We start from the raw sequence: 50,071 nt of genomic DNA, 5'->3' as shown, positions 1-50,071 counted from the left end.
GCTTGGTGGGGCGTGCGTGAAGGCGCGGCCGGGGCGCCCCGCGCGCGGGGTGCGCGCCCCTTCGGGGTGTCGGGGCGCGGTCGGCCGGCGCCGCGACAGGAGAAGCGCGGATTCAGGCGCCGACGGTGGCACCGCCCGCGGGGGCGGACCCGCCGCCGCTGCCGCCGCGGCGCCGGCGCCGGCGCCGCGGGGCGGGCTTGCCGTCGTGGTGCTCCTTGCCGCCGCCGTCGTGGGTGCCGCCGCCGTCGGTCGAGCGGTCGCCGTCGGTGCTCGCCGCCGCGGCCTGGTCGTGGGAGGCGGCGGCGCCGTCCGCGGGCTGGAACGAGGAGCCGACCCGCTCCTCCGAGCCCGACCTGCGCCGGCGACGGCGGCGGCTCGGAGCCTGGCCGTTCGTCTCGGCCTCGGCGGCAGCATCCGCCGCCCGCTCGGGCTGGACGCGGATGGCCTGGGTCTTGGGTGCCGTCACGATGCGGCCCTTCGTGCCCGCGGGGATGTCGAGGTCGGAGAAGAGGTGCGGGCTCGACGAGTACGTCTCGACGGGCTCGGGCTGGCCGAACTCGAGCGCGCGGTTGATGAGGGCCCACTTGTGCAGGTCCTCCCAGTCGACGAACGTGACAGCGATGCCCGTCTTGCCGGCGCGGCCCGTGCGGCCGGCGCGGTGCAGGTACGTCTTCTCGTCGTCGGGGATGGTGTGGTTGATGACGTGGGTCACGTCGTCGACGTCGATGCCGCGCGCGGCGACGTCGGTCGCGATGAGCACATCCTTCTTGCCCGCCTTGAAGCCCGCCATCGAGCGCTCGCGCGACTCCTGGCTCATGTCCCCGTGGACGGCACCCGCGTTGAAGCCGCGGTCGTTGAGCTCGTCGACGAGCTTCTGCGCGGCCCGCTTGGTGCGGGTGAAGATCACCGTCTTGCCGCGGGCCTCGGCCTGCAGGATGCGGGCGATGACCTCGTCCTTGTCGAGCGAGTGGGCGCGGTACACGAGGTGGCGGATGTTCGCCTGCGTGAGCCCCTCGTCGGGGTCGGTCGCCCGGATGTGGATCGGGTTCGACATGAAGCGGCGCGCGAGCGCCACGATCGGGCCGGGCATCGTCGCCGAGAAGAGCTGCGTGTGCCGGACGGCCGGCACCTTCGAGAAGATCTTCTCGATGTCGGGGAGGAAGCCGAGGTCGAGCATCTTGTCGGCCTCGTCGAGCACGACCTCGGTCGCGTTCGACAGATCGAGCAGGCGCTGGTTGTTGAGGTCGATGAGACGGCCCGGGGTGCCGACGACGATCTGCGCGCCGGCCTTCAGCTGGTCGATCTGGCCCTCGTAGGCCTTGCCGCCGTAGATGGCGACGACGCTCGTCGAGCGGTTCGAGGTCAGCATGTCCATGTCTTCGTAGACCTGCACCGCGAGCTCGCGGGTGGGGACGACGATGAGCGCTTTGACCCCGGGCGCCGGGTCGGCGCCGAGACGCTGGACGACGGGGATCCCGAAGCCGAACGTCTTGCCGGTGCCGGTCTTGGCCTGGCCGATGATGTCCTGGCCCGGAAGGCCGAGGGGGATGGTCTGCTCCTGGATGGGGAAGGCGTCGACGATGCCCTTTGCGGAGAGTGCGTCGACGATGTCCTGATCAACGCCGAGTTCGGCGAAGGTCGTCACGATGTGTGCCTGTCCGGCAGTGGGATGCTGCCTGGGTTCATGCCCGGGCGCGAGATGAGGCCTCTGCGAGGTCGCCGCGCGGGCGGAAGTGCGATCCACGCCCTTCTTTCCCACAGGCGCGGGCGCCCCGATCCGACGCCGGGGCCGACACCCACGATACCGGAGGACCCCGGCGCGAGCGTGGAAGCGGTGTTCCCCTCGTAGGCTTTCCTGCATGGTGAAGTGGTTCTGGCAGCGCCGCGACACGGGGCGCAAGCTCCAGCTGCGCTCGCGTGACGAGCTGAGCGGCGGCAATCGCGTCGACTTCGAGGAGCTCGCTCCCGACATCGACACGTTCCTCGGCCAGGCCGCCTACCTGCAGCTGGGCTTCTTCGAGACGCTCACGGAGCTGATCCAGACGATTCCCGAGCTCGGCGAGAAGGAGGCCGTGTCGCGGGCGGCCGGCGCCGCGCTCACCAAGCACGAGGCGCTCGTCGCGCTCATCCGCGAACGCGGAGACGACCCGACCGAGATCATGCGCCCGTTCCGCGAGCCGCTGGACGCCTTCCGGGCGGCCACGCACGGCGTGCGTCCGCAGGAGACGATGCTGTCGGTGCACATCACGGCGGGCATGCTCGACGACTTCTACCTCGCGCTCTCCGCGAGCTACGGCGAGACCGGCGACCGCGTCGCGCGCATCCTGCAGGCCGACGCCGACCGTCAGGCGATCGTGGAGCTGATCTCGCACGCGATCTCGAGCGACGCGGAGTGGAAATCGCTGCTGGCGCTGTGGGGCAGGCGTCTCGTCGGCGACACGCTGCTCATCGCGCGTGCCGCCCTCCGGCCGACCGACCTCGGCCGTGCCGCCGAGGAGAAGGTGGAGCCGGTGTTCACCGAGCTCATGGCCGCGCACTCGCGCCGCATGGACGACATGGGGCTGGCTGCCTGACGGCGGACGGATGCTGCGCCGCCGGGCCCGCCGGGGCGATCGAGCTGCTCAGCCGATGCCGAGGCGTGCCTTCTCGCGCGCATCGTGGGCCACGCGCGCGCGTGAGATGAGGATGATCGCCGGGTAGGTCACCACGATCGGCACGATGAGCGCCGCGAGCCACGGCCACGGCGTGTCGATGCCGATTCCCGCCCACGTGAGGATCGACCAGGCCACGCCGGCGGACACGGCGCCGATCATCGGCGCGAGGACGACGCCGCGAGTCAGGCGCTGGTGGAGCTGGAAGTGGATGCCGACGCCGATGACCGCGCCGACGATGAACGCGATGAGGATCTGCACGTCGCCGGTCCGCTCAGGCGACGAAGCCGACGCGGCGCGACTCCTCGGAGCCGAGCTCGATGTACGCGAGGCCCGCGGTGGGGACGATGTACGAGTTGCCCTTCGCGTCGGCGAAGGTGACGTGGGTGGCGCCGGCGTCGAGCGCCGCGGCGACGGACTTCTTGACGTCGGCCGCCGGCTCGTTCGTCTCGAAGTTGAGCTCGCGGCCGGTGTTCGCGATGCCGATGCGGATCTCCACGTGACTGACCTCCTGCGCGGGGCGACGGTTCGTCAGCCGGATGGCGGACGGCTCCTGAGCGCTGGAATGCTGAGGGCTCCCCGGACGCATGGCAACTCTACGACACCGCGGAGGGGCTGCTGCCCGTCGCCGGAACGCTCTGGGCGAACGGCCGATGTCGCCCCTTCGCGCTAGCGTCGGAGAGTGACTTCGGGCAGAGCAGACCATGCGGCGATCCCGCCGGACTCGTGTCAGCAGACGGTGCTGACGCTGCCGCCCGACGCGTCGGGCGTGATCGTGGGGGCACCGGGAACGGGCAAGACCGACACGCTGATCGCGCGCGTCGGCGCACTGGTCGGCGCCGGCCTCGACCCCGACTCGATCCTGGTCCTCACCCCGTCGCGGCAGACGGCGACCGCGCTGCGCGACCGCCTCGGGCTCGCGGTCGGGGTCGCGACGACGGGACCGCTCGCCCGGTCGGTCGCCTCGTATGCGTTCCAGATCGTGCGGGCGCACGCGGTGGCGGCCGACGCCGATCCGCCGCAGCTGCTCACCGGCGGCGACGAGGACCAGATCATCCGCGACCTCCTCGAGGGCGACGATGAGGACGAGGCGGCCGGCGTGGGGCGCTGGCCGGAGTGGCTCGGCCCCGCGATCCGCGGCACCGCGGGGTTCCGCACGGAGGTGCGGACGTTCCTGGCTGAGTGCACGACGCTCGGCATCCCGCCGCGCGGGCTGCGCGAGCTGGGCGAACGCCACGAGCTGCCGGCGTGGGTGGCGCTCTCCTCCTTCTTCGGCGAATACCTCCACGTGCGGGACGACATGCGCGGCGCACACCGCGATGCCGCGGGTCTGGTCCGTGAGGCGGTGGGGCTGCTGCGCGACGCTCCGGCCGGCAGCCCGGCCGTCGACCGGGTGCGGGTCGTCCTCGTCGACGACGCCCAGGAGCTGACCCTCGGCGGCGTGGAGCTGCTGGAAGCGGTGCGCGCGCGGGGCGCGGCGGTGCTCGCCTTCGGCGATCCGGACGTCGGGTCGGGTTCGTTCCGCGGGGCGACGCCGGAGAACTTCGCGCGGCTCGCCGCGTCACTCGGCGCCGTGCACGTGCTCTCCGACGGGCACCGCGGCACCGCGTGGCAGCGCGAGCTCGTCGGCCGCGTGACGCAGCGCATCGGCGCCGTGGGGGTCGTCGCCCATCGCCGCGCCGCGACGGGTGCCGAGGCCGACGAATCGGTGCGTGTGCTCACCCTCCGCTCTCCGGCGGAGGAGTACGACGCCGTGGCGCGCGTCCTGCGCGAACGCCACGTGCACGAGGGCGTGCCCTGGAGCGCATGCGCCGTCATCGCCCACGACACGCGACAGGTCGCCGCCCTCGAGGCCGAGCTGTCGGCGCGGGAGGTGCCTGCGCGCTCGAGCGGGCCGGGCCGTGCACTCGGCGCGGTGCGACCGGTGGCCGATCTGCTGCGGCTCATCGAGCTCGCCTCGCGCGACGAGTGGACGTTCGAGGACGTGTCGGAGGCGCTCGTCGGCACGTACGGGCGGCTCGACGTGATCGAGCTCCGCCGGCTGCGCTCGGCGCTGCGCCACGCCGAGCTGCGCCGGATGCTCGACAGCGGAGCGGACGACGGCGAGCGCGATGCGCGGACGGTGGCCGACGATGCAGGCGCCGAGGTCGCCGAGCGCTCCGGGCGCGACCTCGTTCTCTCGGCGATGCGCCGTCCGCTCGAGTTCGATCTGCTCGACACCCGCGAAGCCCGTCGTGCCGCGTCGCTCGCACGGACGCTCGAGGTGCTGCACGACGAGCTCGATCGCGGGGCGACGGCGCACGAGCTGCTGTGGACCGCGTGGGAACGCAGCGGGCTCGAGCGCGCGTGGGGCGAGCTCGCGCGCGGGAACGGGCCGCTCGCCGAGCAGGCCCATCGCGACCTGGACGCGCTGGTGGCGCTCTTCCAGGCCGCGAAGCGGTTCGTGGAGCGCTCGCTCGACGCGGATCCGCGCGTGTTCGTGCGATCGATCCTCGACAGCGGCGTCGCCGAGGACCGGCTCGAGGCGCCCACGCGCGACGACAGCGTGCGCATCATGACGCCTGCAGGTGCGCTCGGGCTCGAATTCGACACCGTCGTCGTGGCCGGCGTGCAGGACGGCGTGTGGCCCAACACCCGTCTGCGCGGCAGCCTTCTCGACACGTGGCGCCTCGCGGACGCCGCGACCCGTGCCCACGGCGAGACGCTGGGCGCGTTCGACCGCCGCCGGGCCGCGATGCACGACGAGCTGCGGCTCCTCGCCCGCGCGCTCTCGCGCGCGACGGCGCAAGTGATCGTCACGGCCGTCGACGACGACGACACCGGCCCGAGCGTGTTCTTCGAGCTGCTGCCCGATCCGGAGCCGTTCGAGCTCGATCACCCGGTGTCGCTTCGCGGACTCGTCGCGCGGCACCGCCGCACGCTGACGACGGCGGGGTGGCGCGCGGTGCCGGCGCCGGGTTCTCCGGCCGCGCTCGCTGCACCGGCGGCCCGCGCCGCAGAACAGTTGGCGCTCCTGGCCGATGCCGGGGTTCCGGGGGCGACACCACGGGAGTGGTATGGCGTCGCGGGGCCGACGTCGACCGGGCCGCTGCGCGATCTCTCGCGGGAGGATGTCCGCGTCTCGCCCTCACGTCTGCACGCCCTGGAGGAGTGCGAGCTCAACTGGGTCATCGCCGATCTCGGCGGCGACCCGGGCGGCACGACCGCCGGCCTGGGCACCATCATCCACGCTGCCCTCGAGCACGCGGCCGGCCACGACGAGACGGCCCTGTGGGCCGAGGTCGAGGCCCGCTGGGGCGAGCTCACGTTCGAGGCCGCATGGCGCGACCGCGCGGAGCAGACCCGAGCGCGGGATCTCGTGCGCCGACTCCACCTCTACCTGCGCCGGTTCGACGATGCCGGCGGCACGCTCATCGGCGCCGAGCCCCACTTCGAAGTCGTGATCCCGCTCGACGAACGCGAGGCCGGCGGCGACGCCCCGGCGGCCGGCCCTGACGGCGAGTCCGCGCAGCACCGCGTGATCCTGTCGGGCTACATCGATCGCGTCGAGCTCACCCCGGAGGGAAGCGTCGTGATCATGGACCTCAAGACGGGCAAGCGCGAACCGCAGACCGACGCGAAGGTGCTCGAGAACCCGCAGCTCGCCGCCTATCAGCTTGCGTTCGAGTCGGGGGCGATCCCCGAGGCGAAGGGTCGCGCGCCGGGCGGCGCGAAGCTCCTCGTGCTGCGGCCGACCGCGACAACGGCCGACTACGTCACACCCTGGCAGCCGCCGTTCGACGACGAGCGCCGCGACGCGTTCGTCGGCCGCATCCGTACAGCGGTCGCGGTCATGCGAGGCGACAGCTTCACCGCGCCCTACGAGGAGCACTGCCGCGACGAGCACTCTTATGGGCTGTGCCGCATCCACACCGTCGGTGCGGTGAGCGCCTCGTGACGATCGTGCAGGCAGCGGGCGCGCAGTCCGCGTCCTCGACTCCGCTGCTGTCGGCGCGCGTGATCGCGGCCGCACTCGGACAGTTCCCGCCGACCGACGAGCAGGTCGCGGTCATCGAGGCGCCGCTGGCCCCCGCGCTCGTCGTCGCCGGCGCCGGCAGCGGCAAGACCGAGACGATGGCGGCCCGCGTCGTGTGGCTGGTCGCGAACGGCATCGTCCGCCGCGACGAGGTCCTCGGCCTCACCTTCACGCGCAAGGCCGCCGGCGAGCTCGCGGAGCGCATCCAGAAGAGACTGTCATGCCTGGCCGAGTTCGAGCGCCTCGGCCTGCTGTCGTCGCTGCCCGTGCTCGCGGAGGCGGGGCGCCTGGACGCCTTCGGTGAACTCGAGCGCTCCGGCGTCGACGGGGCACGGGCGACCGCCGAGCGTCACCGCGTGCTCGACACGCTGGCACGCCTGGTCGACGCGATCCCGCAGGGTTCCGTCGACGACGCGCTGCTGCACCGGCCGAGCGTCGCGACGTACAACAGCTTCGCCGACCAGATCGTGCGCGAGCACGCGCTGCGGATCGGTCGGGATGCGGAGGCCGCGGTCCTCTCGGAGTCCGCCGCGTGGCTCCTCATGCGACGCGTGGTGTTCGCCTCCGACGACCCGCGACTCGAGCAGCGTGGGGAAGCGGTGCGCACCATCGTCGACGCGGCACTGCGGATCGCACGTGACGGCGTCGACAACCTCGTGGACTTCGACGCGCTCGCCGCGTTCCCCGGCCGCTTCCGCACGGTGCGCGAGCTGCCGTCGACGAATCGACGCACCACCGTGTACGCCGACGTGGCCGACGCCGCCGATCGCGTGGACGCGCTGGCCCTGCTGGCCGATCTCGCGCGGGAGTACGCCGCCGAGAAGCTGCGGCTCGGGGTCATCGACTTCTCCGACCAGGTCGCCGGCGCGCTGGAGGTCGTCACGGGTCACCGCGCCGTGGCCGACGAGCTCCGTGATCGCTACCGTGTGGTGCTGCTGGACGAATACCAGGACACCTCCGTCGTGCAGACGGATCTGCTGTCCGCGCTGTTCGCGGGCACCGGCGTGATGGCGGTCGGCGATCCGCACCAGGCGATCTACGGCTGGCGCGGCGCCAGCGCCGGCAACCTCGGCGGCTTCGCCGCCGCGTTCTCACCCGAGGCGGAGTGCGCGCAGTACTCGCTCCTCACGAGCTGGCGCAACAGCGCCGCCGTGCTCACCGCCGCGAACGCCGTGCTCGCTCCGCTCGCGGCTTCGGCGTATGTTGCGGTCGGTGAGCTGCAACCGCGCCCGGGCGCACCCGCCGGCGTCGTCGAGCTCGGCTTCGATGCCGATCTCGACACCGAGGCCGACCGCGTCGCGGAGTGGTTCGCGCGCGTGCGCGCCGAGCGCGCACACCACGGTCGCTCGACCACCGGAGCGATCCTGTTCCGCAGCAAGAAGCACATGGTGCGCTTCGGCGACGCGCTCGGGCGCCGCGGCATCCCTCACCGCATCCTGGGGCTCGGTGGTCTCCTCTCGACTCCGGAGGTGGTCGACGTCGTCTGCACGCTGCGGGTCATCAGCGATCCGTCGGCGGGTTCGGCGCTGATCCGTCTGCTGTCCGGGCCGCGGTGGGCGATCGGCCTTCCCGACCTGCGCGAGCTCGCGGCCCTGTCGCGCCGCCTCGCCCGGCACGACACCGCCCTGCAGCCTCTCGCGCCCGAGGTCGTGGAGCGCATCCGGGGGAGCGCCGCCGACGACGACGGCTCGCTCGTCGATGCGCTGGACTTCGTACTGCGGCAGAAGCCCGACCACGGGTGGCTGGCGGGCTTCACGCCCGCGGCACGCGAACGACTGAGGGACGCGGCATCCGTCTTCGCGGGACTCCGTCAGGCGAGCGGGATGCCGATCCCCGAGCTGGTGCGGCTGATCGAGCTGGAGCTGCGGCTCGACATCGAACTCGCCGCGAACGAGTCGCGGGGTCCCGCTCGCATCGCGTCGGCGCAGCTGCGGGCGTTCGTCGACGAGGTGCACGCCTTCCTCGCCGCCGATGAGACCGGGTCGCTCTCGAGCCTGCTCGCCTGGCTCGATCATGCGGAGCAGCTCGACGAGTTCGCGCCGCGCACCGAGCCGCCCGAGGACGACGTCGTGCAGCTGCTGACGATCCACGGGTCGAAGGGCTTGGAGTGGGATGCCGTCGCCGTCGTGCGCCTCGTCAAGGACGAGCTGCCGAGCGCACCGCGTGACACCAAGGCGTGGCTCGGGTTCGGCGTGCTGCCGTACGCGTTCCGCGGCGACTCGGCCTGGCTGCCGGCGCTCGGCTGGCAGTCCGCAGCGACGCAGCAGGAGCTCAAGGGAGCGATCGAGGCTTTCGTGGAGGCGAATCGCGCCAGGCAGCTCGAGGAGGACCGCCGCCTGGCGTACGTCGCGGTCACCCGCGCCCGCGACCACCTGCTGCTCACAGGGGCGACGTGGTCGGGCACCAAGCGCCCGCGAACCCGCAGCACCTTCTTCACCGAGATCGCGGAGGCGCTCGACGTGTCGCTGCCGGATGACGAGGCCGGCGACGACCCGTATCAGGGCGAGCGTCGCGTGCTCCAGTGGCCCATCGACCCGCTGGGCGCCCGTCGCGCGACGGTCGCCGGCGCCGCGGCGGCGGTCGAGACGGCGCTCGAAGGCCCGCGCGCCGCGCTCGATCCGCAGGCGGCGCTCCTGCTCGCCGAGCGCGAGGCGCGCCGGGCGCGGCCGGTTCACACGGCGCCGGTCCGCATCGCAGCGTCGCGGTACAAGGAGTACGTCGCCGACCTCGAGGGCACGCTGGCGGGCATTGCACGCCCGATGCCCGAGCGGCCCTTCCGTCAGACGCGACTCGGCACCCTCTTCCACGCGTGGGTCGAACAGCGCTCGGGCCGCACGGGGCTCGGCGGCTCGCTCGACGACGCGCTGTGGGAGACCGACGAGGATCTGCCGGGCACCGAGGCATCCGCGGAGGACGCCGCTGCGCTGGCCGCGCTGCGCGAGCGCTTCCTCGCTTCGGAGTGGGCGTCGCTGCAGCCGATCGAGGTCGAGACCGAGATCGACTTCACCACGATCGGACCCGACGGCCTGCCGCACATCGTCATCTGCAAGCTGGACGCCGTCTACCGGCGCGACGACCGCGGCGGCCGCATCGAGATCGTCGATTGGAAGACCGGCGTCGCTCCACGCACCCCCGCCGAGAAGGACGAACGGATGCTGCAGCTCGAGCTGTATCGGCAGGCCTACCATTCCAAGCACGGCGTGCCGCTCGACGAGATCGATGTCGCGCTCTACTACGTCGCGGCGGACGTCGTCCTCAGGGGCTGAGCCGGGGGCGGCGCGTCAGTCGGCGAGCCAGCGGCGCAGGGCCGCCTCGGAGGCGCGCTCCGCTTCGGCGGCGGCGTCCATCCGGCTGTCGGCTTCGCCGTGGCGCGATGTCGCTCGCTGGGCCGCGTCCGCGCCCGGCAGTGTGATCGGCGCGGTCGACACGTCGTCGCCGGCGTGCAGCGCGGGGACGCGCACCGCGTCCTCGTCGAGGTCGACGGGCCGGAATGCCGCGAGCTCGTCGGCGTCGGCGGTGGCCGGCGCGTCGAAGGACCCGGATGCGGGCGACCGAGCGCCGCCGGCGTCGCGCGACCCGTCGTCCTCGTCGGCGACCCACTGCGCGAGTTCGTCGGGGTCGTACGCGTCGGTCTGCATCGACGTGTCGATCGTCGCCGCCGGGGCGCCGGGGGTGCGCTCGAGCAGCGCGATGGCATCATCCACGTCGAGTGCGGCGTCCGAGACGATGTCGTCGCCGGCCACGCCCGCGGCGAGCGAATCGAGGAGCTCGACCGCATCGGCGACGATGTCGTCGCGGGCGGCGTCGTGCCCGTGCACGAGCCACTTCGCGAACTCGAGCTCGGCGTACAGGCGCGCGCGCTCGCGCGCCCGGGCGTCGGGGGCGCGGCCGCTGTCGGCGACGTAGGCGGTGTAGACGTCGTCGGCCGCGTCGGGCGCGGACGCGAGCCACTGCAGATCCGTCGCCGGGTCGCCGATCGAGAGGCCGTGCCATTCGAGAAGGCCGGTGACGGTGGGCACACCGTCGAGATCCTCGAAGAGGAACGACGCAGCGCCCGCCCCGCCCAGCACGACGGCGGATTCGAAGCGCCACAGCTCGTCCGCATCGACGGCCCGGTGCCAGCGATCGGCGAGGCTGACCGGCAGCCGCCGCGTCGCGACGGCGCGCTCGATGAGCCTCGTCACGTCGGCGCGCACCTGCTGCGGGGTGCGCGCGGGCAGCCCCTCGCCCTTGACGATGGAGTGCGGCAGGGCGTGGAGCGCGGCGAGCGCCGCACCCAGCGAGGTCGCCGCGCCGCGCCCGGGAGGCAGATGGGCGGCATCCACGCGATAGCCGGGGAGGAAGTCCACGACCACGACTCGCGTGTCGCCGAGCCCCGCCTCGCCGAGCAGCTCGGGGGCGCGGAAGGGGAGGAGGCCTCGCACACCCGGGGTGAGGGCGCGCAGCGCGCGCACCTCCGCGGCGAGCTCGGGCGCGGACGACGCGTCGGCGGGAACCCGCACGACCACACGGCGTCCGTCGTCGAGGTCGGCGACCGCTGCGTCGTATCGGCCGGTCGCTCCCTCGGTGAGCGCGCCGACTCCGACGACGCCGACCCGCGGGAGAGCCGACGTGACCGACGCGGCTAGAGTGAGGGGTGAGCGTGCCATGTGCCCAGGGTAGGTCGGTCGCGCTCGTCCGTCCCCGCGCCACGCCCGGCCCTGAACGACGAAGCGGAGCATGTTTCGATGACGGCGCCCGACAGCACGAGCCTGAACCCGCTGGCCCGCCCAGGCCTCGATCGGGCAGCCGACGAGCGGCTCACGCCGGGGCTCATCGAGACCGCCAAGACGGATGCTGCGACCCGTGTCCTCGTGATCGTCGGCGACTCCGCGCCCCTCGCCGCACCCGATGCCCTGCAGTGGCACGCGCCGGCGGACGTGCCGGACGGAGCCGAATGGGCCTTCCTCGGGCGTGCCGACGACGGGGGTGCGCTGCTCACGGCGGTCTTCGCCTCCCAGGACGACGTGCTGTTCGCCGCACCGGCGGGCTGGGCGGGTCTGCGTACGGTGGGGGCCCTGCTGTCGGCGCAGGACGCGGGTGCCTTCGTCGAAGCGCTGAGCCTCGGGCGCTGGCTGGTCGATTCACCCTTCTGCCCGGCCTGCGGCACGCGCACGAACCTCGGCGACGCCGGCTGGTCGCGCCGCTGCCCGAACTGCGGGCGCCAGCACTTCCCGCGCACCGACCCCGCGGTGATCGTGGCGATCACGAGCGCCGACGATCCGGACCTGCTGCTCCTCGGGTCGAATGCACTGTGGGGCGCCGACCGGTTCTCGTGCTTCGCCGGGTTCGTCGAGGCGGGCGAGTCGCTCGAGTCGGCGGTGCGGCGGGAGGTGGCCGAGGAGTCCGGCATCCACGTCGCCACGGTGACCTACCGCGGTTCGCAGGCGTGGCCGTATCCGCGCTCCCTCATGGTGGGCTTCCTCGCGCAGTCGCGCGATGACGCGGCGGCGCGAGCCGACGGCGAGGAGATCGCGGCGATCCGCTGGTTCACGCGCGACGAGATCGGCCGGGCCCTCGCCGGCGACGGCGATGTCGTGCTGCCCGGGCGGGCCTCCATCGCGCATCGCCTCATCTCCGACTGGCACGCGGAGCGCGCGTGAGCGCCGACGCCCTCGCCGGGCTCGACGAGCGTCAGCTCGAGGCGGCGACCGCACTGCGAGGACCCGTGGTGGTGCTGGCCGGCGCCGGCACGGGCAAGACCCGCGTCATCACCCATCGCATCGCGCACGGCGTCGACACGGGCGCTTACTCGCCCGGACGTGTCATGGCAGTGACGTTCACCACCAAGGCCGCCGGCGAGATGCGGGGCCGGCTGCGTGCGATGGGCGTGGGCGGAGTGTCGGCCCGCACATTCCACGCCGCGGCGCTGGCGCAGCTCAACTTCTTCTGGCCCACCCTCGCGGGAGACAGCGCGCCGGGCATCATCGACAACAAGGTCCGGATGCTCGCCCACGCGGCGGACGGCATCGGCCTGGCGCCCGACGTGGCGACCCTGCGCGACGTGGCCTCCGAGATCGAGTGGCGCAAGGTGTCGATGCTGAACATCGACGCGTACGCGACGGCCCGCCCCAACGGCGTGGGCCGGCTCGGGGTCGACCGCGTCGTCGCCCTGCAGAACGCGTATGAGAAGCTCAAGGACGAACGCCGCCAGCTCGACTTCGAGGACGTGCTGCTCGCGTGCGCGGGCATGCTCGAGGCCGAGCCGCAGGTGGCCAAGGCGGTGCGCGAGCAGTACCGGCACTTCACCGTCGACGAGTTCCAGGACGTCTCACCTCTGCAGAACCGCCTGCTCGAACTGTGGCTCGGCGATCGCCGCGATCTCTGCGTCGTCGGCGATGCGAGCCAGACGATCTACTCGTTCGCCGGCGCCGATGCCGCATACCTGCTGGACTTCCCGGCGCGCTACGAGGGCGCCCGGGTCGTACGTCTCGAGACGAACTACCGATCGGGTGCTGCGATCCTGGCCGTTGCGAACGAGCTCATGCGCGGGCGCCCGGGCGCGCTGCACCTGTCCGCCGCGGCGCACCGTGAGGTCGAGTCGGACACCGCCCCCGTCCCGACGGTGACCGCGTTCGAGGACGACCGCGACGAGGCCCGTGCCGTCGCCGCACGGATCGGAGCACAGATCGCCGGCGGCGCCGATCCGGGTCACATCGCTGTGCTCTACCGTGCGCACGCACAGTCCGCCGAGCTCGTGGCCGCGCTCGCCGACGCGGGGATCGCGACCACCGTGCTCGGCGGCCGCCGCTTCTTCGACATGCCCGAGGTCCGGCAGGCGGTGATGGAGCTGCGGGCCGCCTCGGTGGCCCCGATCGAGAGCGGCCTCGTCGACACCGTGCGCGACATCCTGCGCTCGCGAGGGCTCACCGACGAGCCGCCCGAGGCGGGCGGGGCGCTGCGCGACGCGTGGGAGGCGCGGGCTGCGCTGCTGCGCCTCGCGGAGGAGGCGCCCGCCGGCACGACTCTGCGCGCGTTCGCGGACGAACTCACGGCACGCGCGAAGGCGCACGACGAGCCGGCGATGCGGACGGTGACCCTCGCGACCCTGCACGCGGCCAAGGGTCTCGAGTGGGAGCATGTGCATCTGGTCGGCGTCGCGGAGGGCCTTCTTCCGATCTCGTACGCGACGACGTTCGAGCAGGTCGACGAGGAGCGGCGCCTCGCGTACGTGGGCATCACGCGGGCCGGGCGAACGCTGTCGCTGTCGTGGGCACGAGGTGTACGGGAGCGGCAGCCGTCTCGATTCCTCCGAGAGATCGGCAACGGCACTCTGCGTGCGGGCGGTGCGAGCGCACGTCCCGGTGCAGCGAGCCGGCGCGCAGGGTCACCGACCGGGTCCGGCCGGCCGAGGGGTTCCGTGCGCGCTCCGCGATGAGCCGTCCGGCGACGATGCCCGACTCCCAGAGCACCGAAGGCTCGCTCTCGACCACCCGCCCGAGCAGCTGCGCCGCGACGACCGGCCACGACGGGTCGCTGTCGCGACGGTGAGCGGCGACGCACGCGAGGCACGCGCTGCGGCCCGGCTGGACGAACGGTCCGATCTCGGCACCCGAGCCGGTGAGTGCGACCGGCAGGTGATCGACGTCGGCGCTCATGAGCGCGGCGGCTGCGCCGGGTGGCACGACGCGATGCACGACGAAGACGACGGCCGCCGGAGTCCTGCCGACGCTTCCGACGTCGTCGAACCGGTGCGCGACGTCGACGTCGAAGCCCGCCGCGCCGAGACCCGCGGCGACCGCGTCGCGATGGTCGTCGGGCACTTCGTCGGCGCACTGGATCACGACGCGGCGCGGGGGTGCGGCATCCGTCATCAGCGCCCGGCGGATGCGCGACAGGAACCGCGTCGCCGCAGCGGCGTCCGGGGCGCCGAGCGCCTGGGCGAACGGGACGGCGGCGCCGTCGGGGATGCCGCGCTCGAGTTCTCGGATCAGCCGCTGCTGCCAGGGCTGAGGATCGTCGAGGACCGCGACGGGCTCGGCGCCGAACTGGAGCGCCGAGTCGGTCCGCCACACCGGAGGATAGGAAGGGTCGAGTCGCAGCATGCGCCCGATCCTGGCGCACCTTCCGTCGTCCGCCGCCGATATCCACAGGCCGGGCCCCGGATCACCCGGATGCCGCCGGCCTGGGGAGGAGCCGATGCCACGCCCGTCCAGCCGGCTACACGGGCCGGGCGCCGCCGGCCTGGGGACGAGCCGATGCCACGCCCGTCCAGCCGGCTACACGGGCCGGTGGTCTTCCGGCGCGCCGCTCTCTCCCTCGTCGTCGGCGGCGTCGTCCGGACCGTCGTCCTCACTTGCGGCGTCCGGCGCAGCCGTCGTCGAAGCGTCGGGATCCTCGCCGGCGAGGAGGCGCGCGAGGGCGTCGTCCATCTCGTCGCGGGCGGGCTCCTCGCCGCGGGCGCGTGCCTCGAGCCGCGCGACAAGGGCCGCGGGATCGTCGATGTCGGCCGCGCCCGGCATCAGGTCGGGGTAGTCCCACAGCGCGTCGCGCGCGGCGGGGCCCACGGCATCCGTGACCGAGCGCCACATCGCCGCAGCCTCGCGCATGCGGCGCGGCCGGATCTCGAGTCCCACGAGCGAGCCCAGCGCCCGCTCCGCCGGACCGCCGACCGCGCGGCGGCGGCGGACCGCCTCGGCGATCCGCTGCGCGGAGGGAAGCCGCGACGTGGCGTCCTCGGTCACGACCTCGACCCACCCTTCGACCGTCGCGAGGAGGTTCTCGAGTCGCGCGAGCGCCGCTTCCTGCGCCTCGGAGCGCGCAGGCAGCAGCGCGCCGCTCTCGATGGCCCGGCGCAGCTCCTCGGGTTCGGACGGGTCGAAGCGCGTCGCCAGGTCCTCGAGGGCGTCGGTGTCGACGTGCACGCCCCGGGCGAAGTCGGTGACCTGCGAGATGACGTGCAGGCGCAGCCATCGCGCGTGGCGGAAGAGGCGCGCATGCGCGAGTTCCCGCGTCGCGACGTAGAGCGCGAGCTGGTCCTCGGGCACCTCGAGGTCGCGCCCGAAGTCGGCGAAGTTCTGAGGGAGGATCGCGGCTTCGCCGTCGGGCATGAGCGGGATGCCGACGTCACCGCCGCTCACGACCTCTTTCGAGAGGTTGCCGACGACCTGCCCGAGCTGCGACGCGAAGAGCGACCCGCCGACCGTGCGCATGAGACGGCCCGCGCCCTGCACGAGACCCTGCATGTCGTCGGGCGCCTGCTCGCTCAGCGCCGTCGTGAGCGCATCGGCGATGCTGGTCGCGACGGGAGCGGCGAGCTCCTGCCAGACCGGCAGCGTCGCCTCGACCCAGGCGCCGCGCGTGAGCGTCGCCGGGGGAGCTGCCAGCTCCGAGATCGTGGTCGCCTCGCTCAGCCACAGCGTGGCGAGCGCGAACGCCTGATCGAGGTCGGTGCGCTGACCCGCCGTGACGCCGAGGCCCTCCTGGTTGGCGATGTGGAGCGCCTGGCGCTCGGCCATGTCCCACGAGATGCCGGTCTCGTCGGCGTTCGCGAACGCACCCTGCAGCTGGCGCATGACCGCCTGCATCATGGCCGGGTCGATGTTCATGCCCGACAGCCGTGAGAGCTGCTCGGGGTCGAAATCGCCCGCGGCGCCGCCGAACAGCCGCCGGATGAGCTCCTGGAAGTCGTCCTCGGGGCTGGGCTCGCCTCCGGGGGTGACGTCGTCTGCCACTTCAGCCGCCTTTCAGCCGGTCGATGAGGATGCGTTCTACGCTAGTCGCAGCATCCGTCGCACTCCCCGGCAGGGACCCCGAACGCCTTACGCCGGTCGCGAACGACCAGGCGCACCAACGACAAGGCACGGAAGAGAGGTCCCGCGTGGCCCTGTTCGACGAGAACACGACGATCGAGCCCGCCCCCCGGCAGCGGATGTCGCGTCGCACGCTGGTCGGCGTGTGGGCACTGGCGATCGCGATGGTGGTGCTGCTGGTCATCACGTTCCTGCCGACCTCGTATGTGATCCAGCGCCCCGGTCCGGTCTACAACACGCTCGGCAGTGCACAGGACGCCGACGGCGAGGAGGTGCCCTTGATCTCGGTCGAGGGAGCCGAGACCTACCCGACCGACGGCTCGCTCGACCTCCTCACCGTGCAGGTGCAGGGCAACCGCGAGCGCACGCCGTCGTGGTTCGAGCTGGCGATGGCGTGGTTCGACCCGAGCAGGGCCGTGATGCCGATCGACGCGATCTTCCCCGAGGACCAGACCACCGAGGAGCGCAACGAGCAGAGCGCTCAGATGATGGTCGATTCGCAGCACGAGGCGACCGCCGCCGCGCTGATCGAGCTCGGCTACGACGTCGGTGCGACGCTGGCGGTGCACTCCGTCCAGGGAGGCGCCGCGGCCGAGGGCATCCTCGAGCAGGGCGATCTGATCCTCGAAGCGAACGGCGAGGATCTCACGGATGTCTCGGCCCTGCGCTCGATCATCAACGAGGGCGAGGGCGCCCCGGTGGAGCTGGTCATCGAGCGGGACGGCGAGCAGCAGACGGTCGAGGTCACCCCGAAGGAGACCGCGAACGACGACGGGGAGACGGTCTGGATCCTCGGCGTCAACCTCACCACCGACTACGACTTCCCGATCGACGTCACCATCCAGCTCAACAACGTCGGCGGGCCCAGCGCGGGCATGATGTTCGCGCTCGGGATCATCGACACGCTCACCCCCGGCGAGCTCAACGGCGGTCAGCAGGTCGCGGGCACCGGCACCATCACCGCGGACGGCGAGGTCGGCCCGATCGGCGGCATCCGACAGAAGATGTGGGGGGCGCTGGATGCCGGAGCCGAATGGTTCCTCGCGCCCGAGGCGAACTGCGACGAGGTCGTGGGCCACATCCCCGGTGATCTCCGGGTGTTCTCGGTCGAGGACCTCGACGACGCGCTGGCCGTGCTGGATGCGGTGCGCGAGGACGGCGACCTCGACGCGCTCCCGGTCTGCACCCTGGACTGATCTCACGGATCGTGCCCGAAACGTTGCGAGTTTCTGAGACTTCGCCCAGGGAGGACAAGGCGGGCGCCGAGAATCCCGCGCCTAGGATGGGAACGTGACCACGACCTCCGCGCCGACCCCGGCCACACCCTCTCGCACCCGACGTGTCATCGCCATCACCCTCGCGGTCATCGCCGCGCTGGTCGTCGCCTTCTTCATCTTCGCCAGCCTCTATGCCGACTGGCTCTGGTACGACCAGCTCGGGTTCTCGGAGGTGCTGCTGACCCAGTGGGTCGCCCGCATCGTGATGTTCGTCGTCGGCTTCCTGGGCATGGCGGTGCCGGTCTGGCTCGCCATCCAGCTCGCGTACCGGCTGCGTCCGGTGTATGCGCGGCTGAGCTCGCAGCTCGACCGCTATCAGGAGGTCGTCGAGCCGCTGCGCCGGCTCGCGATGTGGGGCATCCCGATCTTCTTCGGCTTCTTCGCCGGCTTCGCCGCCTCGGCGCAGTGGGAGACCACGTGGCTCTGGTTCAACGGCGTCGCCACCGACACCACCGACCCCGAGTTCGGCCTCGACACCGGCTTCTACATGTTCGCGATGCCGTTCTGGAGCTCGCTCGTCGGCTTCGCGTCCGCGGTGCTGTTGATCTGCCTGCTCGTCACGGCGCTCGTGTCGTACCTGTACGGCTCGGTGCGCATCGGCCAGCGCGAGCTGCGCATCTCGAAGTCGGCGCGCATCCAGCTCGCCGTGATCGCAGGCCTCTACCTGCTGGTGCAGGGCGCGAGCCTGTGGCTCGACCGGTACAAGACGCTCGTCGAACCCGGCGACCGCATCACCGGCCCCGGCTACACCGGCGTGAACGCGATCATCCCCGGACAGACGATCCTCGCGTTCGCCGCCGTCATCGTCGCGATCCTCTTCTTCGTGACCGCGATCATCGGCCGCTGGCGCTACCCGCTCATCGCGACGGCGCTGCTCGTGGTGTCGGCGATCGTCGTCGGCGTCGGCTACCCGTGGGTGGTCAACACGTTCCAGGTGCAGCCGAACCGGTTCGCGCTGGAGGAGGAGTACTACCAGCGCAACGTCGACATGACGCACGAGGCGTACGGCGTCGACGGCCTCGACCAGCAGGACTTCACCGCCGTGACGGATGTCGAGGCCGGCCAGCTGCGCGACGACGCGGCCACGACCGCCCAGGTGCGCATCATGGACCCGGCGATCATCTCGCCCAACGTCCGCCAGCTCGAGCAGTACCGCTCGTACTATCAGTTCGCCGACCCGCTCGACGTCGATCGCTACGACATCGACGGGGTCTCGCAGGACACGGTGGTCTCGGTGCGTGAGCTGAACCTCGCCCAGCTGGGCAACGCGGCGGACTGGCAGAACTCGGCGGTCGTCTACACGCACGGGTACGGACTCGTGGCGGCGAAGGGCAACGATCGCACGAACGAGGGTGATCCGGTGTTCCTCGAACGCGGCATCCCTGCTGCCGGCTTCCTCTCCGACCAGGAGGACTTCCAGCCGCGCGTGTACTTCGGCGAGTACTCGCCGACCTACTCGATCGTCGGCGCCCCCGCGGGGGCCGAACCGGTGGAGCTCGACTACCCGTCGGGCGAGGACGGCGCCGGCGAGACGAAGACGACGTTCGACGGCGAGGGCGGACCGAGCCTCGGCAACGTCTTCAACCGCCTCATCTACGCGCTCAAGTTCCAGGCCGAGCAGATCCTGTTCTCGGACTACGTCAACGAGGACTCGCAGATCCTCTACGACCGGAACCCGCGCGAGCGCGTGCAGAAGGTGGCCCCTTACCTGACGCTCGACAACGACGCCTACCCGAGCGTCGTCGACGGCCGCATCGTGTGGATCATCGACGGCTACACCCTGAGCGCCAACTACCCCTACTCCTCGACGGTCAGCCTGACCTCCGCGATCTCGGACTCGTCCAACCCGGCTCCCCGGTTCGCACTCGACGACATCAACTACATCCGGAACTCGGTCAAGGCGACGGTCGATGCGTACGACGGCTCCGTCACGCTGTACGCGTGGGACGAGGAAGACCCGGTGCTGGAGTCGTGGCAGAAGGTGTACCCGTCGACGATCAAGCCGATCAGCGAGATGTCGGGCGACCTGATGGCCCACGTGCGGTATCCGACCGATCTGTTCAAGGTGCAGCGCACGATCCTCGGCGTCTACCACGTCGACGATGCGCGGTCGTTCTACCAGAGCGACAACCGCTGGCAGACGCCGAACGACCCGCAGGAAGAGACGGCGCTGCAGCCGCCGTACTACCTGACGATGCAGATGCCCGATCAGGACAGGCCGACCTACTCGATGTTCACGTCGTTCATCCCGGCGGCTACGGCGGGCAACACGCGCAACGTGCTGATGGGCTACCTCGCGGTGGATTCGAACGCCGGCAGCGAGGACGGCGTGAGGAGCGAGGACTACGGCAAGCTCCGGATGCTCGTGATCGATGCCGACACGACGGTGCCCGGTCCCGGCCAGGTGCAGAACACCTTCAACTCCGATCCGCAGATCTCGGCGCAGATCAACCTGCTGAAACAGGGGCAGTCGGAGGTGCTGAACGGCAACCTGCTGACGCTCCCGGTCGGCGGCGGCCTGCTGTACGTGCAGCCGGTGTTCGTCCAGTCGTCGACGGGCACGAAGCTGCCCAAGCTGCAGAAGGTGCTCGTCTCGTTCGGTGACGACATCGCGTTCGAGGACACGCTGAACGAGGCGCTCGACACGCTGTTCGGCGGCGACTCCGGTGCCGATGCGGGCGACACCGACGTGCAGCCCACGCCCGGCGCGACGCCGGCGCCGACCCCCGAGCCGACGCCGACGGAGCCGACCACGCCGACGGAACCGACCGACGACTACCAGGCCGCTCTCCAGGAGGCGCAGCAGGCGATGCTCGACCGCCAGGCTGCACTCGAGGCGGGTGACTGGGCCGCGTACGGCGAGGCCGACGAACGCCTCACCGCCGCGGTCGAGACGCTCATCGAGCTGGGCGGCGGCCAGTAGCACGCACGGCGCGAAGGCCGCTCCCGCGAGGGGACGGCCTTCGGCGTTCCCGGTTCAGGTGGTGAGGACGGCGTACCAGATGAGCAGCAGCGTGACCGCGAAGCCCGAGAACTGGTTGAGCCACAGGAACCGGCGCCATCCCGTCGTCGCGGCGGCCGCATCGGCATCCGCGATCGAGCGATAGGGCCACACCGTCACGAGGTAGGGCAGCACGAGCACGGCCGCGATCGGCCCCGGCCACGTGGTCGCGAGCATCGCCACGCCGGCGGCGGCGTAGCAGGCCAGCGCGAAGCGCACGGTCCAGCGTGCTCCCCTCGCCGTGGCGATCGACGCGATGCCCGCTTCACGGTCGGCCACGACGTCCTGCACGGCCCCGAACGCGTGCGAAGCCACGCCCCACAGGGCGAACGCTCCGATGAGCGCCACCAGCGGCAGCGTCCACGTGGCGCCGGCCAGGACGAGACCGTAGACCGCGGGGGAGAAGAAGTGGATGCTGCTGGTCACCGAGTCCAGGAACGGCCGCTCCTTCAGCCGCAGCGGCGGCGCGCTGTAGAAGACGACGAAGAACAGGCTCGCCGCGAGCACGACCCACGACAGCGGGGACCCGATCACCGCCAGGTACGCGACGAACGGCAGGCACAGCAGCCCTGATGCCCACAGGGTCACGCGGTGCATGCGGCGGTCCAGCACCGCGCCGTGGGCACCTCCCTTGCGCGGGTTGCGCAGGTCGGATTCGTAGTCGAAGACGTCGTTGATGCCGTACATGGCGAGGTTGTACGGCACGAGGAAGAACAGCGTGCCGACCACGAGGGTCAGGTCCACCTGGCGGGTGGTCATGAGGTACGCCGCCGCGAACGGGTACGCGGTGTTGATCCAGCTGACCGGTCGCGAGGCGACCAGCAGCTGCCGTGCGACGCTTCCCGCGCGCAGCGGCGGAGCGGCCGTCATGCTCGCACCTCCTCGTGCCGCGCGCGTGAGGGTGCGAGCAGCGTGGACACCGCGGGCACGAGGAATGCCGCGCAGACCGGGTACGCGAAGTCCTCGATCGGCGCGAGACCGATGCGCACGCCCGAGATCAGCGCCTCCGGGTAGGTGAACAGACCGGCGGCGATCATGAGGTTGTCGAACACCGCGGTGAGTGCGACGAGGACACCGGCGGCGATGACGGATGCTGCCATCCGGCGCCCGAAGCCGGGTCGCCGCACGGTGAGCAGCACGACGACCGCCGTGACCGCGACGAAGGGCGCGACGATGAGGGCGTACGTCATCGGGCCTCCTCGGAGCGCAGGGGCGCAGCATCCGTCTTCCGTCGCGCGGTCAGACGCATCGCGCCGGACCACGCGACGAGCGCCAGATAGCTCAGGAACGCCAGGAAGACGGGCTCTTCGAGCGGGAGGTGCGGGGCGAGGTCCACGCCGAGCAGAAGAGGACTGTCGCCCTTGACGAAGACGCCTGCGGCGATGCCGACGGCGTCCCACGCGAGGAAGAACGCCGTGCCGACGCCGACGGCGATCGCGGTGCGGGCGGGCGCGTGCCACGCGGCGAGGCGCCAGCGCCGGTCGAGCAGCAGCACACCTGCGGCGGATGCGAGGATCGCGGCGAGGTAGATCCCCGGCACCGTCACACCCTCGCCGGCTCTGCGAGGGGACCGGGGGAGCGATCCCCCCGCAGACGCTTGACGACGAGCTCCGCCGAGATGAGGCACATCGGCAGGCCGATGCCCGGCAGGGTGGAGGCCCCGACGTACGACAGGCCGTGGACCCTGCGCGAGGTGTTCCGGGGGCGGAACACGGCGCTCTGCCCGAGCGTGTGGGCGAGGCCGAGCGCGTTCCCGCGCCATGCGCCGAGGTCGGACGCGAAGTCCCCGGGAGCGACCGTGCGGCGCACCACGATGCGGTCGGCGAGATCCGGGATGGCGCACCAGCGGGAGATCTGGGCGATCACCCGGTCGGCCGCGGTCTCGATCGCCGGGTCGCCGTCGCCGTCGATGCCCCCGCGCCCCAGCCGGGGATCCGCGGGCACGGGGACGAGCACGAAGAGGTTCTCGTGCTCCGGCGGCGCCACGGCGGGGTCCGTGGCGCTGGGACGGCAGATGTAGAGCGACGCGGGGTCGGGTATCCGCGGACGGGAGCCGAAGATGTCGGTGAAGTTCGCGCGCCACTCCTCGGCGAACAGCAGAGTGTGGTGGGCGAGCTGCGGCAGCCGGCCCTCGACGCCCAGCATCACGAGCAGCGCGCCGGGGCTGGGGGTGCGCGAGCCCCACCATTCCTCGGGGTAGGTCTGCTCGGCGCGGGGGAGCAGACGGGTCTCGGTGTGGTGCAGGTCCGCGCCCGACACCACGAGGTCGGCCGGCACGCGGTGTCCGCCGGCGAGCTCCACACCGGTCGCGACTCCGGATTCGGTCGTGATCGCGGTCACGCGGGCGCCGGTCTCGATGGCGACCCCGGCCGCCTCGGCCAGCCGCGCGATCGCGTGCACGAGCTCGGTGAAGCCGCCGCGGGGGTACAGCACCTGATCGCCCAGGTCGAGGTGGCTCATCAGGTGGTACAGGCTCGGCACGCCATAGGGGGATCCGCCGAGGAACACCGCGGGGTACTCGAGGATCTGCCGCAGCCTCGGGTCGGTGAACCGGCGCTCGACATGACGGGCGAGGCTGCGCGTCAGGAGGGGCGCGAGTCGCGGCATCCGTCTCAGCAGTGCCGGGTCGCGGAGGCCCGCCGTCGTCTCGTACGTGTCGTAGAGGAAGCGCGACACGGCGAGGTCGTAGGCGTCTGCCGCCGAGTCGAGGTAGGCGTCGAGGCGTGCGCCGGCGCCGGGCTCGACGCTCTCGAACAGTGCCGTGGCGGCTGCTCGTCCGGAGCGCACGTCGAGGGGCGCGAGGCCGGTCGACGGATCCGAGTACACGCGATACGCCGGGTCGAGGGGCACGAGGTCGAGCTCGCGCGCCGCAGACGTGCCGAGCAGCCGGAAGAAGTGCTCGAACACCTCGGGCATGAGGTACCAGCTCGGGCCCGTGTCGAAGCGGAACCCGTCGCGCTCCCATGATCCGGCGCGGCCGCCGAGCTCGTCGCGCGCCTCGAAGAGGGTCGTGTCCCAACCCTCCGTCGCCAGGAGCGCGGCAGCGGCGAGCCCGCCGACACCGCCGCCGATGACGACCGCGCGCCGCGGTCCGTCGAGGAGCGTCATGCGCGCACCTCCCGCGGGGCGAAACCGAGCAGAGCGCGCGCAGCCAGACGCGCCTTCACGGCGTCGGGCACACGCACCCGCTCACCGCCCCCGTCACCGGCGCGCAGGCGCACTGCGAGCTCGGCGAAGAGGTCGTGCGCGGCGGTCACCGCTCGCCGGCAGTCCGCCGGAAGCGCCGGGATCGCGCTCGCCGCGATCGCGAGGTCGCGGTCGATGCGGTCGAGCACGGCGGCGCGCTCTCCGTCGGCCGAGGACAGGCCGAGGTAGTCGCGCCCGAGCACGGCCTCGTCGTGGTGGAGGTCGCGCAGGAAGTTGACGTCCTGGAACGCGGCTCCGAGGCGCCGCGCTCCGTCGACCAGCTCGGGAGAGGGGACGACCGGATGCTGCCCACCCGCGTTGACGAACACCTGCAGGCACATCAGCCCGACGACCTCCGCCGAGCCGTAGACGTAGGCGTCGTGCGACGCGGCGTCGTGGCGGCGGGTGTCGAGGTCGGTGCGCATCGATGCGAAGAACGGGCGCACGAGCTCCGGCCCGATGCCGCACTCGCGCGCCGTGCGCGCGAAGGCGTGCACGACGAGGTTGGCGCTGAAGCCCCGGTCGACGGCCGACAACGCCTCCTGCTCGAGCTGGTCGAGCACGTCCCCGGCGGCTTCCGGCGAGAGCCCGGCCTCCTCTGCGGGACCGTCGACGATCTCGTCCGCGATCCGCACCAGGGCATAGACGTTGCGCACGTGCGGGCGCGGGCGCGGCCCGAGCAGTCGGCACGCCAACCCGAACGACGTCGAGTAGCGCGCGATCACGGTGGCCGCGGCATCCGCCGCCGCCTGGTCGTAGAGGGCGAGCCCCGTGCTGGCGGATGTGCGCGCGGTGCTCATGGGATCCGTCCTTCGATGCCGTCGGCGAGGCTGCGCAGGAGTGCGCCGGCGCGGTCGGTCAGCGCGGGATCGTGGGAGTCCTCCCGCACCGACTCCAGTGTGTCTTCGACGAGCTGCACGAGGCGCAGTCGCGCCCCCGTCTGCTCCAGGACGAGCTGCGCTTCGCGCACGGCGACGGGCCCCGTGCGCGCGAGGGCGAGAGCCTCGTCGATGCGCGGCGTGGCGCCGACCTCGCGGGCGAGCGCGACGAGAGGCGTGCGCTTGTTCTCGCGCAGATCGGGACCGGTGTCGCGTCCGGTCTGCGCGGTGGTGCCGAACGCCCCGATGAGGTCGTCGACGAGCTGGAAGGCGAGGCCGAGCCGCCCACCGGCATCGCCGAGCACGCGCAGCGCTTCACCGTCGGCGCCGCCGAGCAGCGCGCCCGCCTGCAAGGGTGCTCGGAACGTGTACACCGCGGTCTTGTTGAACGCCGTATCGAGGGTCGAGACGCGGGACGGATGCTGCGCCGCGACGCTGTTCTCGACGTCGGCGAGTTCGCCGGCGGCCGAGATGAGGACCGCGTCGTCGAGCAGCGTCAGCAGCCGGTCGCGGGTGCCGTCGTCGGTGTGGGCCATGGCGACGAGCCGGAACGCCTCGTGCAGCAGGATGTCGCCGGCGAGGATCGCCGCCGCGTCGCCGACCAGCGCCGCGCCGTCCGGGTCGGCGCCGTCGTCCTGCGCACGCTGGCGGAACTCCCCGGCGATGTTGGGCACGCCGCGCCGCATCGTGTCGTGGTCGATCACGTCGTCGTGCACCACGAACGCGGTATGCAGCAGCTCGAACGCCGCAGCGACCGAGAGGACCGCGGACGCGTTGGCGTCGCCGGTGCGGAACGCGTCGAAGGACGCCGTGACCAGCGCCGGTCGGAGGCGCTTGCCGCCCTGCGCCGAGCGGGTGATCGCCGCGCCGAGCGCCCCGAACGCCGGGCCCAGTTCCGACGCGCGCTCGCGGATGCGCGCGAGGGCGCCGTCGATCGCGATCCGGAGGTCGGGGTCGTCCGCCGCGGGGATCATGACGCCCGTCTCTCGCGCGCGGGCGTGTCGAACAGGTGCAGCTGCTGGGCCTGGAGCACCAGCCAGGGGCTGAAGGCCCACGGCGTCGCCTCGAGCGACAGCGCGAGCGCCTCGGGCTCGACCCAGCGGGCATCGAGGACCTCGAGCGGATTGAGCGCGGGCTCGTCGTCGGTGTAGGCGGTGTAGACCGGGCACACCTCATGCTCGACGATGCCGTTGGCGTCGGTGGCGCGGTAGCGGAAGAGGGGGAGTGCCACGCGCAGATCGGTCAGGCTGAGCCCGAGCTCGAAGTCGGCGTGGCGGCGAACCGCCGAGAGCACGGGCTCGGCGGGGCGCGGGTGGCCGCAGAACGAGTTGGTCCAGACGCCGGGCCAGGTGCGCTTCGTGAGTGCACGGCGGGTGATCAGCACCCGGCCGTCGCTGTTGAGGACGTGGCAGGAGAAGGCGAGGTGCAGGGCGGTGTCGGGGCCGTGCACGCTGGACTTCGGCGCCGTGCCGATGGCGCGGCCGTCATCGTCGAGCAAGACGACGTGGTCGGTGTCGGGCATCCTGTCATTCCTCTCAGATTGCTAGTTAAACTAGCAATATCACGTATGCGATGCTACAACGGGTCGGAAGGAACGTCCATGATGTCCGAACGTTGGGTGCCGCAGACGGAGCATGAGCACGCGGTGATGCGTGTGCTCACGTCCATCCGTGCCGTCAGCGATGCCATGGAGCGCATGCACAGCGGCATGAAGGGCGACATGGACATGAACGCCTCCGACGTCGCCGCGCTCCGCCTCCTGATCATCCGGGAGCGGCAGGGGCGCTCGGTCAGCCCGCGCGACATCGCCAATCATCTGCGCATCTCGACCGCGTCGACGACGAAGCTGCTCGATCGGCTCGCCCATTCGGGACACCTCGAGCGCCGGCCGCATCCGAGCGACCGGCGTGGCCTGGTCGTCGTGCTCACGGAGGACGCGCGGCACGCGTTCTTCCGCGTGTTCGGTGAGAAGCTCCGTGCGATGCGGGCCGTGGCGATGGAGTACGACGAGGCGGAGCTCGCGGTGATCGCACGGTTCCTCGACGACCTCAGCGGCGCGATGGACCCGCCTGGCTGAGTGATTTCCCGCGGTGGAACACAGAAGAGGGCGCCCCTTCGGGACGCCCTCTTCTGTGTTTTCTGTTGCGGGGACAGGATTTGAACCTGCGACCTCTGGGTTATGAGCCCAGCGAGCTACCGAGCTGCTCCACCCCGCGGCACAAGGAATAGCCTAGCACGCGGTTCGGGGTGGTCGTGACACGGGGTGGATCGGCTTGCCCCGATCGCGGGCGGCGGGCAAGGATGAACGCATGCCTACCGAGCATGGCCCCGACCGCGATTCCGACCCTCGAGACGACCGCGTCGACGGTCGTGACGAGACGCCGGAGGAGCGCGCCGACCGCAACTGGAGCGAAGTGCTGCAGGAGGTGCGGGTCCTGCAGACGGGCACTCAGATCCTGACCGGCTTCCTGCTCGCGCTGGCCTTCCAGCCGGCGTTCGGCGAGCTCACCGACTCCCAGAAGGCGTTCTATCTCGGGCTCGTCGTGCTCTCCGCGCTCAGCTCGATCGTCGCCCTCGCGCCGGTGGCGCTTCATCGCGCGCTGTTCCAGCAGCGCGCGAAGGCCGAAGTCGTGCGGTACGGACACCTCGCCCTCGTCATCGCCCTCGGGACCGTCGCGGTGCTCCTCGTCGGCGTCGTGGGCTTCGTGTTCGACGTCGTGCTCGGCGGGTCGGCGTTCTGGTGGGCCCTCATCCCGCTCGGACTGCTCGTCTGCGCGATGTGGCTGGTCGTGCCCGCGATCCTCCGCGCGCGCCGTCGCATGAACGGAGACCGCCGATGACCCAGACGCTGCCCGTCGGCGTCGCCCAGTTCGCGCCGACCGCCGACGCCGCCGTGAACCTCGAGACCATCGCGCACCTCGTGGCCGCGGCGTCGACCCGCGGAGCGCGCGTCGTGGTGTTCCCCGAGTACTCGAGCTACTTCGTCGACCCGTTCGACGAGTCGCTCGCCGAGAACGCGGAGGAGTTGGACGGCCCCTTCGTCCAGGCGCTCACCCGGCTCGCGGCGGAGCACGACGTGACCATCGTCGCGGGGCTGCTGGAGCGTGCGACCGACGGGGAGCGCGTGCGCAACACCGCGGTCGCGGTCGGCGAGGCGGGTCTCATCGCCCACTATCGCAAGCTGCACCTGTACGACGCGTTCGGCCAGCGGGAGTCGGACTGGGTCGAGCCGGGCGAGCCGGGCGAGCCGCAGACCTTCGAGCTCGGCGGGCTGCGGTTCGGCTTGATGACCTGCTACGATCTCCGCTTCCCCGAGGTCGGGCGTCTCCTCGTCGACGCCGGCGCCGATGTCTTCCTCGTGCCGGCGGAATGGGTGCGCGGTCCGCTCAAGGAGCACCACTGGCGCACCCTCTTGCACGCACGCGCGATCGAGAACACCGTGTTCGTGGCCGCGGCGGACCACCCGCCGCCCCTCGGTGTGGGCAATTCGCTCATCGTCGATCCGCAGGGCGTGGAGGTCGCCGCCGTCGGAACGTCGACCGACGTCGCCGTCGCCCATCTCGACGTCGGCGCGATCGAGCGCGTGCGCCGCGTCAACCCGGCGCTCGCGCTGCGGCGCTTCGGCGTCGGGCCGCGCTGACCGGGCGACTCATTCCAGCCGGGCGAGTCGGGCTGCCGCCTCCTCGAGCACTTCGACCCGCTTGCAGGCGGCGAAGCGCACGAGGGTGGCGTACTCGTCGCGGCGTCCGGGGGTCGCGAAGGCCGTGAGCGGGATGGCCACGACCCCGGCGCGGTCGGGGAGGGCGCGGCAGAAGGCCGCGGCATCCGTCGCCCCCAGCGGTGCCGCGTCGACGACGGTGAAGTACGAGCCGGCCGGGGTCGACACGTCGAATCCCGCCGCGCGAAGCCCCGCGCCGATCAGATCCCGTTTGGCGCGCAGGGAGTCCGCGATGCCGCGGAAGAAGTCGTCGCCGAGGCGCAAACCGGTCGCGATCGCGGGCTGGAACGGGCTGCCGTTCACGTACGTGAGGAACTGCTTCACCGCCAGCACGGCGTCGACGAGCGGAGCGGGGCCGGAGATCCAGCCGATCTTCCACCCCGTCGTCGAGAACGTCTTGCCGCCGGACGAGATCGTCAGCGTGCGCTCCCACGCGCCGGGCAGCGTCGCGATCGGCACGTGCGGCTCGTCGAACACGAGATGCTCGTACACCTCGTCGGTCACGATGATCGCGTCGTGACGCTCGGCGAGGCGCACCACCTCGTCGCGGACGTCGGCGCCGAAGACCGCCCCGGTCGGGTTGTGCGGGTCGTTGACCAGGATGATGCGGGTGCGATCGTTCACCGCAGCGCGCAGCTCGTCGAGGTCGGGCTGGAAGTGCGGCCACCGCAGCGGCACGGTCACGAGCCGCGCCCCGGCGAGGGCGGCGACCGCAGCGTACGAGTCGTAGTAGGGCTCGAAGACGACGACCTCGTCGTCGGGGTCGTCGAGCAGCGACAGGAGCGTCGCGGCAAGCGCCTCGGTGGCTCCCGCCGTGACCAGCACCTCGCGGGAGGGATCGAGGTGGAGGCCGTAGAACCGGTCCTGGTGCTCCGCGACGGCGGAGAGGAGATCAGGGATGCCGCGACCCGGCGGGTACTGGTTGACGCCGTTCCCGATGGCCGAGCGGGCCGTTTCGAGCACCTCGGCGGGGCCGTCCTCATCGGGGAAGCCCTGCCCCAGATTGATCGCGCCGGTTCTCGCCGCGAGTGCCGACATCTCGGCGAAGATGGTGGGGTGGATCGACCCGTCGGAACCGACGAGTCCGGCGCCGGCTGCTGTGCGGTGCCATGCTCCGGGGATCTGTCGCATCGCTTCACCGTAGTACCGGGCGGGCTCATCTCTGTTGCATAGGCGAGTCCCAACCGCGACATAAGAAACGCACAGCATCGGTGGGCACAGTGGTGAGTGCTTGGCAGAAGGAGCAACCATGAGCGACATCCAGGGCGAGCGCCCGGAAGACCAGACCCCCGCCGTCCCCTCGCAGTCGGCCGCGGAGGCCGCCGCGCAGACGCCCGCCCAGCCCGAGACCCCGGCCCCCGCCGCGGCCGCGCCGGAGGCCGTCCAGCCCGCCGAGCCCGCCGAGCCCACCCCGCCCGCCGCCGCTCCGGCTGCGCCGTCCGCCACGGCGCTGCCCCCGGTTCCGCCGGCCCCGCCGGTCGCGCCGCCCTCGGCTCAGGTGCAGCCCACCGCGCCGACCCAGCCTGTGCCACCCGCCGGCTACCCGGCCGGCGCCCACGCCTATGCGCGTCCGCAGGGGTACGCCGGTCAGCCCGCGCCCCACCCCCACTCTTACGCGGGTCAGCCGGCTCCCGGCGCTCCGGGCGCCGCGTTCGGCGTGACACCCGCGGACGCCCAGCCGACGCTGCCGATCACCGGCTCGACCGGCACGACGGCCGTCGCCACGAAGGCTCCGAAGAAGTCGTCGGGTGCCGGCAAGGTGGTCGGGCTCGTCGTCGCCGCCGCCATCGTCGGCGGCGCCGCCGGACTCGGTGGCGCCTACGCCGGCGTCAGCTGGTTCGCACCCGTGAGCGCCTCTCCCGTCGCCGGTCCGAGCACGGTGACGGTCAACAACACCGACTCGGTCAACCAGACCACGGCCATCGCGGCGAAGGTCGTGCCGAGCGTCGTCACGATCGAGGCGACGGGCTCGTCGGGCGCCGGCACCGGCTCGGGCGTCGTCCTCACCGACGACGGCTACGTCGTCACCAACACCCACGTGGTGACCCTCGACGGGGCGACGGGCGACGCATCCATCCGGGTGACCACCTCAGATGGCCGCGTCTACGACGCCGAGATCGTCGGCCTCGACCCCACCTACGACCTGGCCGTCATCAAGCTCCAGGATGCCGAGGACCTCACCCCGATCGAGATCGCGGACTCGAGCAGGCTCAACGTCGGCGACACCACCGTCGCCGTCGGCGCACCCCTCGGCCTCGCGAACTCCGTGACCGAGGGCATCGTCAGCGCTCTCAACCGCTCCATCTCGATCGCCTCTTCGGCGGCGCCCGAGGGCGGCGAGAGCGAGGACCAGGAGGATCAGAACAGCCAGGAGGGTCCGTTCCGCTTCGACTTCGGTCAGGGCGACCAGCAGTCGGCGGCCACCGAGAGCATCTCGATCTCGGTGATCCAGACCGACGCGGCCATCAACCCCGGCAACTCGGGCGGTGCGCTCGTCGACTCCGACGGCAAGCTGATCGGCATCAACGTCGCGATCGCGACCGCAGGCGGATCGACCGCCGACGGCTCGGGCTCGATCGGCGTCGGCTTCTCGATCCCGTCGGACATCGTCCAGCGCATCACCGACGAGCTCATCGAGAATGGCGAGGCGACCCACGGTCTGCTCGGCGCGAACGTGCAGGCCGCGGCATCCGTCGAGGGCTCGACGATCACCGGCGCCTACATCGCCGCGGTCACCGACGGCGGTGCGGCTGCCGCCGCAGGGCTGCAGGAGGGCGACGTCGTGACCGGCTTCAACGGCCTGCCCATCACCGACGCGACCGACCTCACGGCGCAGGTGCGCGCCGCGGCTGCCGGCAGCCAGGCCGAGGTGACGTACGTCCGCGACGGGAAGACGCAGACGGTCGAGGTCACGCTGGGTTCGCTCCAGCAGTAGTCCACACGCCACAGGGACGCCATTCCGCCAGCAGGTAGGCTCGCGGGATGGCGTCCTTCTCGTTCGGCGCGGGGAATGCCCGAAAGCTCGCGACGATCCCGCTCTACGCCGCCGGACGCCTCCTGACCCTCGTGGTGCCGCGCTCCCGCTCGGAGTGGGTGATCGGCTGCGCGGTCGGCATCGGCGACGGCGCGCTGGCGCTGTGGGAGGTCGCCGCCGCCGACGGCCGCAGCCCGGTCTGGCTGGTCGCGTCGGAGCAGGAGGCGACGGATGCTGCGGCCCGCGGCATCCGTGCCGTTCCGAAGCGCTCCCTGCGAGGGCTGTGGCGCACCGCGCGGGCGGGAGTCGTCGTCGTCACGCACGGATTCGGAGACGTCAACCGCTACGCCGTCTCAGGCGCCTTCGTCGTGCAGCTGTGGCACGGCATCCCGCTCAAGCGGATCGGGGTCGATTCACCCGAGACGCTGCGGGTTCCCGCTGCCGTCGCCGCCACCCCCGTCGCGGGTTCCGTGCGCGCCCTGCTGCGCACGATGTTCCGCGCCGCCGCACGCCGCATCCGGGTGCTGCCCGCCGCTTCGCACCTCGTGCGAGGCCGCCTCGAGTCCGCGTTCGCGCTGTCCGACGCGGCAGTGCCGGTCACCGGCGAGCCGCGCGTCGACGTGCTCTCGCGCGGCGCGGCCGACGATCGCCGGGCGCACGCGCGAGCAGCGATCGGGCGGGCTCTGCCGCGCGTGGAGCCGTCGAGCCGCTTCGTGCTCTACGCGCCCACCTGGCGCGACGGGGCGGCCGACCCCGCGGTCCCCTCCGCCGAGGAGTGGTCGCGGATCATCGAGGTGCTGCGGCGCCGCGACGCCACTCTGCTGGTGCGCTCGCACCCGCTCGGCGCCGGCGACTACGCACCGCCGTTGCCCACCGACCGCGTGCAGTCGCTGGGCAGCGACCTCGTCGCCGACGTCACGCCGCTCCTGCCGGGTCTCGACGCGCTGGTCACCGACTACTCGTCGCTGGCGTTCGACGCGTCGCTCGTACCGCTGCCCACGCTGTTCCTCGCGCCCGACGTCGAGGAGTACGGCCGCCGGCGCGGCTTCTACGGCACGTACGCCGATGTCGCGGGCGACGACTGGGCGGTCGATTGGACCGAGGCGGCGGCTCAGCTGGACGCCGTGCTCGGCGACGACGCGGAGCGCGCGCGGCGCATCGAGCGGGCGATCGCGCTCGACACGCGTGTGCACGCATACCGAGACGGGCGGAACGCCGAGAGGGTGTACCGTGCGATTCTGGCCGGAACGGTCCACGACGGCCCGAGGGAAGGAACCCGATGACCCAGGCGCGCTTCACGACGGACGAGGGCCCCGCCCTCGTGCTCGCGGGCGAAGGGGAGCGGCCCGGCTCCGTCGAGATCGTCGGCGCCCGGGCCGGCGTCACCGCCCGGGTGACGGGGCGCGGCAAGACGTGGCGGGCCGCACTGCCGCTGCGTGCCGCCCGCTGGGGCGGCGAGGAGCTCCCGCTCCCGGCCGGCACCTACGAGGTGCGTGTGGTCGCGGATGCTGCGGGGCGCAGCATCCGTCCTCCTGAGCCGATCGCCCTCACTCAGCTGGGGACGCTGCGCGCGAGCCTGGAGGGGTGGACGCTGCGGGTCGGGCCGCCGATCGACCCCGCGTACGACTCGGGGGAGGGACAGGACGCCCTGGAGCGCCGGTACGCGACCCGGCCGGCCGCGGGCTTCGAGAACGCCGTCTTCTTCGAGAGCTTCTACGGCCGCAACGCGAGCTGCAATCCGCTCGCGATCGATCGCGAGCTCGCTCGGCGCGCGCCGGGGGTGACGCGCTACTGGAGCGTCGTCGACCTGTCGGTCGCCGTGCCGGAGGGGGCGATCCCCGTCGTCGAGGGGAGCCCGGAGTGGTGGCGCGCACGCGGCGCGGCGCGACTGCTCGTCGTCAACGACTGGCTGCGCCGCCGATTCTCACGCCGCAAGGGCCAGGTCGTCCTGCAGACGTGGCACGGCACACCGCTCAAGCGACTCGCCCTGCACCGGCCGGGATTCGATCCGCGGCGCACGGCGGCGGTCGTGCGCGAGTCGTTGCGCTGGAACATCCTGCTCGCGCAGAACCCCTACGCCGCGCGCATCCTCGGCAAGGCCTACGCCTTCCTCACCCGGCCGATCTGGGTCGAGGGGTACCCCCGCAACGACGTGCTGGTCGCCGGCGAGGGCACGGCCACGCGCGAGGCCCTCGGCATCCGTCCCGACGAGCGGGTGCTGCTGTACGCGCCCACGTGGCGCGACGACCGCGACCAGATCGTCGATTTCGTCGACCCGGCGGCGCTCGCCGCGGCCGCCGACGCGGTGGTGCTGGTGCGCGGGCACTCGCGCACGCTGCTGCCCGGTCGCGACGCACAGGGGCCGCGGGTGATCGACGTCACAGGCTTCCCCGACACATCGCTGCTGCTGCTCGTCGCCGACGCGCTCATCACCGACTACTCGTCGGTGATGTTCGACTACTCGGTGACCGGCAAGCCGATGTACTTCCTCGTGCCCGACATGGAGCATTACCGCGGCGAGCTGCGCGGGTTCTACTTCGACCTGGCCGCGCACGCGCCGGGGCCGATGGTGCGCACGCAGGACGAGCTGGTCGCCGCGCTCGCCGCCGACGACACGGCGAAGTACGCCGGTCGCTACGCGCAGTGGCGCGACAAGTTCAACGCGCGCGACGACGGACATGCCGCCGAGCGCGTGGTGGCGCGGATCCTCGATCAGGGCTTCATCGAGGTCTGACGCGCGAACGGCGCGCCGCCGTCACGGAAGCGGCGTGTTCCGGCTGCCCAGGCGCGAGGTGTCGACGGTGTCGTGCGCGCCGCCGATCACGCCGAGGAGGAAACCCCAGCCCCAGGCGAGGTGCATCGACGGCAGCACCGCGGCGGTCCAGAGCTTGTCGCGCCAGCCGCGCCCGCCGCCCGGCCCGACCGCGACGCCGATGATCAGGAGCGCGTACGCGAGCACGGGCAGATAGACGACGGATGCCGCCACCGACCACCATCCCTGCAGCACGCCGGTGAGCTGCAGCACGCCGATCACGAGTGCGAGCAGGATCGTCAGCACGAGAGCCGGGGGTGCGAAGAAGCGCAGCGAGTTTCCGCGGCCGAAGCGCCGGACGAGTTCGCCACGCCAGCGTCCCGTCGCCGAGAACTGACGCACGAGCCGGACCCAGCTCTCTCGCGGCCAGTACGTGACGGCGAGCGCGGGGTCGAACCACACGCGGTAGCCGGCGCGGCGGATGCGCAGATTGAGCTCCCAATCCTCGCCGCGGCGGATGCTCTCGTCGAACAGCCCCACCTCCTCGAGCACGTCGCGTCGCATGACGCCGAGGTAGGCGGACTCGGCCTCGCCCTCGTGGGTGCCGCCGTGGTACGCGCCGCCGCCGAGACCGATGGGGGAGTTGTAGGCGCGGGCGACGGCACGCTGGAACGGCGTGCGGCCGTCTGCCCGCATGACGCCGCCGACGTTCGCCGCGCGTACGCGATCGAGCGTCGCGAGGGCACGCCGCGCGTAGGTCGGGTCGAGTTCGGAGTGCGCATCGACTCGCACGACCGTGGGGTGGCGCGCGGCGCGGATGGCGAGATTGAGGCCGATCGGGATGTCGGCGCCGGGGTTGTCGACCAGCACGATGCGGTCGTCCTCGGCCGCGAGCTCGCCGGCGAGCTGCGTCGTGCCGTCCGTCGACGGTCCCAGGGCGAGGATCAGTTCGGTCGGCCCCGGAACGTCCTGTGCGAGCACCGTCTCGACGGCGCGGCGGAGATAGCCGCGCTCGTTGAGCACCGGCATCACGAAGCTCACGCCGGCGCCGGGGGGAGGGACCGGAGCGTCCCTGCGCCCGTGTTGCTCGACATGCACGGGTCGATCATGTCATGGGTGCCCTGGGTAGTCTGGAAGCGTGGGTCTCGTCTCGGATGGAAAGAAGGCCGTCGCGCTCGTCCGCAAGGCGGTGCGCAATCGTTCGGCGGTGATCGACGTCCGGCGAACGCTGGCGGCCCGGCCGCCGCACCCGCCGTTCCAGTACCGGGTGGCGGTGTACTTCGCCGATGGCGCGGTGAACATGTACCAGATGCGGCAGTGGTACAAGCCGCTGGCCGACCTCGCCAAGACCTGGCCTGTCGTCGTGCTCAGCCGCGCGGCGACGGGTGCGGAGGCGCTCCTGGCCGACGGGGCGCTGCCCGTCGCCTTCGTGCCGACGGTGCGGGATCTCGAGCGCTTCATCGCCAAGCAGGACATCCGCGTCGTGTTCTACGTGAACCAGAACACGCGCAACTTCCAGATGTTCCGGTACGGCCGCCGTTGGCACGTGTTCATCAACCACGGCGAGTCCGACAAGATGTACATGACGACGAACCAGTACAAGGCCTACGACTACGCGATGATCGCGGGCGACGCCGCGCGCGAGCGACTCACGCGGGTGCTGTGGGACTACGACATCGAGCGCCGCACGATCGAGATCGGCCGCCCGCAGGCCGACCATTACTCGGGCACCCTGCCGTACACGCCGGATCACCGCACCGTCGTGCTCTATGCGCCGACCTGGGAGGGGGACCGCCCCTCTGCGCACTACGGCTCGGTCGCCACGCACGGCGAGGCGCTCGTCACCGCGCTGCTGGCGACGGGCCGGCACCGTGTGATCTATCGTCCGCACCCGCGTTCCGGAGTCGTGAACCACGACTACGGCGCGGCGAACAAGCGCATCATCGCGGCTCTGGCGGCGTCGAACGCGTCCGACCCCTCGGCGCAGCACGTCTTCGACGACGGACCCGACCTGGGCTGGCAGCTCGCCGCCGCGGACGTCGCCATCGTCGACATCTCGGCGATGGTCTACGACCGCCTCGCGGCCGACAAGCCGCTGATGATCACGCGCCCGGCGGATCCGGCGGCCGCGATCGACACGCACGGCTATCTCTCGGCGTGCGAATGGCTCGACGCGGCGGCCGCCCCCGACATCGTGGTCGAGACCGAACGCGTGCTCGGAGACCCCGAGGCGGTCGCGCGGCTGGAGGAGTGGGTCGCGCACTACTTCGGCGACACCGCTCCCGGAGCCGCGACCGCGCGGTTCCACGCGGCGGTGCAGCGCCTCATGGACGACTGGGACGACTGGTATGCCCGCTCGGTCGCCGATTCCGAGGATGAAGAGCCCGAGGACGAGGCCGAACTCGACGACGAGGGCTGAGCCTTCCGCGCCGGCGGGCGCCGCATCACGCCACGGCGGCGGGGCGTTCGACCAGGCGCGCGATGGCGCGCAACGGGATCGCCACCCAGGTCGGCCTGTTGCGCGCCTCGTAGATCGCCTCGTACACCGCCTTGTCGAGCTCGAGGGCGGCGAGGAGCGGATGCTGCGGGTCGAGCCCCCCGCCCGAGGACGCCGCGTAGCCCTCCACGAACGCACCCCGGGCTTCGCGTGCCCAGGTGCGCACCGCGTCGGCGGAGCGGTCGGGATCGTCGAGGCGGAGCGAACCCGCGACGTAGTCGAACGAGCGGAGCATTCCCGCCACATCCCGCAGCGCCAGATCGGGCTGCGTGCGCTCCGCCATCGGGCGCAGCGGCTCGCCCTCGAAGTCGACCATGATCCAGCCGCGGTCGGGGGAGTGCAGCACCTGTCCGAGGTGGAAGTCGCCGTGGATCCGCTGGAGGGGCGGCCACGGCACCTCGAGCGCGCGGCGGTACACCGCCGCAGCGGCATCGCGCTGACCGGCGATCTCGGGCACCTCCGCGATCGCGATCGCGAACCGGCGCTCCCACGTCGCGGCTGTCGCGTCGCGGTCGGCCGCGGTCGCGGTGCGGGTCGGGAAGCAGTCCGCAAGTGCGACGTGCACCTCTGCGGTCGCGGCGCCCAGCGCGCGCGCCGCAACACGGAAGTCGTCGCCCTTGGCGGCGGCCCGCAGCGCGACGCGCCACGCGTCCTCGACCCCCGGCAGGAACTCCTGCGCCGATGCCAACGAGCCGTGCACCGACCCGTGCGCGGTGGCGAGGTCGGGCCACGTGCCTTCGATCGAGCCGACCGGACGGGGGACGTGTGCTGATCCGGCTCTCGCCAGGGCCTCCTGCAGCTCGATGTCGGGGTTGAGTCCCGCGTGCAGCTGCCGGTAGACCTTGCAGATCACCGGGGTCCCGTCGCCTTCGTAGATGAGCGAGGTGTTGGACTGCTCTCCGCTGATCACCCGAGCGGTGGCGTGCGCCGGGGCGCTCCCCGCCGCCGCGACGTGCCCGATCGCCGTGGTCTGGGGTCCGTGGGCGGTGCCTCCGCCGGCGATGAGCCGCAGCAGCGCCGCCGCATACGCAGGGTCGAACGGGCCGTCGATGAAGGTCGTGCCCGGCACAGGAGCGCCGATGACGTGGTCGGGGTCGGCCTCGACCGTCTCGGTCGCGCGCTCGACGACCGGGATCTGGTACAGCACCGCCGGCAAGGCCCCTTCGTCCGCGACCAGGAACGTGCGGATGCGGGCCCCGGCATCCGCCGCCCCCGCGTCACCCGGATCGACGGCCAGATCCCACCACGACAGCAGGCGGAGGCTGGGCGGGCGCCCTTTTGCGGCGTACCACCGCTGCCGCGGCATCCACGCCGCAAGACACGCCAACGTGCTGTCCATACCTGCGAGGGTATGCCCGCAGTGCGGCGTGTGTCGAGAACGAGCTGCAAGCGCTTGCAGTTCGGGCTTCTCCGGTGCGGGAGACGACTCGGCGCGATCGCCGTCGACAGGGCGCAAACGCGGCTCGCCACCTGCGCGCTGCGGGTGGCGCACTGGGCGCGGTGGCTCTGCCGCTCACAGCCAGCGTGCGCGGGAAGGTGACATGTGCCGGCCTCCCAAGCCCGGGGTGCCGCGCCACGAGAAGGGTGGTGCGCCGGGGGATCCCGGTGGGTCGTCGGCGGGGAACAGCCAGGGCTCGCGCATCATGCGGCGGAGCCGGTCGGCGGTGTCGTCGGGGATGAATCTGACGACGGGTTCGGGGTGGTCGGTGTGCTTGCGGCCGGTGGGGCTGGTCCAGACCAGCACTCCGGGCGAGACCTGCTCGACCGTCCACGCGGTGACGCCTTTGACGGTGTGATGACGACGGCAGAGGTGGGCGAGGTTGGCGTGGTGGGTGGGTCCGCCTTCGGCGGCGGGGATGGTGTGGTCGATGTCGCAGCGCCATACCGGGCGGCGGCAGCCGGGGAACCGGCAGCGTTCGTCGCGGGCGGCGAGGAAGCGGTGCAGCGCGGGGCCGGGCCGGTACCGGTCGACGGCGAGCACGCTGCCCGTGACCGGGGAGGTCATCACGCGTTCCCAGCTGGCGGCGCCTGCGGCGAGGATGCGGGCGGTGTCGGGGTCGATGGGGCCGTGCCCGGCGAGCAGGACGGGTTCGGTGGACGCGCCGGTCATGGTGAGCACCGGGATGGTGACCTGCACGGTGGCGCGGATCGCGTCGAGTCCGGTGCCGGCGACGCAGTCTCGGGGGCCGGCGCCGAGCAGGGTGTCGGTGAGGATGTCGGTGCGCAGTTGGTCCATGGTGCGCTCGTCGACCTCGACCTCCTCGTCGCGGTCTTCGTCGTCACCCTCGCCCTCGCCGGTGGCGCGGGCGGCGATGACGGAGCGGGCCTGCTGGGTGAGTCGGTCCACGATGCCGTGCGCCAGTGTCGCGGGCATGATCGCCGTCAGCGCGGCCATGTCGTCGGGCAGGTCGACGACTTCGATGCGACGCCCGGCGACGGCGTCCTGGTGGCGTTGCGCGAGGGTTCGCTCGAGGAACCGTTCGGCGATCACACGCAGTACGGAGGCAAGCCGGGCGGGCGTGAGGGTGGCCGCGCGCTCCAGCGCCAGCCCGATGAACGCGGCGCGGGCGTCGTCGTCGGAGATCGGGGCGCCGGCGTCGTGGATCACCGCGAGGTGCTGCCGGGTGATCTCTCCGCGCTCCAGCGCGTCCACGCCGGCCGCAAATCGGTCGCATAAGTCGCCGGCTTCGCTGAGCAGCCGGTTCACGGTCCATTCCGAGACCCGGGTCGACGTCGCCAGGTCGGACACCAGGGCCCTGCGGTCCAGCTCCACCCGCCGCGCCCGCTCCGGCGACGCGTGCCCGGGTCGCGCTACGGCGGCGGCCGCAGCCGCCAGCACCCGGATCTCCGCCGCCTCTGCGATCGCACGAGACTTGCGCCCGGCCTCGAACGCGTCAACCAGCCGCACCACCCGCGGGAACTCCGGCGCAACGCCGTCGTCGGCACCAGGGTCGGGGATCGCAGACATCGAGGCTCGCAGTCAGGAAGTGGCGGAGCGAGATTCCGCGCATCACAAACGCGATCTGCTCCAACACCTACCCGCGGCCGAAACCGCACCTGACAACGCTCCGTGAGAGGCCATCAACTCACCGAATCTCTACTCTATACAATACTCGGCGCAAGCGGAATAAAACAGAACAAAAGTACGATGTTCGCGCAGACCCGCCAACTGTCGAATCGGAATCGGCAGGAGCACGCGCCCATCGAGCGCTCGCTACTCGTCTTCGCCGGACTCCTGCGCCTCGACGATCTCGATGACCGGAGCCACCGGGATGACGATCGACTCGACCGCCCCTCCTCCGCCGACCGCGAGGTCGCCCAGACCCAGCCCGCCGAGATCCACGCTGGACGCCTCGGTCAATCGTTCGGCCTGCGTCTCGGCCCGCGTCGGCTCGGACGGCAGCCCCGCCCACTCGGTGGGCTCTTCCGGAAGTTTGCTGAACAGACCCATACCGTCATTGTCACCCGAGAGGCCCGCTCGCGGGGTCACGTCACGAACCGCCACAGATACTCGTTCCCGTCTTCGGGTCGGAACCATCCGATCGTGACGATCGCGCCATCGGAGTCCACCGTGCACAGGCAGAGTTCGGCCGATTCCCCCGGAACCATCTGACCCCAATGCTCGGTCGTCGACGGGGGTCCGTCGTCGGCGAACACCCGGACGAAGTCGACCGCAGAGGAGCTTGCGTTCATGATCAGCGGATGCCGGCGATCCGCCCGGTCGACCCGCCAGGGGACCCGGTAGGCCGGCGGGGGAAACGGGTCGTCGGGGTCGAGCGCGCGAAGCATGGCGGCCACGTTAGGAGCGGCGTCGGACGCACAAGGGCGTTCTCCCGCAGAGACGCGTGGACGCTGTGGACAACCTCGCGGACTCCTCCCCGAGTGCCACCGGGGAGGAGTCTCAGTCCTCGGTCGGGGCCGGAGACGAAGCCGGGGCCTCGATCTCCCGCGGAGCGCGCCGGATCACGCGCGCGGTGATGCGCCGCGCACCGGAGGCGCCCCGGGTCACACCGTCCACGACAGCCTCGCCGGCGCGACGGATGCCGCGTCCGGCGAGCCGCTCGATCCGGTCGGCACCCGGGCGCGGCTCGAGCTCGGGCGGCAGTGTGAGCGGGGGCACGCCGAAGGCGCGGCGGGAGCCGGTGAGCACGCGGCGCCCAAGGATGTTGTTGCCGGCGCCGCCGATGGCGGCACCGATGCCGAACGGCAGTGCCTTGCCGATCCACGATGCGCCGCCGCGCGCGGCGAACTGGCGGATGAACGTCGTCTTGAGCCGGTCCACCAGCGGTCCGACCGCCGCGCGGGGGAGCGACTTCGTGATCAGCTCGCCCCAATATCCGGAGCGGGTCGGGCCCCGCCCCGCGGCCTGTCCGGCGAGTTGCGCGACGAGGTCGACGCCCTCCTTGCCGAGCATGAGCGTCAGAACGAGCGCGCGGGCCCGGTCGGGATCCGACACCGGGATGCCGTGCACCTCGGTCACCGACTGCGCGAAGAGCGTCGTCGCTTCGAGGAACGCCACCGTTTCGACCCCGCTGAGCGCGAGCGTCACGCCCGTTCCGATGCCGGGGACGACGGCGGTCGCGCCCACCGCTGCGCCGCCGGTCGTCACCGCCGCGAGGTAGCGACGCTCGAGGATCCGGACGATGTCGGCGGGGGAGGCATCGGGGTGCCGCAGACGGATGCTGCGCAGATGGGCGAGCACCACGGGCCGCTGGATCGCGAGCACACGGTCGAGTGCGCGGATCGTGAACGGGTGCTCGTCCGAACCCGCGGGCGGGAGCCCGCCCTGCCACGGCGCATCGCCCGGCAGCGAGTGGATCTGGTGAACCTTGTCGGTCATCGCGCCGAGTCTATGTGCCCGGGTCTGCGTGCGGCCTCGGGGTTGACAGGCTCAGGGCGATCGGTCAGACGAAGAGGTTCGCGCGCTCGAGGTCCTCGGCGAAGTCGACCTCGACGGCGTAGAGGTCGGAGATGTCGAGCGGCTGGAGCAGCACGCCGTCCTCGGCGATCGCGAGTTCGAGGCCCCGCTCGAAGTAGTCCTGGTCGTCGACGCGCGTCAGGTGGCGCATGAACGCCTTCTTGTCGCGGCTCGAGATGTAGTTGATTCCGACGGCCTCACCGATGCCGCCCTTGACGGTCTTCGAGAGCTCCTTGATGAAGCCCTCGCCGGTCACGGTGTACTTGACCTCTTCGTCGCTCACCTTGGACGTGTTGACCGTGACGAACGACTGGTCGCGCTCGATGAGGGCGATGGCCCGGCCGAGCACGCGCGGGTCGAAGACGACGTCGCCGTTCATCCACAGCACCCCGCCCCTGCCCGTCTTCGCGAGGGCGCGGAGCAGGCTCTTGGACGTGTTGGTCTGGTCGTAGCGGTCGTTGTAGACGTAGTCGACGTCCGGGAACGCCTCGACGATGGTCTCGGCGCGGTAGCCGACGACGGTGGTGATCTTGGCCTCATTGCCGAAGGCCGCACGGATGTTGTCGTGCTGCTGCTGCATGATGCTGCGGCCGTCGCCGAGCTCCGTGAGGGGCTTGGGCAGGCTGCGGCCGAGCCGCGAGCCCATTCCGGCTGCGAGGATGACGGTCTGAAGGGTCAAAGTCTGCTCCTGAAGTGCGTGATTCACTGCCGGTTCACCGGCGCGACACCCCTTCGTGCCTCGACCATGGTAGCGATGAGGCCTGTGAAGGCGCATAATGGCGGCTTCCCGTTGCCGATTCGTGACATAACGCGATTGCCGCGACGCGGCGAGACGAACTGCGCCGCGATCAGGCCCGCTTGATACGTTGGTTCAGTGACAGCCTCCCTCCCGGTGCCGAATGACATCGATCCGGAAGAGCCGGACCGTCACTCCAGCGCGCGCGTCGTACGCCTCGCGGACACGGTCTCACCGGCTCCCGACAAGCCCCGCCGCCCGCCGCGCAAGCCCCGGTCGGAAGCGAACGCGAAGGCTGCGCCGCGGAAGAAGCGCACTCCCGCCGCCTCCGAGACGAAGCCCGAGCCGGCGCCTCAGGCCGATCCCGGACCCCCGCCGCCTCTGCCGAGCGACCTCGAGCTCGCCGCCAGCGCGGCGGCGGGCATCGTCGTTCCTCCGCGCCCGCCGCTTCCCGCGCCCGATGACGAGGCCGGCTTCGGACCAGCGGAAGCCGCATCCGTCGAGGACCCCGCGCCCGTCGCGGACGCGGCACAGGGGGAGGAGACTGCGGCCGAGCCTGAGCCGGAGCCCGCAGCCGCCCCGGCGGCCGGAATCAAGCCTCTTGCCGAAACTGCGGCGGTGGTCGATGCTGAGCCCGTGGTCGAGTCCGCGCCCGTGGCCGAGCCCGCGGCGGTGGCCGAGCCCACTCCCGTGGTCGAGCCCGACGCCGCGCCCGCGGAGCCCAGGCCGGCGGCCGCCCCCGCGGAGCGCGAGCCTGCGCCCGCACCCGGCCCGGTGCCGGCCGCGACGCTCGAGCCGGAGACGGAGGCGCCCGGCCCCGTGCCGGCCGCGACGCTCGAGCCGGAGACGGAGGCGCCCGCGCCTGTGCTGTCGGCGGCGTTGGCAGCTGAGCCCGTGCCGACCCTCGACCCGGAGGCCCTGACCGCGGCGGTCTCGCTCGATGCCGCCGCAGCATCGCCGGCCGCAGCATCCGGTGACGCGCTCGTGCTGCGCGGCGTCACGAAGCGCTTCGGCAGCACCCACGCGGTCGATGGCATCGACCTCACGATCCCGGCCGGCACGTTCTACGGCCTCGTCGGTCCCAATGGCGCCGGCAAGACGACCACGCTCTCGATGATCGCGGGCCTGCTCGAACCCGATCGCGGCACGATCCATGTCGGGGGAGTGGATGCTGCCGCCAAGCCGCTCGCAGCCAAGAAGCTCATGGGCGTGCTGCCTGATCGGCTGCGCACCTTCGATCGTCTGACCGGGCGCCAGCTCCTCTACTACTACGGGGTGCTGCGCAAGCTTCCCCCGGCGGTGGTCGAGAGCCGCACGGCCGACCTCGCGCGCGCCTTCGACCTCGAGGACGCCCTCGGCCGCAGCGTCTCGGACTACTCGGCGGGCATGCTCAAGAAGGTCATGCTCGCCGGCGCGCTGATCCACTCGCCGCGGCTGCTCGTGCTCGATGAGCCGTTCGAAGCGGTCGATCCGGTGTCGAGCGCGATCATCCTCGACATCCTCTCCACCTATGTCGCGCACGGCGGCACGGTGATCCTCTCGAGCCACGGCATGGACCTGGTCGAGCGCGTCTGCACGCGCGTCGCGGTCATCGTGGCCGGCCAGGTGCTCGCTGAGGGCACGGTCGACGAGGTGCGTGGCGAGCTGACGCTCGAGCAGCGCTTCGTCGAACTGGCCGGAGGGCTCAGCGACGTGGAGGGCCTCGAGTGGCTGCACACATTCTCCGACTGAGGCTCGCGCTGCTGCTCGGCACGTTCCGCGGTCACGCGGGACACGTCGTGCGGGTCGTCAGCGGTCTCCTGATCCTCGTCGCCGCGACGGCGGCGGCATGCTGGGCCCTGCTCTCCCTGCGGGATGCCGCGACCGACGAGGTGCTCGCCGTGACCGTCCTCGGCGGTTCCGCCGTGACGCTCGGCTTCGCACTCGCACCGCTCTTCGGTGCCGTGGAAGATCCGCTCGACCCACGGCGGTTCGCCCTGTTCGGGCTGCCGCGCGGGAGGCTCGCGCTGGTGCTCGCGGTGGCCGGCCTCCTCAGCGTGCCCATCCTCGTGCTCCTCGCCATCGCCGTGTGCTCCGCCATCGTGTGGGCAGACCACGGCGTGCCGGTCGCCATCGGCGTGGTGAGCGTCGTGCTCGGCGTGGTGACCTGCGTGCTGCTGGCGCGCGTGTGCATGGCCCTCGCCTCCCTCTTCCTGCGCGACCGCCGGTCGCGCGAGCTGTCGGGTGTGTTCGTGCTCGTGGTGCTCGTCGTGGTGGTGCCGGTCGGTGTCTTCCTCGCGTCGCTCGAGTGGGAGGGGAGCGTGCCGCCGCAGCTGCTGGAGGCGGTCGACTGGCTGGCGCTCACCCCGTTCGGCGCCGCCTGGGCGGTCCCCGGCATGGTGGCCACGGGCGGCGACGCCTGGCTCTCCGCGGTGATCGCGGTCGGCACCGTCGTCCTGCTGGGCATGCTGTGGGTGTGGGCGGTCAAGCGGGTGCTCACGACGACGGAGCGACCCGGCACCGGCCGGGAGCGCGGCGGTCTCGGGTGGTTCGGCGTCGCGCCGGGCACCCCCGGCGGGGCGATCGCGGCGCGCAGCCTCGTCTACTGGCTCGGCGACCGACGGTACGTCGTCAACGGGCTCGTGATCCCCTTCGCCGCGGCCATCACGGTGGTGCCGCTGCTCATCGCCGGCGTTCCACCGGAGCTCGTCGCGCTCGTGCCCGTGCCGTTCGCGGCGCTGTTCCTGGGCTGGCTGCCGCACGACGATCTCGCCTACGACTCCACGGCCGTATGGATGCACATCGCCAGCGGCGTGCGCGGCGTCTCCGACCGCCTCGGTCGCCTGGTGCCCGTGCTGCTCATCGGCGTCCCGCTGCTCGCCCTCGCCATACCGGTGGCGACCCTGCTGCACGGCCGCTGGGCGATGCTGCCGGCCCTCACCGGCGTCTGCGTGGCGCTGTTCCTGTCGGGCCTCGGGCTGTCGAGCATCTCGTCCGTCGTCGCGCCCTACGCGGTGTCACGGCCGGGAGAGAGCCCGTTCCAGCAGCCGCAGCGCACGAGCGCGAGCGGCGCGCTGGCGCAGGGCGCGGTCATGCTGGGGGCGCTCGTGGTCTCGGCGCCGGTGCTGTGGTGCGGCTGGCTGGCTCTGCAGGGCGACACGGATGCCGCGGACGCGGCGCTGTGGGGAGGTCTGGCCATCGGACTCGGCGTGCTCGTCGTCGGCATCGGCATCGGGGCCATCGTGTTCGAGCGCCGGGGCGGTCGGCTCATGGAGTTCGCCGAGTCCACCTGACCGTGCCGGGCCGACCCCATCCCGGCCGGCCACGACTACACTGGCAGACCATGAGCACCCCGCTGGACAGCCCCGACCAGGGCGGCATCGCGACCCTCGATCGCGAGCTCGAAGAGCTCCTCAAAGAAGAGAACATCGAGCCGGGTGACCACGAGCGCTTCTCGCATTACGTGAAGAAGGACAAGATCCTCGAGTCCGCGATCACCGGCAAGCCGGTGCGGGCGCTGTGCGGCAAGAAGTGGACGCCGGGCCGCGACCCCGAGAAGTTCCCCGTGTGCCCCACCTGCAAAGAGATCTACGAGTCGCTCCAGGGCTGATCACCCGGCGTCGATGTAGACCGTGGGGATCGCCGGGTCGGAGCGGCTCAGGGCGAGGCCCCGCACCGGAAGCTCCTCGCGGACGCGCGCGTGGTGCGCCCGCGCGGCTTGGACGCCCGCAGCGCCTTCGTGCGCCGCATCCGGTTCTCCGTCGACGACCAGCGCGACCTGCAGCGACCGCGAGCCGGGGTGCGCGGAAGCGGTGTCGAGCGCCTCGAAGCCGTCCGACACGGCGATGAGCTCGCTGGTCGCCGTACCCGCGTCGAGCGTGCGGAAGGCCGCCTTGCGGCCGCCCTTGGACGCCTTGTCGGTCGAGGCCTTGGCGACGCCGACCCAGCCGCCGTCGGCGCCCTGGCGGGCCACGAGCTTGTAGACCATGCCGGCGGTCGGGGTGCCGGATCCGGTGACCACCGATGTGCCGACGCCGTAGGAGTCGACGGGGGAGGCCGCGAGCGCAGCGATCGCGTACTCGTCGAGGTCGCTCGTGACCGTGACGCGCGTGCTCGTCGCACCGAGCTCGTCGAGCTGCGCGCGCACCTCGGCGGCGACGGTGGGGAGGTCGCCGGAGTCGATCCGGACCCCGCCGAGTCCGGTGCCCGCGACGCGGACCGCCGTCTCGACGCCCTGACGGATGTCGTACGTGTCGACGAGGAGGGTCGTGCCGACGCCCAGGGCTTCGATCTGCGCGCGGAACGCATCCTCCTCGGTGTCGTGCAGCAGCGTCCACGCGTGCGCGGCCGTGCCCATCGTCGGAATGCCCCAGCGGCGACCGGCCTCGAGGTTCGAGGTCGCACTGAACCCCGTGATGTAGGCGGCGCGGGCCGCCGCGACGGCCGAGCCCTCGGCGGCGCGGCGCGAGCCCATCTCGGCGAGCGGCCGGTCGCCGGCGGCGATGCTCATGCGCGCTGCCGCGGTCGCGACGGCGGAGTCGTGGTTGAGCACGCTGAGGGCCAACGTCTCCAGCACGACCGCCTCGGCGAACGTCCCCTCGATGGTCAGGATGGGGGAGCCGGGGAAGTAGAGCTCGCCCTCGCGGTAGCCGGTCACCGAGCCGGTGAACCGGTAGCCCTCGAGGAAGTCGAGGGTCGCAGCATTCACCACCTTCTCGTCACGGAGGAATCGCAGTTCGTCGTCACCGAAGCGGAAGTCGCGGATGAGCGACAGCAGCCGCCCGGTGCCCGCGACGACGCCGAAGCGCCTTCCGCCGGGCAGGCGACGGCCGAACAGCTCGAACACGCAGCGGCGGTGGGCTGTGCCGTCGCGCAGTGCCGCGTCGACCATCGTGAGCTCGTAGCGGTCCGTCAGCAGGGCGGTGGAGAGATCTCCGCGCGCGGCGTGCCCATGGGTCATGCGGGTCAGCCTAGCTTTCCTGGTCGCGGGGGGCGCGAGGGCTCGCTCCGCTCGCCGGCGGCTTCGCCACGCCACCGGCGACCCGCTGGCGTAGGGTGGATTCTCGTGAACGACGCGCCGATCGGAATCTTCGACTCCGGGGTCGGCGGGCTCACCGTCGCGCGGGCCGTCTCGTCGATGCTGCCGCAGGAGTCCATCCTCTACATCGGCGACACCGCGCGCTCGCCGTACGGTCCGAAGCCGATCGCCGACGTCCGGCGCTACGCCCTCGAGGTGCTCGACGACCTCGTCGCCCAGGGTGTGAAGATGCTCGTGATCGCGTGCAACACGGCGTCTGCGGCGATGCTGCGGGACGCGCGCGAGCGCTATGACGTTCCGGTGGTCGAGGTCATCAACCCGGCGGTGCGCACGGCGATGTCGACGACCCGCAACGGCCGTGTCGGCGTCATCGGCACCGCCGGGACCATCAGCTCCGGTGCGTACCAGGACATGCTCGGGGTGAACGAGCGTCTCACCGTGTTCGCGCAGGCGTGCCCGCGCTTCGTCGAGTTCGTCGAGGCGGGGATCACCGGATCGGCCGAGGTGCTGGCGGTCGCCGAGGAGTACCTCGCGCCCCTTCGCGCGGCCGAGGTCGACACGCTGGTGCTGGGCTGCACGCACTACCCGTTCCTCGAGGGCGCGATCAGCTACGTCATGGGGCCCGATGTGAGCCTGGTGTCGAGCGACACCGAGACGGCGAAGGACGTCTACCGGCAGCTGGTCTCCCGCGACCTGCTCGCCGGAGCGGATGCCGAGCCCCGCCACGTCTACGAAGCCACCGGCGCGTCCGCCGACGAGTTCCTGCGCCTCGCGCACCGACTCATGGGCCGGGAGGTCACCTCCGTCCGTCTCGTGCAGACCGGCGCCATCGACATCCCCCACGCCTCGAACCCTGCCCGGCGCCTCGGCTGAGGCATCCGTCCCTCCTGGAGGAGAACCGCATGACCGACATCACCCGTGCCGACGGCCGCTCCGTCGACCAGCTGCGTCCCGTCACCATCGAGCGCGGCTGGTCGAGCCAGGCCGAGGGATCCGCCCTCATCTCGTTCGGGAACACCAAGGTGCTCTGCACGGCGTCGTTCACGAACGGCGTGCCGCGCTGGCTGACGGGCAAGGGCAAGGGCTGGATCACCGCCGAGTACGCGATGCTGCCGCGCGCGACGAACGAGCGCAACGACCGCGAGAGCGTCAAGGGCAAGGTCGGCGGGCGCACGCATGAGATCTCGCGCCTCATCGGCCGGGCCCTCCGCGCCGTCGTCGACACCAAGGCGCTCGGGGAGAACACCATCGTCATCGACTGCGACGTGCTGCAGGCCGACGGCGGCACGCGCACGGCCGCCATCACCGGCGCCTACGTCGCGCTCGCGGACGCGATCGAGTGGGGGCGTGGCAGGAAGTTCATCGGCCAGAAGGCACAGGTGCTCTTCGACTCGGTCTCGGCGGTGTCGGTGGGCATCATCGACGGCGCGCCCATGCTCGACCTCGCCTATGTCGAGGACGTGCGCGCCGAGACCGACATGAACGTCGTCGTGACCGGCCGCGGCCTGTTCGTCGAGGTGCAGGGCACCGCCGAGGGTGCGCCGTTCGACAAGCGCGAGCTCGACGCACTGCTCGAGCTCGGGGTGAACGGCTGCGCCGACCTGCGGGACTTCCAGGCCGCCGCCCTCGCCGCGGAGGATGCCGCGTGACCGCGCACCCCGAGGACATGGCCGACGTCGTCGCCGCGGTCGAGGCGGAGTCTGCGGCTGCAGGCCAGACGCCGGCGCAGATCGTGCTCGCGACGCACAACCGCCACAAGGTCGAGGAGTTCCAGGCGATCGTGGCCGCGACGCGGCCGGATCTGATCGTGGTCGCCTACGACGGCCCTGAGCCGGTCGAGGACGGGATCACCTTCGCCGAGAACGCGCTCATCAAGGCGCGAGCGGCGGCGGAGCACACGGGCATGCCGGCGCTCGCCGACGACTCGGGCATCTGCGTCGACGTGCTGGGCGGTTCCCCGGGCGTGTTCTCGGCGTACTGGGCCGGTCACGCGAAGGATGCCTCGGCGAACCTGAACCTGCTGCTCGACCAGCTCTCCGATATCGGCGACCCGCACCGCACGGCGCAGTTCGTCTCGACGATCGCGCTCGTGGTGCCGGGCGACGCCTCGCGCGAGAGCGTCGTCGAAGGGGTGTGGCCAGGGCGCCTTGCGCCCGCGCCGGCGGGGGAGGGCGGCTTCGGCTACGACCCGATCTTCGTCCCGGACGGTCAGGAGCCCGGCGCCGAGCGGACGGTCGGCGAGTGGACGGCTGACGAGAAGAACGCGGCATCCCATCGCTCGCGCGCCTTCGTCGCGCTGGCGGAGCTGCTCGCGGAGCTCTGACGTCCGCGGGGCCGCGCTGCGAGTGAGAATCACACTCATTCCCGACAACGCGGCACAGCGCTCTCCGGCGTGGGGCGGGGCTTAACCTGAGGTCATGCACGACCACGCGCCGTCCGGAATCCGAGGGGCCGGCAACCGCCGCCTCCTCGCGATCTCGCTCGGGATCACCGCCACCGTCATGGTGGTCCAGGTGGTCGGGGCGGCGCTGTCGGGATCGCTCGCGCTGCTCGCCGACGCGGCGCACATGTTCACGGATGCCGCGGCCCTGGTGATCGCCCTCATCGCGAGCACCGTCGCGGCCCGGCCTGCCAACGATCGCCGTACCTTCGGCTACCAG

Annotated in this window: 42 protein-coding genes and 1 tRNA gene (1 of these 43 running past the window's edge); 21 read left to right on the top strand and 22 right to left on the bottom strand. The window is 72.0% G+C overall.

Annotation, left to right across the window (positions count from 1 at the left end):
• Positions 1 to 112 precede the first annotated feature (112 nt).
• Complete coding sequence (locus ACFQ7C_RS16930; RefSeq protein WP_378903813.1) at positions 113 to 1,645, bottom strand: DEAD/DEAH box helicase; 1,533 nt, start codon at positions 1,643 to 1,645, stop codon at positions 113 to 115.
• Positions 1,646 to 1,859: 214 nt separating this feature from the next.
• Between ACFQ7C_RS16930 and ACFQ7C_RS16925 the strand changes: the two genes are divergently transcribed.
• Positions 1,860 to 2,573 carry a ferritin-like fold-containing protein gene (locus ACFQ7C_RS16925; protein ID WP_378903810.1) on the top strand — a complete coding sequence of 238 codons (714 nt, stop codon included), beginning with the start codon at positions 1,860 to 1,862 and terminating at the stop codon, positions 2,571 to 2,573.
• Positions 2,574 to 2,621: 48 nt separating this feature from the next.
• Here the strand turns inward: ACFQ7C_RS16925 and ACFQ7C_RS16920 are convergent, their stop codons facing one another.
• Complete coding sequence (locus tag ACFQ7C_RS16920; protein WP_378903807.1) at positions 2,622 to 2,912, bottom strand: hypothetical protein; 291 nt, start codon at positions 2,910 to 2,912, stop codon at positions 2,622 to 2,624.
• A gap of 13 nt (positions 2,913 to 2,925) precedes the next feature.
• Positions 2,926 to 3,150 carry a DUF3107 domain-containing protein gene (locus ACFQ7C_RS16915; RefSeq protein WP_045296833.1) on the bottom strand — a complete coding sequence of 75 codons (225 nt, stop codon included), beginning with the start codon at positions 3,148 to 3,150 and terminating at the stop codon, positions 2,926 to 2,928.
• 183 nt (positions 3,151 to 3,333) lie between these two features.
• On the opposite strand from ACFQ7C_RS16915, the gene ACFQ7C_RS16910 reads away from it, so the two are divergent.
• Both ACFQ7C_RS16910 and ACFQ7C_RS16905 read left to right on the top strand, forming a co-directional pair.
• Positions 3,334 to 6,588 (top strand): ATP-dependent helicase, encoded by a 3,255-nt coding sequence (locus ACFQ7C_RS16910; RefSeq protein WP_378903804.1) that lies wholly within the window; start codon positions 3,334 to 3,336, stop codon positions 6,586 to 6,588.
• Entirely contained in the window at positions 6,585 to 9,932 is a 3,348-nt protein-coding gene (locus ACFQ7C_RS16905; protein ID WP_378903801.1) for an ATP-dependent DNA helicase, read from the top strand. The genes ACFQ7C_RS16910 and ACFQ7C_RS16905 overlap by 4 nt, the downstream gene beginning before the upstream one ends.
• Before the next feature lie 15 nt (positions 9,933 to 9,947).
• On the opposite strand, the gene ACFQ7C_RS16900 is transcribed toward ACFQ7C_RS16905, so the two are convergent.
• Positions 9,948 to 11,315 carry a phosphotransferase gene (locus ACFQ7C_RS16900; RefSeq protein WP_378903798.1) on the bottom strand — a complete coding sequence of 456 codons (1,368 nt, stop codon included), beginning with the start codon at positions 11,313 to 11,315 and terminating at the stop codon, positions 9,948 to 9,950.
• A gap of 78 nt (positions 11,316 to 11,393) precedes the next feature.
• Between ACFQ7C_RS16900 and nudC the strand changes: the two genes are divergently transcribed.
• Positions 11,394 to 12,308 carry an NAD(+) diphosphatase gene (nudC, locus tag ACFQ7C_RS16895; protein ID WP_378903795.1) on the top strand — a complete coding sequence of 305 codons (915 nt, stop codon included), beginning with the start codon at positions 11,394 to 11,396 and terminating at the stop codon, positions 12,306 to 12,308.
• Positions 12,305 to 14,083 carry an ATP-dependent helicase gene (locus ACFQ7C_RS16890; RefSeq protein ID WP_378903792.1) on the top strand — a complete coding sequence of 593 codons (1,779 nt, stop codon included), beginning with the start codon at positions 12,305 to 12,307 and terminating at the stop codon, positions 14,081 to 14,083. Before nudC ends, ACFQ7C_RS16890 begins: the two co-directional genes overlap by 4 nt.
• An 841-nt stretch (positions 14,084 to 14,924) precedes the next feature.
• Here ACFQ7C_RS16890 and ACFQ7C_RS16885 read toward each other — a convergent pair.
• Positions 14,925 to 16,379, bottom strand: coding sequence for a zinc-dependent metalloprotease (locus ACFQ7C_RS16885; RefSeq protein ID WP_378903789.1), 1,455 nt, complete (start codon positions 16,377 to 16,379; stop codon positions 14,925 to 14,927).
• Between the two features lie 146 nt (positions 16,380 to 16,525).
• On the opposite strand from ACFQ7C_RS16885, the gene ACFQ7C_RS16880 reads away from it, so the two are divergent.
• Both ACFQ7C_RS16880 and ACFQ7C_RS16875 read left to right on the top strand, forming a co-directional pair.
• On the top strand, positions 16,526 to 17,653 hold the full coding sequence (locus tag ACFQ7C_RS16880; RefSeq protein WP_378903786.1) for a PDZ domain-containing protein: 1,128 nt from the start codon (positions 16,526 to 16,528) through the stop codon (positions 17,651 to 17,653).
• 94 nt (positions 17,654 to 17,747) lie between these two features.
• Positions 17,748 to 20,657: a UPF0182 family protein gene (locus ACFQ7C_RS16875; protein WP_378903783.1), complete on the top strand. Its 2,910-nt coding sequence runs from the start codon at positions 17,748 to 17,750 to the stop codon at positions 20,655 to 20,657.
• Positions 20,658 to 20,711: 54 nt separating this feature from the next.
• On the opposite strand, the gene ACFQ7C_RS16870 is transcribed toward ACFQ7C_RS16875, so the two are convergent.
• Genes ACFQ7C_RS16870 through idi form a run of 7 tightly spaced genes read right to left on the bottom strand, consistent with a single transcriptional unit; the run spans position 20,712 to position 26,321 of the window.
• The gene (locus ACFQ7C_RS16870; protein ID WP_378903780.1) at positions 20,712 to 21,605 is read right to left on the bottom strand and encodes a prenyltransferase; all 894 of its coding nucleotides are present in this window, start codon (positions 21,603 to 21,605) and stop codon (positions 20,712 to 20,714) included.
• Entirely contained in the window at positions 21,602 to 21,925 is a 324-nt protein-coding gene (locus ACFQ7C_RS16865) for a lycopene cyclase domain-containing protein (protein ID WP_378903778.1), read from the bottom strand. The genes ACFQ7C_RS16870 and ACFQ7C_RS16865 overlap by 4 nt, the downstream gene beginning before the upstream one ends.
• Positions 21,922 to 22,275 (bottom strand): lycopene cyclase domain-containing protein, encoded by a 354-nt coding sequence (locus tag ACFQ7C_RS16860; protein WP_378903775.1) that lies wholly within the window; start codon positions 22,273 to 22,275, stop codon positions 21,922 to 21,924. Before ACFQ7C_RS16860 ends, ACFQ7C_RS16865 begins: the two co-directional genes overlap by 4 nt.
• 2 nt (positions 22,276 to 22,277) lie before the next feature.
• The gene (gene crtI / locus ACFQ7C_RS16855; RefSeq protein WP_378903772.1) at positions 22,278 to 23,843 is read right to left on the bottom strand and encodes a phytoene desaturase family protein; all 1,566 of its coding nucleotides are present in this window, start codon (positions 23,841 to 23,843) and stop codon (positions 22,278 to 22,280) included.
• Positions 23,840 to 24,721, bottom strand: coding sequence for a phytoene/squalene synthase family protein (locus tag ACFQ7C_RS16850; RefSeq protein ID WP_378903769.1), 882 nt, complete (start codon positions 24,719 to 24,721; stop codon positions 23,840 to 23,842). The genes crtI and ACFQ7C_RS16850 overlap by 4 nt, the downstream gene beginning before the upstream one ends.
• Positions 24,718 to 25,773: a polyprenyl synthetase family protein gene (locus ACFQ7C_RS16845; protein WP_378903766.1), complete on the bottom strand. Its 1,056-nt coding sequence runs from the start codon at positions 25,771 to 25,773 to the stop codon at positions 24,718 to 24,720. The genes ACFQ7C_RS16850 and ACFQ7C_RS16845 overlap by 4 nt, the downstream gene beginning before the upstream one ends.
• Positions 25,770 to 26,321 carry an isopentenyl-diphosphate Delta-isomerase gene (gene idi / locus ACFQ7C_RS16840; RefSeq protein WP_378903763.1) on the bottom strand — a complete coding sequence of 184 codons (552 nt, stop codon included), beginning with the start codon at positions 26,319 to 26,321 and terminating at the stop codon, positions 25,770 to 25,772. The genes ACFQ7C_RS16845 and idi overlap by 4 nt, the downstream gene beginning before the upstream one ends.
• A gap of 78 nt (positions 26,322 to 26,399) precedes the next feature.
• On the opposite strand from idi, the gene ACFQ7C_RS16835 reads away from it, so the two are divergent.
• A complete protein-coding gene (locus ACFQ7C_RS16835; protein WP_378903760.1) occupies positions 26,400 to 26,876 on the top strand; it encodes a MarR family winged helix-turn-helix transcriptional regulator in 477 nt (158 codons plus the stop codon).
• A gap of 65 nt (positions 26,877 to 26,941) precedes the next feature.
• On the opposite strand, the gene ACFQ7C_RS16830 is transcribed toward ACFQ7C_RS16835, so the two are convergent.
• Positions 26,942 to 27,015: transfer RNA gene (locus ACFQ7C_RS16830), tRNA-Met, on the bottom strand.
• Positions 27,016 to 27,108: 93 nt separating this feature from the next.
• Between ACFQ7C_RS16830 and ACFQ7C_RS16825 the strand changes: the two genes are divergently transcribed.
• The gene (locus tag ACFQ7C_RS16825) at positions 27,109 to 27,639 is read left to right on the top strand and encodes a DUF6328 family protein (protein WP_378903757.1); all 531 of its coding nucleotides are present in this window, start codon (positions 27,109 to 27,111) and stop codon (positions 27,637 to 27,639) included.
• Positions 27,636 to 28,439 carry a carbon-nitrogen hydrolase family protein gene (locus ACFQ7C_RS16820; RefSeq protein ID WP_378903754.1) on the top strand — a complete coding sequence of 268 codons (804 nt, stop codon included), beginning with the start codon at positions 27,636 to 27,638 and terminating at the stop codon, positions 28,437 to 28,439. Before ACFQ7C_RS16825 ends, ACFQ7C_RS16820 begins: the two co-directional genes overlap by 4 nt.
• A 9-nt stretch (positions 28,440 to 28,448) precedes the next feature.
• Here the strand turns inward: ACFQ7C_RS16820 and ACFQ7C_RS16815 are convergent, their stop codons facing one another.
• Positions 28,449 to 29,648: an aminotransferase class I/II-fold pyridoxal phosphate-dependent enzyme gene (locus tag ACFQ7C_RS16815; protein ID WP_378903751.1), complete on the bottom strand. Its 1,200-nt coding sequence runs from the start codon at positions 29,646 to 29,648 to the stop codon at positions 28,449 to 28,451.
• A gap of 118 nt (positions 29,649 to 29,766) precedes the next feature.
• On the opposite strand from ACFQ7C_RS16815, the gene ACFQ7C_RS16810 reads away from it, so the two are divergent.
• From ACFQ7C_RS16810 to ACFQ7C_RS16800, 3 genes are read left to right on the top strand one after another with little or no spacing between them, the layout of a single operon-like run.
• Positions 29,767 to 31,452: a S1C family serine protease gene (locus ACFQ7C_RS16810; RefSeq protein WP_378903748.1), complete on the top strand. Its 1,686-nt coding sequence runs from the start codon at positions 29,767 to 29,769 to the stop codon at positions 31,450 to 31,452.
• A gap of 47 nt (positions 31,453 to 31,499) precedes the next feature.
• Entirely contained in the window at positions 31,500 to 32,774 is a 1,275-nt protein-coding gene (locus ACFQ7C_RS16805) for a CDP-glycerol glycerophosphotransferase family protein (RefSeq protein WP_378903745.1), read from the top strand.
• Complete coding sequence (locus tag ACFQ7C_RS16800) at positions 32,771 to 34,225, top strand: CDP-glycerol glycerophosphotransferase family protein (protein WP_378903742.1); 1,455 nt, start codon at positions 32,771 to 32,773, stop codon at positions 34,223 to 34,225. Before ACFQ7C_RS16805 ends, ACFQ7C_RS16800 begins: the two co-directional genes overlap by 4 nt.
• Positions 34,226 to 34,246: 21 nt before the next feature.
• Here the strand turns inward: ACFQ7C_RS16800 and ACFQ7C_RS16795 are convergent, their stop codons facing one another.
• Positions 34,247 to 35,284, bottom strand: coding sequence for a glycosyltransferase family 2 protein (locus ACFQ7C_RS16795; protein ID WP_378903740.1), 1,038 nt, complete (start codon positions 35,282 to 35,284; stop codon positions 34,247 to 34,249).
• A 97-nt stretch (positions 35,285 to 35,381) separates the two neighbouring features.
• On the opposite strand from ACFQ7C_RS16795, the gene ACFQ7C_RS16790 reads away from it, so the two are divergent.
• Positions 35,382 to 36,662 carry a CDP-glycerol glycerophosphotransferase family protein gene (locus tag ACFQ7C_RS16790; protein WP_378903737.1) on the top strand — a complete coding sequence of 427 codons (1,281 nt, stop codon included), beginning with the start codon at positions 35,382 to 35,384 and terminating at the stop codon, positions 36,660 to 36,662.
• Between the two features lie 25 nt (positions 36,663 to 36,687).
• On the opposite strand, the gene ACFQ7C_RS16785 is transcribed toward ACFQ7C_RS16790, so the two are convergent.
• From ACFQ7C_RS16785 to ACFQ7C_RS16760, 6 genes are all read right to left on the bottom strand, one after another.
• Positions 36,688 to 38,079: a phosphotransferase gene (locus ACFQ7C_RS16785; protein WP_378903734.1), complete on the bottom strand. Its 1,392-nt coding sequence runs from the start codon at positions 38,077 to 38,079 to the stop codon at positions 36,688 to 36,690.
• Positions 38,080 to 38,253: 174 nt separating this feature from the next.
• Positions 38,254 to 39,708, bottom strand: a complete 1,455-nt coding sequence (locus ACFQ7C_RS16780) for a DUF222 domain-containing protein (RefSeq protein ID WP_378903731.1) — start codon at positions 39,706 to 39,708, stop codon at positions 38,254 to 38,256.
• Positions 39,709 to 39,954: 246 nt separating this feature from the next.
• Positions 39,955 to 40,191: a hypothetical protein gene (locus ACFQ7C_RS16775; protein ID WP_378903728.1), complete on the bottom strand. Its 237-nt coding sequence runs from the start codon at positions 40,189 to 40,191 to the stop codon at positions 39,955 to 39,957.
• Positions 40,192 to 40,226: 35 nt separating this feature from the next.
• Positions 40,227 to 40,529: a hypothetical protein gene (locus tag ACFQ7C_RS16770; protein WP_378903725.1), complete on the bottom strand. Its 303-nt coding sequence runs from the start codon at positions 40,527 to 40,529 to the stop codon at positions 40,227 to 40,229.
• 112 nt (positions 40,530 to 40,641) lie between these two features.
• A complete protein-coding gene (locus ACFQ7C_RS16765) occupies positions 40,642 to 41,580 on the bottom strand; it encodes a hypothetical protein (protein ID WP_378903722.1) in 939 nt (312 codons plus the stop codon).
• A 64-nt stretch (positions 41,581 to 41,644) separates the two neighbouring features.
• Positions 41,645 to 42,337: an NTP transferase domain-containing protein gene (locus tag ACFQ7C_RS16760; RefSeq protein WP_378903719.1), complete on the bottom strand. Its 693-nt coding sequence runs from the start codon at positions 42,335 to 42,337 to the stop codon at positions 41,645 to 41,647.
• A 195-nt stretch (positions 42,338 to 42,532) separates the two neighbouring features.
• Between ACFQ7C_RS16760 and ACFQ7C_RS16755 the strand changes: the two genes are divergently transcribed.
• The 3 genes from ACFQ7C_RS16755 to ACFQ7C_RS16745 are packed head-to-tail and all read left to right on the top strand — an operon-like array spanning position 42,533 to position 45,983.
• Positions 42,533 to 44,125, top strand: coding sequence for an ABC transporter ATP-binding protein (locus ACFQ7C_RS16755; RefSeq protein WP_378903716.1), 1,593 nt, complete (start codon positions 42,533 to 42,535; stop codon positions 44,123 to 44,125).
• Positions 44,101 to 45,666: a hypothetical protein gene (locus ACFQ7C_RS16750; protein WP_378903713.1), complete on the top strand. Its 1,566-nt coding sequence runs from the start codon at positions 44,101 to 44,103 to the stop codon at positions 45,664 to 45,666. Before ACFQ7C_RS16755 ends, ACFQ7C_RS16750 begins: the two co-directional genes overlap by 25 nt.
• A gap of 50 nt (positions 45,667 to 45,716) precedes the next feature.
• Entirely contained in the window at positions 45,717 to 45,983 is a 267-nt protein-coding gene (locus ACFQ7C_RS16745; protein ID WP_045296870.1) for a DUF3039 domain-containing protein, read from the top strand.
• On the opposite strand, the gene ACFQ7C_RS16740 is transcribed toward ACFQ7C_RS16745, so the two are convergent.
• Positions 45,984 to 47,333, bottom strand: a complete 1,350-nt coding sequence (locus ACFQ7C_RS16740) for a nicotinate phosphoribosyltransferase (protein WP_378903710.1) — start codon at positions 47,331 to 47,333, stop codon at positions 45,984 to 45,986.
• Between the two features lie 105 nt (positions 47,334 to 47,438).
• On the opposite strand from ACFQ7C_RS16740, the gene murI reads away from it, so the two are divergent.
• The 4 genes from murI to ACFQ7C_RS16720 all read left to right on the top strand — a co-directional run.
• Positions 47,439 to 48,284: a glutamate racemase gene (gene murI, locus ACFQ7C_RS16735; protein WP_378903707.1), complete on the top strand. Its 846-nt coding sequence runs from the start codon at positions 47,439 to 47,441 to the stop codon at positions 48,282 to 48,284.
• 29 nt (positions 48,285 to 48,313) lie between these two features.
• A complete protein-coding gene (gene rph / locus ACFQ7C_RS16730) occupies positions 48,314 to 49,060 on the top strand; it encodes a ribonuclease PH (RefSeq protein WP_378903704.1) in 747 nt (248 codons plus the stop codon).
• 17 nt (positions 49,061 to 49,077) lie between these two features.
• On the top strand, positions 49,078 to 49,734 hold the full coding sequence (gene rdgB / locus ACFQ7C_RS16725; RefSeq protein WP_378903819.1) for an RdgB/HAM1 family non-canonical purine NTP pyrophosphatase: 657 nt from the start codon (positions 49,078 to 49,080) through the stop codon (positions 49,732 to 49,734).
• Positions 49,735 to 49,828: 94 nt separating this feature from the next.
• A protein-coding gene (locus ACFQ7C_RS16720; RefSeq protein ID WP_378903701.1) for a cation diffusion facilitator family transporter crosses the window boundary here: on the top strand, positions 49,829 to 50,071 show its 5' end (the start). 669 nt of this gene lie beyond the right edge of the window; the window shows 243 of its 912 coding nt (coding positions 1–243); it begins with the start codon at positions 49,829 to 49,831; its stop codon lies beyond the right edge, outside the window.

This window comes from Microbacterium sp. NPDC056569, from assembly GCF_042793475.1.
Classification (GTDB): Bacteria; Actinomycetota; Actinomycetes; order Actinomycetales; family Microbacteriaceae; genus Microbacterium.
The sequence above is the reverse complement of the archived record's forward strand: the minus strand, read 5'-3'. Positions and strand labels throughout refer to the sequence as shown.

Bases quoted from the DNA above. Each gene is read 5' to 3' on its own strand.
- ACFQ7C_RS16925 (WP_378903810.1), top strand. From the start codon at position 1,860: ATGGTGAAGTGGTTCTGGCAGCGCCGCGACACGGGGCGCAAGCTCCAG.
- ACFQ7C_RS16900 (WP_378903798.1), bottom strand. From the start codon at position 11,315: ATGGCACGCTCACCCCTCACTCTAGCCGCGTCGGTCACGTCGGCTCTC.
- nudC (WP_378903795.1), top strand. From the start codon at position 11,394: ATGACGGCGCCCGACAGCACGAGCCTGAACCCGCTGGCCCGCCCAGGC.
- ACFQ7C_RS16870 (WP_378903780.1), bottom strand. From the start codon at position 21,605: ATGACGGCCGCTCCGCCGCTGCGCGCGGGAAGCGTCGCACGGCAGCTG.
- ACFQ7C_RS16865 (WP_378903778.1), bottom strand. From the start codon at position 21,925: ATGACGTACGCCCTCATCGTCGCGCCCTTCGTCGCGGTCACGGCGGTC.
- crtI (WP_378903772.1), bottom strand. From the start codon at position 23,843: ATGACGCTCCTCGACGGACCGCGGCGCGCGGTCGTCATCGGCGGCGGT.
- ACFQ7C_RS16850 (WP_378903769.1), bottom strand. From the start codon at position 24,721: ATGAGCACCGCGCGCACATCCGCCAGCACGGGGCTCGCCCTCTACGAC.
- ACFQ7C_RS16845 (WP_378903766.1), bottom strand. From the start codon at position 25,773: ATGATCCCCGCGGCGGACGACCCCGACCTCCGGATCGCGATCGACGGC.
- idi (WP_378903763.1), bottom strand. From the start codon at position 26,321: ATGCCCGACACCGACCACGTCGTCTTGCTCGACGATGACGGCCGCGCC.
- ACFQ7C_RS16835 (WP_378903760.1), top strand. From the start codon at position 26,400: ATGATGTCCGAACGTTGGGTGCCGCAGACGGAGCATGAGCACGCGGTG.
- ACFQ7C_RS16825 (WP_378903757.1), top strand. From the start codon at position 27,109: ATGCCTACCGAGCATGGCCCCGACCGCGATTCCGACCCTCGAGACGAC.
- ACFQ7C_RS16820 (WP_378903754.1), top strand. From the start codon at position 27,636: ATGACCCAGACGCTGCCCGTCGGCGTCGCCCAGTTCGCGCCGACCGCC.
- ACFQ7C_RS16815 (WP_378903751.1), bottom strand. From the start codon at position 29,648: ATGCGACAGATCCCCGGAGCATGGCACCGCACAGCAGCCGGCGCCGGA.
- ACFQ7C_RS16810 (WP_378903748.1), top strand. From the start codon at position 29,767: ATGAGCGACATCCAGGGCGAGCGCCCGGAAGACCAGACCCCCGCCGTC.
- ACFQ7C_RS16805 (WP_378903745.1), top strand. From the start codon at position 31,500: ATGGCGTCCTTCTCGTTCGGCGCGGGGAATGCCCGAAAGCTCGCGACG.
- ACFQ7C_RS16800 (WP_378903742.1), top strand. From the start codon at position 32,771: ATGACCCAGGCGCGCTTCACGACGGACGAGGGCCCCGCCCTCGTGCTC.
- ACFQ7C_RS16785 (WP_378903734.1), bottom strand. From the start codon at position 38,079: ATGGACAGCACGTTGGCGTGTCTTGCGGCGTGGATGCCGCGGCAGCGG.
- ACFQ7C_RS16780 (WP_378903731.1), bottom strand. From the start codon at position 39,708: ATGTCTGCGATCCCCGACCCTGGTGCCGACGACGGCGTTGCGCCGGAG.
- ACFQ7C_RS16775 (WP_378903728.1), bottom strand. From the start codon at position 40,191: ATGGGTCTGTTCAGCAAACTTCCGGAAGAGCCCACCGAGTGGGCGGGG.
- ACFQ7C_RS16770 (WP_378903725.1), bottom strand. From the start codon at position 40,529: ATGCTTCGCGCGCTCGACCCCGACGACCCGTTTCCCCCGCCGGCCTAC.
- ACFQ7C_RS16765 (WP_378903722.1), bottom strand. From the start codon at position 41,580: ATGACCGACAAGGTTCACCAGATCCACTCGCTGCCGGGCGATGCGCCG.
- ACFQ7C_RS16745 (WP_045296870.1), top strand. From the start codon at position 45,717: ATGAGCACCCCGCTGGACAGCCCCGACCAGGGCGGCATCGCGACCCTC.
- ACFQ7C_RS16740 (WP_378903710.1), bottom strand. From the start codon at position 47,333: ATGACCCATGGGCACGCCGCGCGCGGAGATCTCTCCACCGCCCTGCTG.
- rph (WP_378903704.1), top strand. From the start codon at position 48,314: ATGACCGACATCACCCGTGCCGACGGCCGCTCCGTCGACCAGCTGCGT.
- rdgB (WP_378903819.1), top strand. From the start codon at position 49,078: ATGGCCGACGTCGTCGCCGCGGTCGAGGCGGAGTCTGCGGCTGCAGGC.